52 protein-coding genes and 2 pseudogenes (1 of these 54 running past the window's edge) are annotated in these 57,671 nt (G+C 44.9%); 4 read left to right on the forward strand and 50 right to left on the reverse strand.

Going from position 1 to position 57,671, the window contains the following annotated elements:
* Positions 1-102: 102 nt before the first annotated feature.
* Positions 103-309 (forward strand): annotated as a pseudogene (locus J7E26_RS04785) (IS3 family transposase); the annotation flags it as partial.
* Positions 310-610: 301 nt separating this feature from the next.
* On the opposite strand, the gene J7E26_RS04790 reads toward J7E26_RS04785, so the two are convergent.
* Positions 611-913: a hypothetical protein gene (locus tag J7E26_RS04790; protein WP_214799172.1), complete on the reverse strand. Its 303-nt coding sequence runs from the start codon at positions 911-913 to the stop codon at positions 611-613.
* A gap of 348 nt (positions 914-1,261) precedes the next feature.
* Positions 1,262-1,654: a hypothetical protein gene (locus J7E26_RS04795; RefSeq protein ID WP_214799175.1), complete on the reverse strand. Its 393-nt coding sequence runs from the start codon at positions 1,652-1,654 to the stop codon at positions 1,262-1,264.
* A 200-nt stretch (positions 1,655-1,854) separates the two neighbouring features.
* Here J7E26_RS04795 and J7E26_RS04800 point away from each other — a divergent pair, with 200 nt between their 5' ends.
* A complete protein-coding gene (locus J7E26_RS04800; RefSeq protein ID WP_214799177.1) occupies positions 1,855-2,019 on the forward strand; it encodes a hypothetical protein in 165 nt (54 codons plus the stop codon).
* Positions 2,016-2,519 (forward strand): hypothetical protein, encoded by a 504-nt coding sequence (locus J7E26_RS04805; protein WP_214799927.1) that lies wholly within the window; start codon positions 2,016-2,018, stop codon positions 2,517-2,519. Before J7E26_RS04800 ends, J7E26_RS04805 begins: the two co-directional genes overlap by 4 nt.
* A 31-nt stretch (positions 2,520-2,550) precedes the next feature.
* Here the strand turns inward: J7E26_RS04805 and J7E26_RS04810 are convergent, their stop codons facing one another.
* Entirely contained in the window at positions 2,551-2,781 is a 231-nt protein-coding gene (locus J7E26_RS04810; RefSeq protein WP_214799179.1) for a helix-turn-helix domain-containing protein, read from the reverse strand.
* A gap of 126 nt (positions 2,782-2,907) precedes the next feature.
* Here J7E26_RS04810 and J7E26_RS04815 point away from each other — a divergent pair, with 126 nt between their 5' ends.
* Positions 2,908-4,023: a site-specific integrase gene (locus J7E26_RS04815; RefSeq protein ID WP_214799181.1), complete on the forward strand. Its 1,116-nt coding sequence runs from the start codon at positions 2,908-2,910 to the stop codon at positions 4,021-4,023.
* Between the two features lie 51 nt (positions 4,024-4,074).
* Here the strand turns inward: J7E26_RS04815 and mutL are convergent, their stop codons facing one another.
* From mutL to J7E26_RS05050, 47 genes and pseudogenes are all read right to left on the reverse strand, one after another.
* Entirely contained in the window at positions 4,075-5,943 is a 1,869-nt protein-coding gene (gene mutL / locus J7E26_RS04820) for a DNA mismatch repair endonuclease MutL (RefSeq protein WP_214799183.1), read from the reverse strand.
* A gap of 15 nt (positions 5,944-5,958) precedes the next feature.
* The gene (gene mutS, locus J7E26_RS04825; protein WP_214799906.1) at positions 5,959-8,544 is read right to left on the reverse strand and encodes a DNA mismatch repair protein MutS; all 2,586 of its coding nucleotides are present in this window, start codon (positions 8,542-8,544) and stop codon (positions 5,959-5,961) included.
* 119 nt (positions 8,545-8,663) lie between these two features.
* The gene (cotE, locus tag J7E26_RS04830; protein ID WP_214799185.1) at positions 8,664-9,209 is read right to left on the reverse strand and encodes an outer spore coat protein CotE; all 546 of its coding nucleotides are present in this window, start codon (positions 9,207-9,209) and stop codon (positions 8,664-8,666) included.
* Positions 9,210-9,460: 251 nt separating this feature from the next.
* Positions 9,461-9,892: a regulatory iron-sulfur-containing complex subunit RicA gene (gene ricA / locus J7E26_RS04835; RefSeq protein WP_214799187.1), complete on the reverse strand. Its 432-nt coding sequence runs from the start codon at positions 9,890-9,892 to the stop codon at positions 9,461-9,463.
* Between the two features lie 2 nt (positions 9,893-9,894).
* The gene (miaB, locus tag J7E26_RS04840; RefSeq protein WP_214799189.1) at positions 9,895-11,424 is read right to left on the reverse strand and encodes a tRNA (N6-isopentenyl adenosine(37)-C2)-methylthiotransferase MiaB; all 1,530 of its coding nucleotides are present in this window, start codon (positions 11,422-11,424) and stop codon (positions 9,895-9,897) included.
* Positions 11,425-11,561: 137 nt separating this feature from the next.
* On the reverse strand, positions 11,562-12,740 hold the full coding sequence (locus J7E26_RS04845) for a glycine C-acetyltransferase (protein WP_214799908.1): 1,179 nt from the start codon (positions 12,738-12,740) through the stop codon (positions 11,562-11,564).
* Between the two features lie 12 nt (positions 12,741-12,752).
* A complete protein-coding gene (gene tdh / locus J7E26_RS04850; protein WP_214799191.1) occupies positions 12,753-13,796 on the reverse strand; it encodes an L-threonine 3-dehydrogenase in 1,044 nt (347 codons plus the stop codon).
* Between the two features lie 255 nt (positions 13,797-14,051).
* Positions 14,052-14,312, reverse strand: coding sequence for a stage V sporulation protein SpoVS (gene spoVS, locus J7E26_RS04855; RefSeq protein WP_003154135.1), 261 nt, complete (start codon positions 14,310-14,312; stop codon positions 14,052-14,054).
* A 199-nt stretch (positions 14,313-14,511) separates the two neighbouring features.
* Positions 14,512-15,306 carry a TIGR00282 family metallophosphoesterase gene (ymdB, locus tag J7E26_RS04860; RefSeq protein ID WP_214799194.1) on the reverse strand — a complete coding sequence of 265 codons (795 nt, stop codon included), beginning with the start codon at positions 15,304-15,306 and terminating at the stop codon, positions 14,512-14,514.
* 67 nt (positions 15,307-15,373) lie between these two features.
* The gene (gene rny, locus J7E26_RS04865; RefSeq protein ID WP_061520590.1) at positions 15,374-16,933 is read right to left on the reverse strand and encodes a ribonuclease Y; all 1,560 of its coding nucleotides are present in this window, start codon (positions 16,931-16,933) and stop codon (positions 15,374-15,376) included.
* A 293-nt stretch (positions 16,934-17,226) separates the two neighbouring features.
* Positions 17,227-18,408, reverse strand: coding sequence for a serine hydrolase domain-containing protein (locus tag J7E26_RS04870; RefSeq protein ID WP_214799196.1), 1,182 nt, complete (start codon positions 18,406-18,408; stop codon positions 17,227-17,229).
* Between the two features lie 175 nt (positions 18,409-18,583).
* On the reverse strand, positions 18,584-19,627 hold the full coding sequence (recA, locus tag J7E26_RS04875; protein WP_214799199.1) for a recombinase RecA: 1,044 nt from the start codon (positions 19,625-19,627) through the stop codon (positions 18,584-18,586).
* Between the two features lie 170 nt (positions 19,628-19,797).
* A complete protein-coding gene (locus J7E26_RS04880; RefSeq protein ID WP_214799201.1) occupies positions 19,798-21,048 on the reverse strand; it encodes a competence/damage-inducible protein A in 1,251 nt (416 codons plus the stop codon).
* An 18-nt stretch (positions 21,049-21,066) separates the two neighbouring features.
* Positions 21,067-21,648, reverse strand: coding sequence for a CDP-diacylglycerol--glycerol-3-phosphate 3-phosphatidyltransferase (pgsA, locus tag J7E26_RS04885; protein WP_214799202.1), 582 nt, complete (start codon positions 21,646-21,648; stop codon positions 21,067-21,069).
* A 45-nt stretch (positions 21,649-21,693) separates the two neighbouring features.
* Positions 21,694-22,606 (reverse strand): annotated as a pseudogene (locus tag J7E26_RS04890) (helix-turn-helix domain-containing protein).
* 18 nt (positions 22,607-22,624) lie between these two features.
* Positions 22,625-23,416: a DUF3388 domain-containing protein gene (locus J7E26_RS04895; RefSeq protein ID WP_214799205.1), complete on the reverse strand. Its 792-nt coding sequence runs from the start codon at positions 23,414-23,416 to the stop codon at positions 22,625-22,627.
* Between the two features lie 126 nt (positions 23,417-23,542).
* Positions 23,543-23,800, reverse strand: a complete 258-nt coding sequence (locus tag J7E26_RS04900; RefSeq protein ID WP_214799207.1) for a DUF3243 domain-containing protein — start codon at positions 23,798-23,800, stop codon at positions 23,543-23,545.
* 77 nt (positions 23,801-23,877) lie between these two features.
* Positions 23,878-24,606, reverse strand: coding sequence for an elongation factor P 5-aminopentanone reductase (gene ymfI / locus J7E26_RS04905; protein WP_214799910.1), 729 nt, complete (start codon positions 24,604-24,606; stop codon positions 23,878-23,880).
* Between the two features lie 58 nt (positions 24,607-24,664).
* The gene (gene yfmH, locus J7E26_RS04910; protein ID WP_214799208.1) at positions 24,665-25,951 is read right to left on the reverse strand and encodes an EF-P 5-aminopentanol modification-associated protein YfmH; all 1,287 of its coding nucleotides are present in this window, start codon (positions 25,949-25,951) and stop codon (positions 24,665-24,667) included.
* The gene (gene yfmF, locus J7E26_RS04915) at positions 25,948-27,228 is read right to left on the reverse strand and encodes an EF-P 5-aminopentanol modification-associated protein YfmF (protein ID WP_214799210.1); all 1,281 of its coding nucleotides are present in this window, start codon (positions 27,226-27,228) and stop codon (positions 25,948-25,950) included. The genes yfmH and yfmF overlap by 4 nt, the downstream gene beginning before the upstream one ends.
* Positions 27,229-27,603: 375 nt before the next feature.
* Positions 27,604-28,923, reverse strand: coding sequence for a bacillibactin exporter BcbE (bcbE, locus tag J7E26_RS04920; protein ID WP_251034518.1), 1,320 nt, complete (start codon positions 28,921-28,923; stop codon positions 27,604-27,606).
* Between the two features lie 19 nt (positions 28,924-28,942).
* Positions 28,943-29,668: a GntR family transcriptional regulator gene (locus J7E26_RS04925; RefSeq protein WP_214799214.1), complete on the reverse strand. Its 726-nt coding sequence runs from the start codon at positions 29,666-29,668 to the stop codon at positions 28,943-28,945.
* Positions 29,669-29,812: 144 nt separating this feature from the next.
* Positions 29,813-32,170: an FtsK/SpoIIIE family DNA translocase gene (locus tag J7E26_RS04930; protein WP_214799216.1), complete on the reverse strand. Its 2,358-nt coding sequence runs from the start codon at positions 32,168-32,170 to the stop codon at positions 29,813-29,815.
* A gap of 93 nt (positions 32,171-32,263) precedes the next feature.
* Complete coding sequence (locus J7E26_RS04935) at positions 32,264-32,512, reverse strand: YlzJ-like family protein (protein ID WP_061528759.1); 249 nt, start codon at positions 32,510-32,512, stop codon at positions 32,264-32,266.
* Entirely contained in the window at positions 32,509-33,246 is a 738-nt protein-coding gene (locus J7E26_RS04940) for a ClpP family protease (protein WP_214799218.1), read from the reverse strand. Before J7E26_RS04940 ends, J7E26_RS04935 begins: the two co-directional genes overlap by 4 nt.
* A 116-nt stretch (positions 33,247-33,362) precedes the next feature.
* A complete protein-coding gene (gene rnjB, locus J7E26_RS04945) occupies positions 33,363-35,030 on the reverse strand; it encodes a ribonuclease J (RefSeq protein ID WP_214799220.1) in 1,668 nt (555 codons plus the stop codon).
* A gap of 178 nt (positions 35,031-35,208) precedes the next feature.
* Complete coding sequence (dapA, locus tag J7E26_RS04950; protein ID WP_061520570.1) at positions 35,209-36,078, reverse strand: 4-hydroxy-tetrahydrodipicolinate synthase; 870 nt, start codon at positions 36,076-36,078, stop codon at positions 35,209-35,211.
* 30 nt (positions 36,079-36,108) lie between these two features.
* Positions 36,109-37,323 (reverse strand): aspartate kinase, encoded by a 1,215-nt coding sequence (gene dapG, locus J7E26_RS04955; RefSeq protein ID WP_214799222.1) that lies wholly within the window; start codon positions 37,321-37,323, stop codon positions 36,109-36,111.
* 90 nt (positions 37,324-37,413) lie between these two features.
* The gene (gene asd / locus J7E26_RS04960; RefSeq protein ID WP_214799224.1) at positions 37,414-38,454 is read right to left on the reverse strand and encodes an aspartate-semialdehyde dehydrogenase; all 1,041 of its coding nucleotides are present in this window, start codon (positions 38,452-38,454) and stop codon (positions 37,414-37,416) included.
* Positions 38,455-38,588: 134 nt separating this feature from the next.
* Positions 38,589-39,179, reverse strand: coding sequence for a dipicolinate synthase subunit B (gene dpaB / locus J7E26_RS04965; protein ID WP_214799226.1), 591 nt, complete (start codon positions 39,177-39,179; stop codon positions 38,589-38,591).
* A 2-nt stretch (positions 39,180-39,181) separates the two neighbouring features.
* Positions 39,182-40,072, reverse strand: a complete 891-nt coding sequence (gene dpaA, locus J7E26_RS04970) for a dipicolinic acid synthetase subunit A (protein ID WP_214799228.1) — start codon at positions 40,070-40,072, stop codon at positions 39,182-39,184.
* Between the two features lie 153 nt (positions 40,073-40,225).
* A complete protein-coding gene (locus tag J7E26_RS04975; RefSeq protein WP_214799230.1) occupies positions 40,226-40,483 on the reverse strand; it encodes a YlmC/YmxH family sporulation protein in 258 nt (85 codons plus the stop codon).
* Between the two features lie 78 nt (positions 40,484-40,561).
* A complete protein-coding gene (locus J7E26_RS04980; protein WP_214799232.1) occupies positions 40,562-41,797 on the reverse strand; it encodes a M16 family metallopeptidase in 1,236 nt (411 codons plus the stop codon).
* 40 nt (positions 41,798-41,837) lie between these two features.
* The gene (locus J7E26_RS04985) at positions 41,838-42,797 is read right to left on the reverse strand and encodes a polysaccharide deacetylase family protein (protein WP_214799234.1); all 960 of its coding nucleotides are present in this window, start codon (positions 42,795-42,797) and stop codon (positions 41,838-41,840) included.
* Positions 42,798-42,909: 112 nt separating this feature from the next.
* Positions 42,910-45,027: a polyribonucleotide nucleotidyltransferase gene (gene pnp / locus J7E26_RS04990; protein WP_214799236.1), complete on the reverse strand. Its 2,118-nt coding sequence runs from the start codon at positions 45,025-45,027 to the stop codon at positions 42,910-42,912.
* A 172-nt stretch (positions 45,028-45,199) separates the two neighbouring features.
* On the reverse strand, positions 45,200-45,469 hold the full coding sequence (gene rpsO / locus J7E26_RS04995) for a 30S ribosomal protein S15 (RefSeq protein ID WP_003154182.1): 270 nt from the start codon (positions 45,467-45,469) through the stop codon (positions 45,200-45,202).
* A 166-nt stretch (positions 45,470-45,635) separates the two neighbouring features.
* Positions 45,636-46,577 carry a bifunctional riboflavin kinase/FAD synthetase gene (ribF, locus tag J7E26_RS05000; protein ID WP_214799238.1) on the reverse strand — a complete coding sequence of 314 codons (942 nt, stop codon included), beginning with the start codon at positions 46,575-46,577 and terminating at the stop codon, positions 45,636-45,638.
* A 19-nt stretch (positions 46,578-46,596) separates the two neighbouring features.
* On the reverse strand, positions 46,597-47,526 hold the full coding sequence (truB, locus tag J7E26_RS05005) for a tRNA pseudouridine(55) synthase TruB (protein ID WP_214799239.1): 930 nt from the start codon (positions 47,524-47,526) through the stop codon (positions 46,597-46,599).
* A 91-nt stretch (positions 47,527-47,617) separates the two neighbouring features.
* Entirely contained in the window at positions 47,618-47,971 is a 354-nt protein-coding gene (gene rbfA / locus J7E26_RS05010; protein ID WP_003154185.1) for a 30S ribosome-binding factor RbfA, read from the reverse strand.
* A 16-nt stretch (positions 47,972-47,987) separates the two neighbouring features.
* Positions 47,988-48,266, reverse strand: coding sequence for a DUF503 domain-containing protein (locus J7E26_RS05015; RefSeq protein ID WP_061520559.1), 279 nt, complete (start codon positions 48,264-48,266; stop codon positions 47,988-47,990).
* A complete protein-coding gene (gene infB / locus J7E26_RS05020) occupies positions 48,263-50,410 on the reverse strand; it encodes a translation initiation factor IF-2 (protein ID WP_214799241.1) in 2,148 nt (715 codons plus the stop codon). The genes J7E26_RS05015 and infB overlap by 4 nt, the downstream gene beginning before the upstream one ends.
* Positions 50,411-50,429: 19 nt before the next feature.
* Positions 50,430-50,732, reverse strand: a complete 303-nt coding sequence (locus J7E26_RS05025; protein ID WP_003154192.1) for a YlxQ family RNA-binding protein — start codon at positions 50,730-50,732, stop codon at positions 50,430-50,432.
* A 1-nt stretch (position 50,733) separates the two neighbouring features.
* On the reverse strand, positions 50,734-51,009 hold the full coding sequence (gene rnpM, locus J7E26_RS05030) for an RNase P modulator RnpM (protein WP_214799243.1): 276 nt from the start codon (positions 51,007-51,009) through the stop codon (positions 50,734-50,736).
* Between the two features lie 13 nt (positions 51,010-51,022).
* Positions 51,023-52,144: a transcription termination factor NusA gene (gene nusA / locus J7E26_RS05035; protein WP_214799246.1), complete on the reverse strand. Its 1,122-nt coding sequence runs from the start codon at positions 52,142-52,144 to the stop codon at positions 51,023-51,025.
* A 35-nt stretch (positions 52,145-52,179) separates the two neighbouring features.
* Positions 52,180-52,653 (reverse strand): ribosome maturation factor RimP, encoded by a 474-nt coding sequence (gene rimP, locus J7E26_RS05040; RefSeq protein WP_214799248.1) that lies wholly within the window; start codon positions 52,651-52,653, stop codon positions 52,180-52,182.
* 243 nt (positions 52,654-52,896) lie between these two features.
* Positions 52,897-57,210 (reverse strand): PolC-type DNA polymerase III, encoded by a 4,314-nt coding sequence (locus tag J7E26_RS05045; protein WP_214799251.1) that lies wholly within the window; start codon positions 57,208-57,210, stop codon positions 52,897-52,899.
* Positions 57,211-57,321: 111 nt separating this feature from the next.
* Positions 57,322-57,671, reverse strand: partial view of a proline--tRNA ligase gene (locus J7E26_RS05050; protein ID WP_214799252.1) — the 3' portion only. It continues 1,345 nt past the right edge of the window; the window shows 350 of its 1,695 coding nt (coding positions 1,346-1,695); its start codon lies off the right edge, out of view; it ends in the stop codon at positions 57,322-57,324.

Here is a 57,671-nt window from a genome sequence, read left to right on the forward strand (position 1 = left end):
GTGCCGTTCCGGCACAACGGCTTGGGTGGTTGTTTGCATTGTAAAATATACGGAGTCCCCGGCGACGGCAACGCGTAAGTTCGTCGGCAGCGTCAGATGTGTAAAGGGACACCCACTGATAATGCCTCCATCGAATCGTTTCATTCCTCGCTAAAGTCTGAAACGTTCTATCTCGACAAGTTGGAAAGCACTACGACAGCCATCATAGAGCAAACTGTCGAAACCTATATTCACTATTATAACAATATCCGTATTCAAGCGAAACTAAACAACCAGCCGCCGGTCATATACCGGCAGCTGGCTGCTTAAAGGTGTTTTGATCCCTGTCTCAAAAACGGGGGTCAGTCCCCTAAAAAGTTGGGCTTTTAATTTAAGCGGGGAGATAGCGATTTGTAGCCTTAAAATAAAGTTTGATTAAATGAACTTAATAAACCTTGATAAAAGTACAAATAGAAAAAACGTGTTTTGAAAAAAAGGTTGATCAAAACACGTTTTTTCTATATTCATTTCAATCATCGTTTTATAAAAAAGTTTGACCATTTTATGTCTAGAATCTTCAACAAACGCGCCAGTTTGAGGAATAGTACCTTATAATAAAAACTGCTGAGTGCTACCTAGACTGAATACTCCACCCATGTGTTTTAAGCTTTTTTATATAATCTTCAACACTAATTTTTTCAACTTCAATTGCTAACGGCGTCAGTGAAACAAGGCACTCATTTGAAGTATAATTTATTGTAACTTTTACCACCTGGTATCCATTATGGAAGCCTGAATCAAATCCAGGATCGTCAATTATATCTCCTACTTGAGGGCGAAAGTCAGATTCAAATGTTTTCACTAATGTTTGAGTATTTTCCTCTGTAGGTTCTTGATTAATTGATGAGACAAATAATATTAAATTTATATTCAAAACATTTACCCCCTTTCTATGCTGTTTAAATAATCTTTAGTTTAATTCTATTGTTATTGATGATTGAGTGCAAAACAAATTTTAACTTGCCATCACAAATTAATTGTGCCATTAAATGGCCCGTTTGTTGAATTGTAAAAATCTGTATTGTTAATGTGATTCTATCAAACTTTTTTATAAATTATCGGACTTTGTTTTACATAATCAATCTTTATTTTAAAGCTACACGATTAAGTTTTTTAGTCCTCCCCTGTTTTTCTTTTATTTGATTTTACTACTATCCCCGTAATTTGCACAAATGGAAAAACCGCAATATGATTGCGGTCTGCTGTGAATCTGTATTTGATGTTATTCAGTCCGCTCATCAGCTTGCGGCTTTAGTAGGATGGTTAAGACAATTCCCGATACCAAAGTTAAAATGTATCCACCGAGGACAGCGTATGGAGCGATTACGTTAATCTGAGAATTAGAGAAAGCGAAATAGAGGATAAAAAGAACGACTGCTACGCCGATTAAAAAATAAAATGATTTCTTACTTTTAACAGTTAATCGTTTAGATTGTGTTATCTTTTTGAAGAGCAAAGGGCTTCCGGTGTAAATGCCGAAGAAAAACGTAACAATAATAGACCACAAAAAGCCAGCAATCGAAAAATAATCTTCATGAAAAATCCCATCAAAAGACCATCTGCTTAAAAAGATAAAGCCGAGTAAATAAACAAATGACAATATAACCTTGACCAATTACATCCCTCCCCTTCATTCAATATACACCCGCCAAAAGGTTGTTTAAATGGGTAAATACCATCATTTACTTTCATACCGTGTTTATCATAAGAAGACCCAATTTCCTGCAATTTCAACATTTTTTGTTACTTAGTCATGTTTACCAAAATTAAACAATGAGTTACCATGGGAAACGAATACTTAAAGGAGGAGATAGAATGAAAAAATTTGTCGTTGGTATTTTATTCACCCTAGCTTTGAGTTTTTCATCCCTGTTCAGTCTTCATGCTAATGCTGCCGAAAAGGTGGACAAGGAGTCCGATTTGATTATTGATAAGGCGACCTTTCACGAGGTAACGAAACAGCAAAATTTGAGAACTTGAGAACCCTTTCATCTGAGAAAATCCCAACTGTAAAAGAAGTGAATAAGGCATTAAACAGTATGCATGTCAGCAAAGATCATCCGTACCAAGAAATTGATCTCGGCAATGGTTTCACTGTGGAAATGGGCGTCAGTACAGATATGGGAATGGAAAAGATAAAAACACAGGCCACTCAAAATAAAACAGCAAGTGGCTATTACGCTGTGAAATTAGTAGGGCTAAAATTATACGATATTCGAGTAAGTGACAACTATTCATACGAATATGGAAAGAAAATAACAAAGTGGGAGAATCCGCCGAGCGCCTCCGCTTCAGGGTTCACTGGCTGGACAGGCAAAATTACTTCTAAAAAAGTTGAAAACATCGACAAAGCGGCCAAGGATGCTATCGCTAATTCTAATTACACGTTTGTAAAGTACGGTGGTAACCGCCACGGCCATATGGAATTACGCTTCACAGCAACAGGGAACTGGTACACACATCACGTCTCTATTAAATAAAAAAAAGCCCGCCTTTTTAACAGGTGGGCTTTTACTGATCATACGGCCGATACTTCTTCCGCTCTGCCTCTAATTCTTTTTTAAATGCTTGTACATGTTCCAGCAAGAACAAAGCCACCGTTCCCACCTTCTTTATCGCTTTGAGCCGGCCGCCGCTGACAAGCTGGCTTACGCGCTGCCGGCTAACAGAAAGCAGCTCGGCAACTTCAGCAACCGTCAAAACTTCATTCTGGATAAACCTAATTTTTTCACTTTCTTTCATGTCGGCTTTCTCTCCACATCATAAAAAATCCTTTTAACAAAATAACTATTACAGCCAAGTATAAACAAACATTGTGATTTTCCCAAGGGTACCGGCTGTTTCATAATCAATAGCCACAATACCAGAATGGCGAGTTTTAGGAAGCGTGGAGATAATTGGGAATATAGAATTATTTATAAAGATCCCATCACGAATAAGAGGCGCGAAAAAACACAAAAGGGCTTTCGGACAAAAAAAGAGGCACAAGTAATTGCAGCTGAAATTGAAAGAAATTTATTTTTAGGAAAACACAGCTTAATTCATAACAAAGAGAGGCTTGTAAAAGACTGGTTAGAGGAATGGTTGCAGGTTTATGGCTCACAATGCGAGCAAAAAACTTTGATAAACAGAAAGTTATATATACATAAAAATATTATTCCTCGTATAGGAAATTTCAAGTTGAATGAACTCAATAGAGTAGAGTATCAAAAATTCATTAATGAGTTAAGTGAAAAATTCGCAAGGAAGACTGTACAAACGATACATTCAATCTTCTGTTCTGCCATCAACAAGGCCGTGGAACATGAGATGGTTACGCACAATAAATATCAAAATATTTCAATAAAAAAAGATTCGGATTATAGAATGCTTAAAGACAATTATCTGGACAGAGAACAAGTATCTATCTTTATGGAGGCAGCAAAATCTTCTAAATATCATCATTACATGATTGCTTTAACTCTTTTAAGGACCGGCTTAAGAAAAGGTGAACTTATTGCTTTATATTGGTCCGATATTGACTTTAATAACAAAACTTTAAGGGTTACTAAATCTAAAAACGAGTTTGGAATCAAAGCACCTAAAACTCGTAAAAGTGTTAGAACTATAAGCATTGATGACACTTTAATTAAAGAAATGAAAGAGTTTAAGGAATGGCAAGAAGAAAATAAAATAAAATACGGTGACAACTATAACCAGTCTCCCTTTTTTATTACCAACCATAAGGGAGATGACATTGGACCGTTTGGAATTAATAAAGTCATAGATTCCATTCTTAAGAAAACTGATCTGCACCACATTACTCCACATGGTTTAAGATACACACACGCCATTATGCTGCTAGAAAGTGGTGCAGATATCAAGTTTGTAAGCGAACGACTCGGTCATACCGATGTGAAAATGACAGCTGATGTCTATATCCATATCACGCAGAATCACAATCAAAAAAGCATTAATCAGTTTGATGAATACCTAAACAGCTAAAATCAGTGGGCAAAATGTGGGCACGAGGGATAAATCCCTCTCAGAACCCTTCTACATCACGCGTTTAAACATCTTTTCCATCTCATATGTGCTGTGGTGAATAATTATCGGGCGGCCGTGCGGGCATGTGAATGGATCTGTCGTTCGGCGCAGATCGTCTAAAAGTGCTTTGATTTCGTCGTTGCGCAGATGGCGGTTCGCTTTGATGGAGCCTTTGCAGCTCATCATAATCGCTGCTTCCTCCCGCAGCTTTTTAATGTCGATCTGTTTGGCGTCCAGCACCTGCTGAATGATTTCTTCAATCAGCTCGGCTTCTTCTCCTTTTGGGAACCAGGCCGGATGGCAGCGGACGATGTAGCTGTTGGAGCCGAATGCTTCTAAAAATACGCCGACGCTTTCAAGCTCATGCTGATGCTGTTCGATGATGAGCGCTTCATTTGCAGCATAATGAAAGGTGAGCGGCACGATCATATCCTGCACCTCGGGCTCAACCTGTCCGACCTTCTCCCGGAAATATTCATATTTAATCCGTTCCTGGGCGGCATGCTGATCGATGATGTACAGGCCGTTTTCGTTTTGGGCTAATATATATGTCCCGTGCATTTGGCCGATCGGATACATGACCGGTACTCTTTCTGACGGCTCTCCCTCATAGACAGGTTCCTCTGAAGCAGCCCGCACTTCAGGAAGCGGTTCCGGCCGATCGATTTCCGGCAGCAGCTCACTTTCCGTTTCCTCTGTGAGTGTATTTTCTTCTTTTACAGGCTCTGGCTCTTTTACAACCGAACTCAGCTTCAGCGGCGAATAGGAAGGCTCCGGCGGTTTTTCAGGCAGCTTTCGTTCAGACGCGCTTTCGTCAAACGTCATAAATTGCTGTTCGTTTTTTATTGGCGGCGGTGTTGATTTTTTCGGCAGCTGGGCGCTCGGAATCAGCCGCTGCTGCTGAAATACATCCTTAATGCCGTCGCGGATCAACTCGTGCAGCTCCGTCTCTTTGCTGAGGCGGACCTCAAGCTTTGACGGATGAACATTCACATCGACCAATATCGGGTCCATCGTGATTTCAATAAACGTAATCGGATGGCGACCGATCGGCAGCAGTGTATGATAGCCCTCATGCACCGCTTTGACAAGCGGAAAATTTTTAATGTATCTTCCGTTAATGACTGACGACATATAGTTTCTGGAGGCGCGAGTGATTTCCGGCAGCGCAATAAAACCTTTCACCTCAAAGTCGAGTGAGCTGGCATGGAGCGGTATCATTTTTTTAGCGACCGCCGTCCCGTAAATCGCCGCCAGCACGTGGCGCACATCCCCGTTGCCGTTTGTTTGCAGCAGATTTTTCCCTTGATGGCGGAGGCGGATCGATACTTCAGGATGAGCAAGAGCAATCCGGTTGACGACATCCGTAATATTGCCAAGCTCCGTATGCACGGTTTTCATATATTTTAATCGGGCCGGTGTATTAAAGAACAGATTAGTAACAGCGATTTCCGTTCCTTTTCTGCTTGAAGATCTCTTTTCAGAAATGATATTCCCGCCTTGGAGAATGAGATGCGTTCCCGCTCCCTCACCAATGCTCGTTTTTATTTCCAGATGTGAGACTGACGCGATACTTGGCAAAGCTTCTCCGCGGAATCCGAGAGTTCTTACCCGAAACAGGTCGTTTTCATCTTTGATTTTACTTGTCGCATGGCGGCGGAAAGCCCGTTTGCAATCATCGGTTTCCATCCCTTCGCCATTATCGAGCACCCGGATGGATGAAAGCCCCGCTTCCTCAATGTCGATTTCAATGACTGTACTGTTTGCGTCAATCGCATTTTCCACTAATTCCTTGACGACAGAGGCCGGCCGTTCCACCACTTCGCCGGCCGCTATTTTGTTTGAAAGTTCATCTGACAGCTGGATGACTTTTGCCAAGTCGATCACCTCTTTCTATTTTAATTTCTTTTGCAGCTTATACATTTCGTTCATTGCTTCAAGCGGTGTCATATCGAGAATATTGATCGATTTAAAGGCTTCCAGCACTTGTTTTTCTTTTTTAGACATGGGCGGAGCCTTCTTTTCTTTCTCTCCTTCTTCAAAGAAGGACAGCTGGGCCGGTTCTTCTTTGACGGCAGTTTTTTTCTCCTGCGGCGATTGCAGTTCCGGTTTATTCTCTGACTGCTCAAGCTCTTTCAGGATCTCCTGCGCCCGGCTGATCAGATCATCAGGAAGCTCGGCAAGCTGGGCGACATGAATGCCGTAGCTCTTATCGGCGGCCCCTTCTTTTATTTGATGGAGAAAGACGACCGTCCCGTTGTATTCTTCAGCGCGCACATGGACGTTTTTCAGCTGAGGAAGCTTATCCTCTAGCACAGTCAGCTCATGATAATGTGTACTGAACAGTGTTTTTGCGCCGATATGGTCATGAACATATTCAATGATTGCCTGTGCAAGCGCCATTCCGTCATATGTTGAGGTGCCGCGGCCAATTTCATCGAACAAAATCAAGCTGTTTTTTGTGGCGTTCACAATTGCATTTTTCGCCTCCAGCATCTCGACCATAAAGGTGCTTTGTCCGGAAATTAAATCATCCGCAGCCCCGATTCTCGTAAAGATCTGGTCAAAAATCGGCAGGACCGCTTCTTTTGCGGGGACAAAACAGCCGATTTGAGCCATGATGGAAAGGAGGGCGATTTGTCTCATATACGTACTTTTTCCTGACATATTCGGGCCTGTGATCAGGAGCATTTCCCTTGATTCGCCCATCATACAATTGTTAGGCACATATTCTTGGCTGTCCATCACTTTTTCAACGACGGGATGTCTTCCCTCAATCACCTTGACCTCATTTTCGGAAAATGCAGGCTTCGTATAATGCCTGCTTTCACTGATCGTCGCAAAGCATTGCAGGGCATCGAGTTCACTCATATGTTTCGCTAAGCGCTGCAGGCGCGGGATATACTGCTTCACACTTTCACGCAGTTCGGCAAAAAGCTCGTATTCCAGCTCGCAGATGTTGTTTTCCGCTTCTAAGATAAGCGCTTCTTTTTCCTTTAATTCCGGTGTAATATACCGTTCGGCATTCGTCAGCGTCTGCTTCCGCTCATATCGTCCGTCCTCAAGCAAATGAAGATTTGCTTTTGTGACCTCAATATAATAACCGAATACTTTATTAAAGCCGACCTTTAAAGAGCGAATGCCCGTATAAGCGCGCTCCTGCTGTTCAAGGCGGGCGATCCAATCTTTCCCGTTTTTGCTGGCGTCCCTGTATTCATCAAGCTTTTGATGATAACCGTCTTTAATTAAGTTTCCTTCTTTTAAAGATAACGGCGGGTTTTCGTATAATGCCTCTTCCAACAGCTCAAGCAGGTCACTGCACGGATCAATCAGGCGGGCGCGTTCTTTCGCTTTTTCGTGACGGAGTGATGCCACAAGCTGTTTAATGCTCGGCACTTGCTTTAAGGATTCTTTCAGCTGGATTAAGTCCCGTGCATTCACGTTGCCGAATGCAACACGGCCCGCGAGACGCTCCAAATCGTAAACTTCTTTCAGCCGCTCGCGCAAATCCTCGCGCTCAAACAGATGATTGATCAGCGTCTCGACCATTTCCTGGCGCTCTTCGATTTGAGCTGCCCTGATTAACGGCCGATCGATCCACTGCTTTAGAAGCCTTCCTCCCATGGCTGTTTTCGTCTCGTCTAACAGCCAGAGCAATGACCCTTTTTTATTTTTAGAACGGATTGTCTCTGTCAGCTCAAGATTTCGTTTTGAATACAGATCGATTTTCATCGCTTCTTCTAATTCATACACTTGGACAGGCTGAAGGTGATCGAGGCTCCGTTTTTGCGTTTTCTGCAAATACGTATATAAACGCATAAAAGTTTCTGTCAGCTCTTCACTGGGCAGATGCTTCGCAATGTCGATCCGCTCTTCAATTTTTCCGTCTTCGATTGAGATCGTTGCACCGCACCGCTCTTTCAGCTGAACCGCCGTCGTTTCGTCAAACTTGCTTGAAACAACGATTTCCCTTGCGCCGACTGAATAAATTTCCGACATAATATCTTCAATCCGCTCAATAAAAACGGCTAAATTTTCTCCGGTCGTTAAGTCTGATAAAGCCAGCCCGTACCCGTTTATAAATTCAGAAACGGAAGCGATAAAGTTGTTTTCAGACTCGTGAATGCCTTTTCCGTCCATCACGGTTCCCGGTGTAATCAGCTGGACGACTTCACGCTTAACTACGCCTTTTGCCGCCTTCGGGTCTTCTGTCTGTTCACAAATCGCCACTTTATATCCTTTTTTTATCAGCTGTTCGATATAAGCGGCCGCAGAATGATACGGCACGCCGCACATCGGAATTTTATCGGCAGAACCGCCGTCACGGCTTGTCAGTGTAATCTCAAGCTCTTGTGAAGCTTTTTTCGCATCCTCAAAAAACATTTCGTAAAAATCACCAAGCCGAAAAAATAAAAAGGCATCTTGGTGCTCTGCCTTTATCTTTAAATATTGCTGTATCATAGGCGTATAACTAGCCATCATTTAATCCCTCACTATGTATCAACGTTTCTCTATTCCGCCCCATTATAACATAAACGAAAGAGTGATATCTTCATATAAAAAAGAGGCTTGGGGTGTTTAACTCCCCTAGCCTCTTTTTATTCTTCAGGATCTCCGACTAAAAACTCTGGGTTAATGTCCTCTAATTCCTCGTCAAGATCATCTTCCCAATCGTCGTCATCATCCTCTTCCCAGTCTGAGTTCACCTCAACGACCACTTTCGTTTCACCGACCACTTCAGCTAAAAATTCTCTTTCAGCCTGAACGACGATTTTATTTCCGTTAGGAGAAATGGTCACTTCAAGACAATTCGGCTGCTGCAGCACTTTTGCAATTACCTCGTGATCATCATCTAAGTAATTGGTGTCTCTGTATCTGAGCTTGATAACGTCTACATATTTAACTCTTTCAGTGACAACCTCTGTTTTTGTATTGTCGCAGTAAGAGTACCAGACGTTTATATCATAATACCCTTCAACTTCTACCGTTTTTCCGATTTTTTCAGCATCGTATTTGTGATTGATAATCCAGCCGCCCAATATACTTGACGGTTTTTCATCAGGAGAGATCGTATTGGTGCATTGAGTGAACTTTCTGCCTTTGGCTACTACCGCTTTCGTAATAATTTCCCTGTATTCAGACATTCCGTTATGCCTCCTTGTTCTTCTTCGTGATATCTTATGCTGGGCATTCGTCTAATGTGCATTTTTATAAAGAAAATATAAAAATACAAAGTTTCTGTTTCATTGTATGCAGCCCCGCCCAGAAACTTTACTTTTAAGTCTATAAAGTTTCTCGCGGAAGCAGGACAAAAATCCCTGTAGAATATTTAGTTCATCCTTCAATTAGTTTATAATAAAACAAAAAAACACGGGGCCTTTAAAAAGGCCTCGTGTTAAAAGGAACAGCTGTTATTCGAATGTTTCACCTTTGAACCGGTTTCCCCCGTAAGCAGGTTGCCGCCGGTCGATGTGATGATTTCATTTGTGACCTGGTTGGATATCGTATGTGCCACAAGCTGCAGAAGATCGTTGACCTCAAGCTGGGAATCTCTGAATTCCTGAATGACCGGAATGCCCTCCAGCTCTTCCTGCAAAGCGTCAATTTTATTTTCAACTTGCTTCAATGCTTCGAGCTTTTCATAATGTTTCAAATTGACGGCTTGCTTTTGCAGAGCCTTAATCTGGTTAATGATCACAGATACTTTTTCATTTTCGTTGATTTGCGCCTCCGCGCGTTTGAAAAAATCAACTTCTTCGGTTTCTGAGATCATTTTTGCAAGATTCCGGGCTTGCTGTACAATGTCTTTCTTAGAGTAAAGCGTCATTATTAATTCACCTCGATTGCTTCTCCTGCCATCACTCCGTCAAGCGACCATGTTTTCGCCTGCTGGATTTTGACGCGTACAATCTTGCCGATGGCCTCTTTCGGTCCTTTGAAGTTGACGAGCTTGCTTTTTTCCGTATAGCCGGCAAGAATGTCAGGGTTATTTTTGCTTTCTCCCTCGACTAATACTTCGACAGTCTCTCCTTCATATTCCTTCATTTTTTTGGCTGAAATTTCTTTAACCAAATCATTGAGGCGCTGGAGACGTTCTTTTTTGACCCTCATCGGCACATTGTCTTTCATTTTCGCAGCAGGTGTGCCTTCACGAGGAGAATAAATAAACGTATAGGCGCTGTCAAATTCCACTTCACGGTATAAGGAAAGCGTTTCTTCAAACTGTTCGTCCGTTTCATTCGGGAAACCGACGATAATATCCGTTGTTAATGAAGCGTTCGGCATTGCCGCTTTGATTTTACCGACAAGCTCCATGTAGCGCTCTCTGTCATATTTGCGCGCCATCATTTTTAACACTTCAGAGCTTCCCGATTGAACAGGGAGATGGATATGGTCGAGCAGGTTGCCGCCTTTTGCGAGCACTTCAATAAGGTGATCGTCAAAATCGCGCGGATGACTCGTTGTAAACCGGATTCTCGGAATATCAATTTTGCGCAGTTCGTCCATTAAATCTCCGAGGCCGTACGTCATATCCTCAAAATCTTTTCCGTATGCATTTACGTTTTGGCCGAGAAGGGTGATTTCTTTATAACCTTCGCTCGCGAGCCTTCTCACTTCCTGAATAATCTCATCAGGCCGGCGGCTTCTTTCTTTTCCGCGGGTATACGGCACGATGCAGTATGTGCAGAACTTGTCACAGCCGTACATAATGTTGACCCAGCCTTTAATTTTTCCGTTGCGGACTTTCGGAAGGTTTTCAATAACGTCTCCTTCCTTCGACCACACTTCGATGACCATCTCTTTTGATAAATAAGCCTCTGATAACAGCTCAGGCAGACGGTGAATGTTGTGTGTGCCGAAAATCATATCGACAAACGGATGCTTCTTTAATATGCGGTTTACGACTGATTCTTCCTGTGACATGCAGCCGCATACGCCTAAAATAAGATCTGGGTTATTTTTTTTGAGCGCTTTTAAATGGCCGAGCTCCCCGAACACTTTGTTTTCAGCATTTTCCCGGATCGCACAGGTGTTTAATAAAATCACGTTGGCATCATCAACCGAATTTGTCGCTTCATAGCCGAGAGCCATAAAAATACCCGCCATCACTTCTGTATCGTGTTCGTTCATTTGACATCCGTACGTACGGATATAAAACTTCCTGCCGTCGCCGAGGCCTTTAAAGTCTTCTGAGATTTTAAAATCGTTATGATATTGAACGGCTTCCTTGCCGCGTTTTTTCGCGTCTTTTAAAGAAGGCGGGATATATACGGCTTCAAAATACTTGCTGTAATCCTTTTCGGATTTTTTGTCCGCTGGATTCACTTGTCCGCTTTCTTGTTTTTGCTTTTCATTCATATTCGAATGTCTCCTTTCAACCGAAACTTCCACCCTCAAGTATACTGGTTATAGCCGATTGGCACAACCGCCAGCCTATCATTGTACACCTTACTGAGAATAAGAATCAATAAGAAATAAAAGAGGGGGTATCCCCTCTACACAAGCTGAAGCTCTTTTGCAGCTGACCGGATGACGTCAAGCGCCCGATCAAGTTCTTCTTCCGTATGCTCCGCCGTAATGATCGTGCGAATTCTCGCTTTTCCTTCGGCGACGGTCGGAAATACAATGCTTTGAGCAAAGACGCCGTGTGACAAAAGACGGTCAGAAAATGCCTGGGCTTTTTCTTCCTCGCCGATTAAAATCGGGATGATCGGTGTTTCACTTTTTGTAAGCGTCAGCCCCATTTGAATCAGTTTGTCTTTAAAATACGCCGTGTTTTTCCAAAGCCTTTCCATATGTTCCGGCTCTTCCAGCAGAACATCGATGGCTTCTATGCAGGCAGCCGTCACCGCAGGCGGATGAGAAGTGCTGAATAAAAACGGACGCCCCTTATGACGCAGGTAATCAATGAGAACTTGAGATCCGGCGGCGTAACCTCCAAGCACTCCGATTGCCTTGCTTAATGTGCCCACCTGAATGTGCACTCTGCCGTCAAGTCCGAAATGATTAACGGTTCCCCTTCCGTTTTTTCCGAGCACGCCGGAAGCGTGGGCATCATCTACCATCACAAATGCATCGTACTTCTCCGCCAGGTTTACGATATCAGGCAAAGGAGCGATATTGCCGTCCATGGAGAAAACGCCGTCGGTTACGATCAGCCGCATGCGATAATTCATTGATTTTTTCAGCACTTTTTCCAAATCATCCATATCAACATGGCGGTATACCTTTTTGTCTGCCTTTGTCAGTCTGATTCCGTCAATAATGGACGCATGATTCAGTTCATCAGAAATAACAATATCCTCTTTTGTGAGAATGCTTGATAATACGCCTTGATTCGTTGTGAACCCCGATTGGAAAACAAGGGCCGCTTCTGTTTTCTTGAAATTTGCGAGTTTTTTCTCCAATTCATTATGCATCGTAAATGTCCCGGCGATCGTCCGAACCGAGCCCGTCCCCGCTCCGAACTCATCTGCGGCGCGTTTGGCTGCTTCTACTAACCTCGGATGTGACGTCAAGCCGAGATAATTATTTGACGAAAGCTGAATGACCTCTTCTCCTTTGACCTTTACACAAGGTCCCTGCTTCGTTTCGATTTGTTTGATTTGCTGCCATGTCTTATTTTCTTTCATTTTATCAAGTTCACTTTTCAAAAATTCAAATTCTTTCATAATAAAACCCTCCCCTTATGGTATTAAAATGACTTTCCCGCACTGGCCTTTTCTCATCAGGTCAAATCCTTTTTCAAATTCCTCCAGCGGGAATTGATGAGTGATGAGCGGCGTCAGATCCACAAGCTCAGATTCAAGCAGGTGAGATACCTGCCGCCAGGTTTCAAACATTTTTCTGCCTGTAATGCCTTGGACGGTAAGGCCTTTAAATACGACGTCATTTGTCAGATCAATCGTTACCGGATTTTCCGGCAGGCTTAACATATGAAACCTTCCCCCGTTGGCTGCCATTTTCAGCCCTTGGTTTATGGCTTGGGGATGGCCTGACATTTCGCAGACAAGGTCGATCCCTTCTCCTCCGGTTAATGCGTCAATCACTTCGAGCGGATCTTCTTTATCAGCTGAAATGGTGACTGTGGCTCCCATTTTTTTCGCTAGAGACAGCCTGTAGTCATTTTTATCAATAGCCGCAATACGGGCTGCACCTGCCGCTTTTGCTACTGCCACTGCCATCAGTCCGATCGGCCCGCAGCCGATAATCGCTGCGGAGCCTCCCGCCGGCTGACTTTCCAGTACCGTATGCACCGCATTTCCTAACGGCTCCTGAACGGAGGCGACCGCCGGATCCATATTAACGGGGTTTTTCCAAATGTTTTGGGCCGGCACTTTGACGTATTCAGCGAAGGAACCGGCTGTATCAACCCCGAGGATTTTTGTATGAGTGCACACATGATGCTTGCCTGATAAACAAGGGACACAAGTTCCGCAGACGAAATGGGTTTCTGCCGACACATAATCCCCTTTTTTGACATTTGTGACGTGTTTCCCTGCTGCTTCTACAGTACCGCTGAATTCATGTCCGAATACTTGGGGTGTTTTGATTCGTTTTTGTGCCCATTGGTCCCAATTATAAATATGCACATCTGTACCGCATATAGATGCGGCTTGTACTTTAATAAGAACTTCATTCTCATTAATGGAAGGTATAGGAATTTCTTTCAGTTTAGCTCCGTAAGCGTTTTCATTTTTAACAACAGCTTTCATCTTTCCTTCCAACATGTACACTCCTTTTCAAAAAACGTTATTATAACTGGATTGTACCATGTGATACGAAGGAGGTAAACATCAGTGTCCACCAGAAAAAGACAACTGCTTCTTCCTGGAAAAATGGGCGGTTTTTTTTTTTGAAATATTATATGAATAAAGTCGTTCATCATTTGTTCACACTACCAGTATAATATTGTGAGAAAATATAACAACAATAAAAACAACCTGCTTGCTCCATGCAAGCAGGTTGAGAATGTGCATTTTTTGTTAACGGGGTTCGACAATTAATTTAATTGCCGTTCTTTCCTCTCCGTCAATCTGTATATCTGTAAAAGCCGGAATACAAATTAAATCAACGCCGCTCGGCGCGACAAAGCCTCTGGCAATGGCAACCGCTTTAACAGCCTGGTTTAAGGCACCCGCCCCAATCGCTTGAATTTCGGCGGCTCCGCGTTCTCTCAACACGCCAGCCAGCGCGCCTGCTACCGAATTTGGACTAGATTTTGCTGAAACTTTTAAGATTTCCATTTCTGCTCCCCCTTAGTTTTACAATAGATAAGTGAGTGTTCATTAGAACAATCATTATTAGATGTTGCTATCCAAAAAGCCATCCCCACAATGCTTTTCATAAATAGCGGGCTACCTTCCATTTCTACTATATTCACTAAGAAGTTGCTATATTCCTGCTTTTCCTTTTAATATTTTTATAAAACAAACATGTGAACACCTATTCAAAGAACATATGGTCATCATTTATTAAAATCCGTTCGATTTTAACGGCTTTTTTCGTTTGGTCATCAATATCAATGAGCACTCCGCTCAGCGTTGTTTTTCCTTCCGCGACCGTAAACCGGACCGGAAGATTAGTTTTGAACCGCTTAATAATCGTTTCTCTGTCCATTCCAAGAATGCCGTCATACGGCCCTGTCATGCCCACATCAGTAATGTATGCAGTTCCCTTAGGCAAAATGCGGTTATCTGCCGTTTGCACGTGTGTATGCGTCCCTACAACCGCAGACGCTCTGCCGTCTGTGTACCATCCGATTGCAAGTTTTTCGCTTGTTGCCTCGGCATGAAAATCAATAAAAATGTACGGCGTGCGTTTTTTCGCTTCAGCAATTAACTCATCAGCCTTAAGAAACGGATCATCAAGCGGCGGAAGAAAAGTGCGGCCCTGTAAATTGATGACGGCAAGCTCTTTTCCTTGTGCTTTCACATACGTAATGCCTTTTCCCGGTGTTCCTTCCGGGAAGTTTGCAGGGCGGACGAGGTGCGGCACGTCATCAATAAAATCAAAGATCTCTTTTTTATCCCACGTATGGTTCCCCATCGTAATGGCGTCCGCCCCTGCCTCCATCAGGCTATGGTAAATCTTTTCCGTCAGGCCTTTGCCGTGTGCGGCATTTTCTCCGTTAATGATCGTAAAATGCGGCTTGTGTTTTGCTTTTAGTTTCGGAACATATTCTTTTACCATGTCGCGGCCCGGGGAGCCGACAACATCACCAATAAATAAAATTCTCATGCTTTGTATTCCTCTCTTTTTCAGCTTTTGTCAATCAAAAAAATAAAGTGATGCGCTAAGCATCACTTTATTTTGCATACTCTACGGCCCGAGTTTCTCTTATCACAGTCACTTTAATGTGGCCCGGATAATCAAGCTCGTCCTCAATTCGTTTACGGATGTCACGCGCCAAACGATGAGCTTCTAAATCATTAATGGAATCCGGCTTCACCATAATACGAACTTCACGGCCCGCCTGAATCGCAAATGATTTTTCGACACCCTCGTAAGACTCGGAGATTTCTTCAAGCTTTTCAAGTCTGCGGATATAGTTCTCGAGCGTTTCACTTCTCGCTCCCGGTCTTGCGGCAGACAGTGCATCAGCAGCAGCGACCAGAACGGCGATAATGGAAGTCGGCTCTTCGTCTCCGTGGTGTGACGCAATACTGTTAATGACGACTGGATGCTCTTTATATTTGGTCGCAAGCTCCACTCCGATTTCCACGTGGCTTCCTTCCACCTCATGGTCAATTGCTTTTCCGATGTCATGCAGAAGACCGGCCCGCTTGGCAAGCTTCGCATCTTCTCCGAGCTCGGAAGCCATTAAACCGGCTAAAAACGCAACTTCCATTGAATGCTTCAGTACATTCTGCCCGTAGCTTGTACGGAATTTCAACCGGCCGAGAATCTTAATCAAATCCGGGTGGAGTCCGTGAACGCCGACCTCAAACGTCGTTTGTTCACCCATTTCCCGAATGTAGTCATCAACCTCGCGGCGGGATTTTTCAACCATTTCTTCAATGCGCGCCGGGTGAATACGTCCATCTTGAACGAGTTTATCAAGAGCAATTCTTGCCGTCTCCCGTCTGATCGGATCAAATCCGGAAAGAATGACGGCTTCAGGTGTGTCATCAATAATCAGGTCAATACCTGTAAGCGTTTCAAGCGTACGGATGTTACGCCCTTCACGGCCGATGATACGTCCCTTCATCTCATCATTCGGAAGATTGACGACCGATACCGTCGTTTCGGCAACATGATCTGCTGCACAGCGCTGCAAGGCAAGTGACAGAATGTTTTTCGCCTTTTTATCTGCCTCTTCTTTTGCACGGTTTTCGGTTTCTTTTGTCATGATGGCGATGTCATGTGAAAGCTCGTTTTCAACCCGGTCAAGAATGATTTGTTTCGCTTCATCCCTTGTCAGGCTCGAAATGCGTTCGAGTTCTGACTGCTGCATACGAATCATCTCATCCACTTTGCTTTCCATCTCTTCAATATGTTGTTGTCGTTCATTCAGAGAATGATCTTTCTTCTCCAACATCGCTTCCCGTTTATCAATTCCTTCATGTTTACGGTCAAGATTTTCTTCTTTTTGAAGTAAACGGTTTTCTTGTTTTTGAAGCTCATTTCGTCTTTCACGAACTTCCTGTTCAGCATCTATTCGAAGTGTATGGATTTCGTCCTTTGCTTCAAGCAGAGCTTCTTTTTTCAGTGCTTCAGCATCACGCTTTGCATCTTCAAGGATTTGCTCGGCAGCACCGCGTGCGCCCGCAATCTTTGCTTCGGCAATGGTTTTACGAACATAGTAGCCAACAACTAAACCGAGCAGAGTAAGCAAAATGGAGATGAGAACCATCATTGGGGTCATACTTTCACCTCCTCTTGCTATGAACTTGGTTGTTGCTAAAAATAAGTGTCGGCGTGTACATTGTCTGATTTCCTCAACATACAGGACCTTCACAGGGAATGAATCACTCATGCCCTTGTCAAGTTTAATGGTTTAACAATCATGTTAAAAAAACAAATGTTACAACTTCATTGTAATTGTGTCGGAAATACTTGTCAAGCTTGCCAGCTTAACGTTTAGCCCTCAGCTCTGAATCTGCAGCCTGCTTACATCATACCATACCTTCATCTTCTTTTTGTAAATGACGGCTTCGTTTAGGATTCTTGGTTAAGCAATTGGTATATTTTGTTGTTTACCTGTCCTAATTTGGCGTTATTTTGGATATTTGACAGTAATATGACATATTTGCTCGCCGAATGGCTGAAGCTGTTTAAAATGTTATAACCGGGCATGACGCCGTGGTTGGAATAGCTGCCGGGGTCAATGTAAAAACCCATCCCGTACGTTGAATTGCTCCCTGGTGTGAACATTTTTGTAAAACTCTGTTTTGAGTACAGCTTACCGTTTATAAGTGCCTTATCAAATTTATAAAGGTCTTCAGCGCTCATATACATGTCGCCCGCCCCGTAAAGCTGCGATAAGTCGAGAATATGAGGCGTTACAAGCTGACCGCCCTCATCTACTTTATATCCGACGGCAGGATACTTCTCCTTAGCAAACGTTTTATAAAATCCGGCATGCTTCATTCCGGCCGGTTTGAACACATGATCTTTTATGTATTGCTCGTATGACTCTCCGCTAACCTGGGCTACAATATAGGCGAGTACCGAATAATTGGAATCCCTATAATCCCATATTCCCGGCTGCCGTTTTATCCCGCGGTATTCTATATCCTTTATTAAATCAATTGGAGAAATCGCCCCCTGCCCTTCAATGTGCCCGTTTATGCCGGACGTATGGTTGAGCAGGTTCTTCAGTTTGATGTTCGCCCCATTGGGAAAATTCGGTAAATATGTACTGACGGGATTACTCGTTTTCAACAGCCCTTTTTCTTCAAGCTGCAAAATGGCAGTCGCAATTAATGCTTTTTGTGATGAACCGATATAATACGCTGTTTCCGGATTGTTTTCGATCTTTTGCTTACGGTCCGCATAACCGAAGCCTTTTTTCAACACAACGTTTCCGTCTTTTACGATCATGGCTGTGCCGCTGAATCCGATCTGGTGTAAATAATTGCTGATCTTTTTATCGTTGTCGATGGATTTGGGTTTTTTCTCTTTTTGCTTCTTTTCTTTTTTTTGTTGATTCTGGTCTTTTGAAGAATCAGATTGAGCAGCGGGAGCGCTTTTGGCAGATTCTTCATCCCGGTGATGGGCTGTAATGCTCCAGATCGTTATAAAAACAGTGACAAGCAGCAGAAAAAGAAACAGCCCTCCCGTTTTTATCAGCTTTTTCTTTCTTTTTTTATTTATTCTTGTGCGGCGGGGGCTTGTCATCTTTTTTCCTCCTCAGATATAAATTCAACTTTCGCTTTCGCCATGATTTTAGACGAATGAAGTGTGAAAAAAGTTGTAACATTCCAGATAAAATTTTCCGAAATAGCCAGTGTTTTTTGAAACACACAAAAAAAGAGCGGAAATCGCTCATTCCGCTCTTTTTTTATATCGTTTTTTATTCTTCAAACCCAATCTCTTCCTGAACTTCTTCCGCTTTGTCCGTAACGCCGTTATTGTCCAAGCCGTAATGTTCACGGATCTGTTCTTGAATCATCAGCATGATGTCTTTATTTTCTTTTAAGAACTGCTTGGCATTTTCACGTCCCTGCCCGAGGCGTTCTTCTTCATAAGAGTACCATGAGCCGCTTTTTTGCACGATATCAAGTTCAGTTCCAAGATCGATGATTTCTCCTTCTTTGGAGATTCCTTCACCATACATAATGTCGACCTCAGCCGTACGGAACGGAGGAGCGACTTTGTTTTTCACGACTTTAATTCTCGTTTTATTCCCCATTACGTCGTTGCCCTGCTTCAATTGCTCAGCCCGGCGCACTTCCAGACGCACAGAAGAGTAGAATTTCAGCGCACGTCCGCCCGGAGTCGTTTCCGGATTTCCGAACATTACGCCGACTTTTTCACGAATTTGGTTAATAAAGATTGCGATTGTTTTAGATTTATTGATGGCACCGGAAAGCTTACGGAGCGCTTGAGACATCAAACGGGCCTGCAAACCGACGTGGGAATCCCCCATGTCTCCTTCGATTTCAGCTTTCGGGACAAGCGCCGCAACAGAGTCGACAACTACGATATCGACGGCTCCGCTTCGTACCAGCGCTTCGGCAATCTCAAGCGCCTGCTCTCCCGTATCAGGCTGAGAAAGCAGCAGCTCCTCAATATTTACACCGAGCTTTTGCGCGTAAACAGGGTCAAGGGCATGCTCAGCATCAATAAATGCGGCTTGTCCGCCTTTCTCCTGAACTTCAGCAATCGCATGAAGCGCTACAGTCGTTTTACCTGAGCTTTCAGGTCCGTATACTTCAATAATCCGCCCGCGCGGGTATCCGCCTATTCCGAGAGCGGTATCAAGTGCAAGGGAACCGCTCGGAACCGTTGAAATTCTTGTATCCGTCTTTTCCCCGAGTTTCATAATGGAACCTTTGCCGAATTGTTTTTCTATTTGCTTAAGAGCCATGTCTAAGGCTGCCTGACGATCACTCATTTATTTTTTCCTCCTTTATCTTGCCACTACATATACTATACCTTGTTTGCTGGCATTTGCCAAGAAAAAAGCGAACGCATATTCGGATTTTTTCCGCGTTCGCTTTTTGATAAAACAGCATAATTTCACTTATAAAACTTGGATATCAAGGAGAAACTGCACTGAAAACATTATTTTTGCTCCAGCAGCTTTAAAATCAAATGGCAGCCGTATTTGGCGGCGCGCTTTCTGATACCTGTTCTGGAGCCGGCGAAGTTAAATTCGTACACCTCTTCTTTACCGGCCGCCGATATGCCGATAAAGACGTGTCCCGGAGAATGCCCGTCTTGCGGTTCCGGTCCGGCTGCTCCCGTAAAGCTGATGCCGATATCGCTTCCGGTCAGCTTTCTCACGCCGGCAGCAAGCTCTTTTGCACATTCCTTGCTGATCGCACCGCTGCCGCTCAGCGTCTCGTCTTTTACGCCAAGCACGTTTTGTTTCACGCTGTTAGAATAGCAAACCACGCCCCCTGCAAATATGTGAGAAGCGCCGCTTATATCAGTCAGCCACTCTGAAAACAGGCCGCCGGTAAAGCTTTCAGCAGCGGAAAGTTTGATTCCGTTTTCCCTGCATGCTTTTGAAAGCTCCTTTACCAGAGAAGTATCATCATATCCGTAGAAAAATTCACCGACACGTTCTAAAATGACGGCTTCCGTTTCTTTCAAAAGCCGCTCTGTTTCTTTTTCATCGGCATGTTTCGCCGTCAAACGGAGCGTGACCTCCCCGTCAGCGGCCAAAGGCGCAATCGTCGGGTTTGTCTGCGCGTCAATGATATCTTCTAAATCAGCCTCAAGCTGAGATTCGCCTATTCCGAAAAACCGCAAAACAGTTGATACAATTTTTTCATTTGAACCGAGCTTTTTAAGAAGCAGCGGCTTGGCTTCGTTTTCAAACATCGGGCGCAGCTCGCTCGGCGGTCCCGGCAGCAGCATATAAAGCCGCGAGTCATGCTCTGCGAGCATTCCCGGCGCCATGCCGAAATGATTCGCCAAAACCTCTGAACCTTCAATGACAAGCGCCTGTTTCCGGTTATTGGGAGACATTGTCCGTTTCGTTTTCACGAAGTATTCCTCAATGGAGCGGAACGCCTCATCATTCAGTACGAGCGGCCGGCCCAATGTGTTTGCGATAGTTTCCTTTGTTAAATCATCTTTTGTCGGTCCGAGCCCGCCTGAAAAAATAATCAGGTCCGAGCGCTCCTCGGCAATGCGGATCACCTGCTTAAGCCGCTCCGGATTGTCGCCGACGGCAGTGTGATAAAATACGTTCACGCCGATTTCGGCCAGTTCTTTGCTGATAAACTGCGCGTTTGTATTGGCGATCTGGCCGAGCAAAAGCTCTGAACCGACCGCAATAATTTCCGCTTTTTTGGCTATTTCCATCTTACAATCCTTCTTTCGTTAGTTAGATGTTTTTAACGCTTCCCAGTTCTTCGCAAAATAATCCCAGCCTGAGACGACTGTGAAGAGCACGGCCACCCATAAAGCGATATCGCCGAATGGGAAGGAAACGAGCTCAAATGGAAGATTATGAAGTAAAAGGGCAGCAACAGCAATGATTTGAGCCCATGTTTTAATTTTCCCCAGCATATTGGCGGCAACGACTTCCCCCGTCCCTGCTAACACAAGCCTTAAGCCCGTGACGGCAAATTCGCGGCTGATAATAACAATAACCATCCACGCAGGTGCAAGGTCAAACTGCACAAGCGTAATTAATGCTGCCGAAACAAGCAGCTTGTCAGCCAGCGGATCTAAAAATTTCCCGAAATTTGTCACGAGGTTCAGTTTTCTGGCGTAGTATCCATCCACCCAGTCAGTCGTTGATGCGATAATGAACAAAATAGCTCCTGCAAGATGTGCGACCGGAATCGGCTCTTCCCCGATATGAAGGCTGCCCCACTGAAAAGGAACAAGCATGATAATCATAAATACAGGAATTAAAGCGATTCTTGCCAGTGTGATTTTATTCGGTAAGTTAAACATAAAGCCCCTCCAATGTATGTACTCGGACGTGAAGAAAAAGTCATCTTATTGTGCAGATGACTTTTCCTCCTTTTTATTTTGTAATCTTGATTGTTTGCGCCATCACGTCATGTGGATTGAGTTCATATGAAAGAACCTCTCCGTTGATTTTAATTTTCAGGTTAGGGGCATAGCCCGTGCGTATTTCAACTAGCTTTTGATCGGTTATATCTTTTTTATAGGTTTCCCCTTTTTGCAGTGTTCCTTCTTTTAAGGAACTGCCGTTATCATCACGGACGCGGATCCATGCGCTGTCTGACGCAGTCAGCTCAAGCTCAAACTTATCCGCGCCGGAGACTTTATACGAAGTGGCTGAACCTTCCGTGCCGGCCGCTTTAATCACAGTTTTATTGCTGCTTTTTTCTTTATCTTTTTTATCAGATGCTTTTGTGTCCTTTTTGCTGTCTGTTTGAGATTCTCCGTTTTTATTGCCATCGTTTTTCAGCGCAGAATCTTTAGGAATCTCATATTTGCTCTCACTCTGCGTGGCAGCCTTATCGGCGTCGCTTTGTCCGGACTTGCTCATTCCGAACTGAATAATCGCATATACGATCGCGATGACGATAATGACACCAATGACGACAAGAATGGTCGGAAGCCATTCAGCCGCTTTTGAAGCGGGCTTCGGCAGCTCCCTTTGCATGCCGAGGCCGGAAATTTTTTCTGATACATCGTCATGATACGTGTTAGGGATGTCTTTTTTATATTCTTCAAATAATTGATCTGGATCAAGCCCTACAGCCTCAGCGTATTGCTTGATAAACGCCCGCACATAAAAATTGCCGGGGATGACGTCATAAGCTCCTTCTTCCAAAGCGGTTAAGTATCTTTTCTGAATTTTCGTCGCCGCTTGGAGGTCATCCAATGACATCCCTTTTTCCTCTCTGGCTTCTTTGAGCCGGATTGCTAATTCTGTCACAACAAACACCTTCCAATATTAAAAATCAAAGCTTGAAAAACCAGTCTGGTCAAATATTTGCGGCTCTTCTGCATGTTCATATGTAATCACTTCGTCAGGATCATTTCTGAGCTCGATAATATAATCGAAGTCATCCAGCGTGTACTCCGTATTTTGGATAAAAATATCGGGGTGCTCCACAACCTTTGTCGCAGGCAGTCTCATAATTTCACTGACGAGCTGAAGATGGCGCTCCGATCCCCGCCTTGTTGAGACGATGCCGTCCAGGATAAATACGTTTTCCGTGCTGTATTCATCGGCAATGAGCTGGCTTCTGATCGTTTGCTTTAAAAGCGTTGATGATACAAAAAGCCATCTTTTGCTGGCGCATACGCTTGAAGCGACGATGGATTCCGTTTTTCCGACGCGCGGCATTCCACGGATTCCGATCAGTTTGTGTCCTTCTTTTTTAAACAGCTCAGCCATAAAGTCGACCAAAAGGCCCAGCTCGTCTCTCTCAAAGCGGAAGGTTTTTTTATCGTCGGCATCCCGCTGGATGTATCTTCCGTGACGGACTGCGAGGCGGTCGCGAAGCCTCGGTTCTCTCAGCTTCGTTACTTTAATGGTTTCCATTGTTTTTAAAATTGATTCTAATCGTTTAATTTGATCTATATGGCGGCATCTGAGCAGCATTCCCCTTCTGGAAAGGTCGACGCCGTTAATGGTGACAATATTAATCGATAGCATCCCGAGAAGAGATGAAATATCCCCGAGCAGGCCGGGGCGGTTCACTTGAATTTCATATTCAAAATACCATTCGAGCTTTGCCAAATGATATACCCCCTCCATTGTGGCAAATTTTTACCTTCCTTTATCATAAATCATTTTTCTCTAATTAGAAAGAAGAATGTTGCTCTCCAGAGGAAAACATAAAAAAGAGAGGAGAAATCTCCCCTCTTAATGAGTGCTGTTATTTTCAACAAGCTTAACCATCATATTTGCAATGGCGCGCTGTTCATCTTTAGAAGCTACGCTCCAAAGATCCGCAAGCACTTTTTCCTGATGGTTTTTAGAATCGACTTCGCTCGCCAGGTAACCGCCGATTTCTGTAGCGAGATCAGTGATGGTTTCATCACTCATTCCTTTTTCCTGCGCATAGTTCAATCTGTCTCCAAGGAAATTCTTCCAACTATCCCAGTTTTCTAATACTGACATTTGGGCTTCCTCCATTTCATCTGTCGTTACAAAATTATTTTGTCCGTGCAGATGCAAACTATACACGTATTTTTTATTCAGCAGTGCCATCCTCCATTAACGGATAAAATATGCCCCGTAATATAGGAAGCCTTGTCCGACAATAAAAATGCCGCAGCTTCGGCGATTTCTTTCGGCTCCGCAAGCCTGCCTGCCGGAATCTCCTCTGCCAATGCTTCTTTTTCGTCTGCGGTGAATTGATCAAGCATTTTCGTATCCACCGCTCCGGGCGCGACCGCATTTACTCTGATGCCGCTCGGGGCGAGTTCTTTGGCAAGGGCTTTGACGAACGAATGCTGTGCTCCTTTTACCATGCTGTATAAAACCTCGCATGATGCCCCAGTTTCTCCCCATACAGAGCCGATCGCGACGATGCCGCCGCTTTTTTTCCGAATCATGCCGGGCACAAGGTTTCTCGCCAATATAAACGGGCTTGTCACATGCAGCTGCACCATCTGCCGCGCCGTTTCATCCGTCACGTCTGTAATCAGACCGAAATGGCTTTTTCCGCTGTTCAGAATAAGGGCGTCAACAGGCTTTTGAATCAAACGGGTGAGTGTCTCCGCTCCGGCCGGCGAAGACAGGTCACCCTGTATAATATCGGCGCGCACGCCAAACGCCGCAGTCAGTCTTTCTGCAAGCACGGCTGCAGACTTTTTATTAGAATAATAATGCAAAAGCACATCGTACCCGTTTTTGGCGAGCGTTTCACTTATACTTTGCCCGATCCCGCCGCTTGCGCCGGTCACGAGTGCTGTCGGATTCATCACTCAAATCCCTTCTTTCCCCAGAAAAACATCCCTCAAAACGTTGAGGGATGTTTCCTTATGATTTTGGCACCACTTTGCAGACTGTCAGCCTGTCTTCGGCGATTTCTTCTTTTATGACACGCTGCACGTCCTCCAGCGTAATCTGTTCCAGCACGGTCACTACGTCAAATAAACTCATGTCTAAAAACGCGTAGCGGGTGAACTGATTCGCGATATATTCAGGTGAATTCAGCGCTTTTAAAAATGACCCGATTTTCTTTTTTCTCGCCAAATCAAGTTTTTCCGCGGTAACCGCAGACCCCGCTTGAAGAAGCATCTGTTTTAATTCATCTGCCAGCTTATCCGGTTCCGGTGTGTCTCCTCCGACTGAGGCAAAGCCGAATCCGTATTCAGCCGTATAATCAAAGCTGAACGTTTCATCAATGTACCCCTTGTCGTATAAGTCCCCGTAATGTGACGAGCTTTTTCCGAAAAGGCTCTCAAGCATCAGGTTCATGGCAAGCTCGTGTTTGAGAAGCTCCCGACCTGTTTTATATGGGTCTTTTGCTTTTAAGCCGACGAGACATTTTGAGCCTTGGACGTTCATTTTCAATTCCTGTTCCTGACGGAAAACCGCTTCTTGTTCCTGAACTTCCTTCCGCTTGATTTCAGGCTGGTCTGTAAACGGTTTTTTCTCCTGGTTTTCCCTGACCTGCTTTATGACGGCTTCCGGATCGACAGGGCCTACGATAAAGAGAAGCATATTGCTCGGATGGTAAAAGGTTTCGTAGCACTCATACAGAAGGTCTTTCGTGATATGAGATATGCTTTCCACCGTGCCGGCGATGTCAATTTTGACCGGGTGGTCTTTATACATATTTTCGATGAGGCCGAAAAACAGCCGCCAATCGGGATTATCGTCATACATGTTAATTTCTTGGCCGATAATGCCTTTTTCTTTTTCTACCGATTTTTCCGTGAAATAAGGGTCCTGCACAAAATCAACGAGTGTTTCTAAATTCCGCTCTACATTTGAAGTGCTCGAAAACAGGTAAGCGGTTCTCGTAAAAGACGTAAAGGCATTTGCCGAAGCTCCTTGCTTACTGAAATCCTGAAACACGTCGCCGTCCGCTTTTTCAAACAGCTTATGCTCCAGAAAATGTGCGATGCCGTCCGGGACATGAACCATGTTTTCCTTTTTCAAAGGGACGAACTGATTGTCAATGGAACCGTATTTTGTCGTAAAAACGGCGTATGTTTTGTTAAAGCCCTTTTTCGGCAGCACATAGACGTTAAGGCCGTTTGCCATTTTTTCATGATACAGCGTTTCCTGCAGCTGTTCGAATTCTATCGGTTTAGTCAAGATGCTCCCCCCGTCCCTTTTAAGAAATAAGTCGTATCCAATTTAATGTTCTTTCCGGCATTGATAATGTCCTCTTTCGTCACCCGCTCGATATTGCCAAGGAACGTCTCGACCGGTATTTCCACTTGGGCTGCGGCCTGCTGATACAGAAATTCTGCTAAACCGTATGCAGTATCAATCGTTTCCAGCACTTGGTTTTTAATAACGGCCTTTGTTTGGGTGATATCATCTTCAGAGAAATCCCCGTTTTGCATCGCCTGAAATTGTTCTTCAATAATTGTGACAGCCTGCTTGTAATTTTTCACTTCAATGCCCGACATGACCATCAAAAGCCCTTTAAAGCTTTCAACACGCGATGCGGCATAATAAGCGAGACTCGCTTTTTCACGGACATTCATAAACAGCTTCGAATGTGAAAAACCGCCGAAAAGTCCATTAAACACTTGTAATGCGGGATAGTCCCGGTCTGTGTAGGTGGTATTGGTTCGGAATCCGATGTTCAGCTTGCCTTGTTTGACATCCTCTTCATCAATGACTTCCTTAGGCTCAGGCTGTTCATTTGTCTGGTTTCTTTCAATTGGCTGCTGCGCCCGCTCTTCTGTTTTAAAATACGTATCGACAGCCGTTTTTACCTGCGCTGTATCGACGTCGCCAATGATATACAGATCCAGCTGATCTTCATTGACGGCTTTTTGATATGCTTCATACAGATTCTTCGGCGTAATGTGTTCGACGTCCTCAAGTTCACCGTTTACATGAAGGGCGTAAGGCTCGTCTTTGCACATTTCCTGAACGAGACGCAAGTTGGAATATCTCATTTTATCGTCATATACGGCTTGAATGCGCTGTTTCAGCGTCCGTTTTTCCTGCGTGACATACAGCTGCTGAAATGCGCCGTCTTCCAGAGCAGGTGAAAACACGAGCTCTGATAAAAGCTGCAGCCCTTTTTCAAGCAATGGCGTCCGATCCTTTAAATATTTTTCGTTCGGGATTTCCAGCCTGAACGTGATAATATGCCGCTCCCCTTTTTTTGCCAGGTCAGCGGAAACGGATGTGCCGTAAAGCTCATCAAAATAAGCGCGCAAATCAGCGGTTTTCGGCCGGCTTTCTGTACCGCGGAGAAGCACATGCGGAAACAGCGCCCTTTTCGTTACGAGCTCTTTTGTTAAAGGAGCCAGCATTTTAAACGTCAGTGAAACGGTTTTAAACTTTTCTGTCTTAACAATATGGGCGGTGATTCCGCCGTGCTTTGACTTCATTTCATTTACGTAAGTCATGTGAAACCTCCTTCGTTCATTCTTTAATAGTATGTATTATGACCAAAATTCAGCATTCGCAAAAAAGAGTGCGTGAATGTAATTATATCAACTGGAGGATTTATAAGGAAACAAAAAACTTCTGCCGGAAAACAGACAGAGGCTGCAACTTTATGTTTCGGCTTCGAAAGGCCGCGAGTCGGCACTTCCGAATATATTGACCGTTACCGGCAGCACTACAATTGCGCACCCGGTTAAATCCGCGGCTGCAGGAGGGACAAACGCCCGAGGACGGCATCGTTCGTAAATGTTCCAGTAACATGATCGCAGCGGAAATAATGACTTTTTAAAAAAACGATCACGAATCGTGTCGAAAATAAAAAAAGACAGTGCAGATTACACCGTCTTTAAAGATTCCTTTTTTTCTTTTTGTTCTGAGGAAACATTAAACACCGCTAAAAATACCGAGAGGATGCCGCAAAAAGCGGACAAAATAAAGATCAGCCAGCTCGCATTTGACATCAATGCAGCAAATATCGGCGGTCCCGCCGCTACTCCGATAAACCGCATGCTGTTATAAAATGAGGTAATGGTGCCGGACTCCTCGTTCTCCACGCCTTCTGTGATGACGGCGTCTAAAGCCGGCAAAGCCATGCCGATGCCAATTCCGCTGACACACAGAAAAATAAATAGAAAATAAAAACTGTGATTCCACCATAAACCGATAAACGACAGCGTCACAGCGCTCATTCCCGCAACAACGCAAAACTTCATCCTGCCTTGTTTTTTGCCGATTTTTCTTCCTGCAATATATGAACTGACCGAAAGAAACAAAAGCGGGATTGCCAACAGGCCGCCTTTAGCCACGCCGTCAATTTCGTATTTTTTCTCAAGCGTTTCTGATAAATAAAAAAGAACGCCGAAAAGTAAAAACATGATTACACAGCCGATGATAAATACTGTGATAAGCCAGCGCCCATCCCGTTTAAAAATGCCGCCCACTTTTTTCACAAATTCAGAAATAGAGTGTGCTTCGTTTTGCTTTTTGGGCTTTTCCACTAAAAATAAGACGAGAAAAAAGCTGATGAGTGAAAAAAACGGGATAAACCAAAACGGCATAAACCAATACCAAGATGCCAGTAACGATCCGAGAATCGGACTTAAAACTTTCCCGGCAGTGTTAGAGGTTTCAATATCGCCGAGCCCTGCCGTAACTTGTTCATCATCCCCCTTAAACAAATCCCCGATAAACGGCATGACAACCGGCGCAGCCCCTGCTGACCCAATGCCTTGCAGCACCCGCCCGGCCAAAATAATCGGATAGGGATTCTTAAAGGCGGTCGAGGCAAATGCAGCAAGCGCTCCGCCCGCCCCTGCTATCAGCAGACAGGGCAAAAGGATCTTTTTTCTTCCGAATTTATCCGACAAATATCCCGCAATCGGAATACAAATAATCGCCACTATCGAGTAGACCGTTATAATTAACGACACTTGAAAGGACGAGATGGACAGCTTCTTTTCAATCATCGGAAGCACGGGAATCAGCATTGAATTCCCAAGTGTCATAACGAGCGGTACAGAAGATAAAGCAATAATATTTTTCGTTCCATTTTTGTTACTCAACATATTCACCCATTCACTGTACTTGGTTGTTTCCATTTCATTGTGCCTTGTTTCAAACCAAAGTATGTACAAACAGGACAAATAAAAAAACAGACACGTGTAAGTGTCTGTCTTAAAAACGTTTTCTTAATACATGGAAGCTGAATTTGTCAGCACGAAAATAATTTAAAGAATACAGCACAGGCTGATCATGCTGATTGAAGTGCGTTTGTTTTAACAACAAAAGCGCGGTCTCCGGTTCGCATTCCAAAACAGGCGAAATCTCATCATGATATCCGATCGGTTCGATATCAGCGACAGCATAGCTGATCACAGACCCGGAATTTTTTTCAATCAGGTCGAAAATGGACTCTTGCTCATGGCAGAAAGAACTTGGCAGAATATCCATCGGAATCGTATCTAAACAATAAACGACAGGCGTTCCGCTGGCCGTTCTGACGCGTTCCAAATAAAAAAGCTCCTGGTCACGCTGCAGCTGGAATCTTGACATATCTTCATCAGACGGCGCAATGACTTGGGACGACAAAAAAATCGTTCCAGGCACCATATTCGCTTGTTTGATCATTTTGGTCACGCTGTTGAGCTGTTCAATACCTGAAAGAAACAGCGGTTTTGTATGGACAAAAGTGCCCACACCGTGCCGTCTGATAATCACATGCTCCTCTTCAAGGATACGTAAAGCTTCACGCAGAGTTGCCCGGCTGACACCCATTGATTTTGAAAGCTCAAATTCAGAAGGAAGCTTTTCTTTTTCGGTGTAAACTCCGTTTTTAATATCCTCTTTGATTCGCTCAATCACTTTTAAATACAAGTGACGATTGTCAGCTTTTGTAGACATGTTTCCCCTCCGTAAACCACTTTCGATAAATTATTGAACAATTGGGACAACTATATCATGTTTTGTCAAAAAAATAAATAGGGATGCGCTGGTTGACATAAGTTTGTTATGAGTAACACGCATACATGGGAAAGCTCTCTTCATTTAAGAAGAGAGCTCATCATATTGTTCCTTTGATAATAATACTTCCCTCGGTTTGCTTCCTTCATACGGTCCAACGACTCCGCGTTCTTCCATCGCGTCAATTAATCGTGCCGCTCTCGTGTATCCGATTCTGAACCGTCTTTGAAGCATGGAGACAGATGCCGTCTGCATGCCGATTATTAAATCGACAGCTTCATCATACAGGTCGTCTGTTACTTCACTGTGTGTTTCAGGCATTTCTTCCGGAATCATTTCTTCTTGATACTGTGCCTTTTGCTGAGTAATGACATGCTCAACGACATGCTCAACCTCTTCATCCGATAAGAACGCACCCTGCACCCGCACCGGTTTATTGGCGCCCACAGGCAGAAACAGCATATCTCCGCGGCCTAAAAGCTTCTCCGCGCCGCCCATGTCCAAAATCGTCCGGGAATCTGTTTGGGAAGAGACGCTGAAAGCGATTCTTGACGGGATATTCGCTTTAATGACCCCTGTAATGACGTCCACTGAAGGCCGCTGTGTCGCGATAATCAAATGGATTCCGGCGGCTCTTGCCATCTGTGAGAGCCTCGTAATAGAATCTTCCACATCCGACGAAGCAACCATCATCAGATCGGCAAGCTCGTCAACAATGACGACGATGTAAGGCAGTTCAGGCTGCCTGACTTCTTCTTCGGCATTCGACCGCTTGATATAATCATTGTAGCCTTCTATATTTCTCGTTCCCGTGTGGGAAAATAGCTCATAGCGCCGCTCCATCTCATTGACGACCTTTTTCAAAGCCTGTGACGCTTTCTTCGGGTCTGTTACGACCGGAGCGAGGAGATGCGGAATGCCGTTATACACATTCAGTTCAACCATTTTCGGGTCAATCATCATCATTTTTACTTCATGAGGCTTTGCCCTCATAAGAATGCTCGTAATAATACCGTTAACACAAACGCTTTTTCCGCTTCCCGTTGCTCCGGCTACGAGTAAGTGGGGCATTTTGTTTAATTCCGCAAGCACCGCTTCGCCGGAAATATTCCGGCCCAAGCCGATTAACAGCTTCGCATCCGGCCTGTCGTTCAGCTTGGATTCCAGCACTTCTTTTAACGAAACCATCGCCACTTCAGCATTCGGCACCTCGATGCCGATGGCCGATTTTCCCGGGATCGGCGCTTCTATCCGGATATCTTTTGCTGCAAGCGCAAGAGCAAGATCATCGCTCAAATTGACGATTTTACTGACCTTGACGCCTACATCAGGATATACTTCGTATTTTGTCACGGCAGGGCCGAGATGGACCTGTGTCACTTTTGCCTTCACACCGAAGCTTTGAAACGTCCGTTCCAGCTTTCTTGCATTCTCGTAAATGTTTTTCTTGTCAGTTTGCTGCCCTGAATGCTTAGGCTCCGCCAATATGTCGAGTGAAGGCATCTGATAGTCTTTATTTTCAAGCTCTGTAAAGGTCATCGGCGGAGCCGCGGCCGTTTCCTCAGATTCTTGAACGGTTGTCTGCTCCTCTTTTGCCCCTTGGGCCGGCATCTGGGCTTTTTCCAAAATCACCGGCTGTTCTGCCTGCTCCTCGCGGTCTGAAAAGCTTGAGATAATCGGCTCTGAATGGATAATGGGCGAAATGATTTCTTCGTCCTCTTCCTCCGGTTCAGGCTCTTCTTTTTTCTTTTGCACACGCTTTTGTTTTTTTCCAGATTTTGTTTTCGCTTTCGAAGAAGACATATTTGTTTTGAACGTTTTCATATCTTCAATAAATGCCAGCCATTGGCCTTTTATAAATCTGCCGATAGGGCTTGTCCACTTTATGAGCGTTTCTTGAAGAGAACGTCCCGTAACCAGTACCAATCCCATCAGAATCAGCACAAACGCCATAATTTGAGAACCTGTTGACGCAAATAAAAAATGGGACGCGGCAAACAGAACCGCACCGATCATGCCTCCGCCCAAATCAGGCGAAGCCGACTGCTGATTCATATCAATCATAAACAGCTCCCACGTATTACTGATGACGCTCGCTGACTGAATGGATCCGTGATGAGACAGATTTTTAAAAAGCTGAACGTGAGACAAAAGCAAAAGACTTGCGATAATACAATACAATCCGGCTTTTCTTCTCGTTAAAAGACTTGGGCTCTTCTTTTTCCAAAATAACGAAATTCCTAAAAGGAATAACGCCAGCAAACATAAAATAAACCACTCTCCCGCAAAAAAACGGAACAAATACACAAAGGTCTGTCCGACAACGCCGAGCTGCAAAACGGCTATAATCGAGATCGCAACACAGAGTAATCCGCATAGTTCGTATTTTATGTTGAGCTTGCTCTCTTGTTTCTTTTTTGATTTCCGTTTTTTCTTGGCCATACTCATCACCTTACTGCGTTAAAAAATGTAAAATCATACATCATGAAGAAAAGCAGCCTTCTTTCGGCTGCATTTTTCTGTAGGATTCCCCTATTATAGCATATTTTGCCCCTGAGAAGCGGACTGAATGCCGGTTAGATTCAACTTAAGTTTTTGTCCGGGGGCAATGTGGGGATTGAGAAAATCCATCGGGTTCGTACTTAAAATTTGCACGACTTCCGCTTCATTTCCCTTCATTTCAACGAGCAGAGGCACACCTGCGTAATCAACCTGTTCATGCACGCTTTGCTCCTGCTCACTTTGATAGACGACTTCTTGGGGCATGACGGTGTAAAGAATCATTGGATTATCCTTCCTTCCTCGCCCTTTCGTTCCTCAATAAGCTGGTTCAGCTTTTTAATCGCCTGGCCGACTCCGCCGACGTCATCAATTAAACCGTAATCAGCCGCGTCTTTTCCGACTACATTCGTTCCGATGTCCCGAGTTAAATTTCCTTTTGAAAACATGAGTTCTTTGAATTTTTCTTCAGAAATATTAGAGTGGTTCGTAACAAAGTTCACGACCCGCTCCTGCATTTTATCCAAGTATTCAAACGTTTGCGGGACGCCGATTACAAGCCCCGTAAGACGAACCGGGTGAATGGTCATGGTCGCGGTTTCGGCTATAAAGCTGTGATCACATGACACGGCAATCGGAACGCCTATGGAGTGACCGCCTCCAAGCACGATCGAAACAGTCGGTTTTGATAATGACGCCAGCATTTCGGCAATCGCAAGCCCCGCCTCCACGTCACCGCCGACAGTGTTTAATATGATCAGAAGGCCTTCAATTTTCGGATTTTGCTCGATGGCCACGATTTGCGGGATAACATGTTCATATTTGGTTGTTTTGTTTTGCGGCGGGAGCTGTACATGCCCCTCAATTTGCCCGATGATTGTCAGGCAATGAATATTGGTATCTTGAGGCATTTGCGGAAGAGATGTTTCTCCCAGCTGCTGAATTTTGCTCATGATACTGTCTTTCGCATCTGTTTTTTCGGGCTGCTGTTCTTCGTTGTTTTCCATACGATGATCCATTTTACTTTCACCCTTTCCGAATGTCTCTTTGTATTATGAACAAAGAATCGGGTTTCCATCCGGGGAGAACAAAAAACAAAGCCGGAGCTTTTTCGGCCGCTCCGGCTTTGTTTACATTATACTTCCATAATGATCGGGATGATCATCGGCTTGCGTTTTGTTTTTTCATAAAGGAATTGGTTTAACGCGTCGCGCATCGCCTGTTTCAATGTTGACCATTCTACGGCGGACGTTTCCGTCGCTTCCGTCACGATAGAGCGGACGAGCTCAGTTGCTTGTACAATCAGCCCTTCTGACTCTCTGACATAAACGAAACCGCGTGTAATAATTTCCGGACCTGATACAAGGTGTTTTTTCTGCTTATCGAGCGTAATCACGACAATCAGAATACCGTCTTGTGACAATAAGCGGCGGTCTCTTAACACGATATTGCCGATGTCACCGACACCGAGACCGTCAATCAGGACGTTTCCGTAAGATACTTTATCACCGATTTTCACATTCTGGCCGCGGAATTCGACGACGTCGCCTTTTTCGATTAAGAAAATATCACTGCGTTTCATGCCGATTTCTTCAGCGATTTTTGAATGTGCTTTTTGCATTCTGAATTCGCCGTTGACCGGAATCAAATATTTCGGTTTTAGCAAATTAAGCATCAGCTTCAATTCTTCCTGAGAGCCGTGGCCTGACACATGCACGCGTTTTTGAGCGAAAATAACTTGAGCGCCGGCGCGCACGAGAAGGTTGACGGTTTTAGAATAAATCAGTTCATGCCCCGGAATCGGCGTTGACGCAATGACAACGGTGTCCCCTTCTTCGATGTTGAGCTGCTTGTGCGCTTGTTTCGCCATTCTCGTCAGAGCGGCTAACGGCTCACCGTGGCTTCCTGCCGTAACAATCGCCACTTCGCGTTTCGGATATTTTTTCACATCTTGAACCGGAATGAACAATTCTTCATCGGCTTCGATATAGCCGAGCTTGCGCGCAAGCTGAAGCACGTTTTGCAGGTTCTTTCCGGCTATGGCGAGTTTTCGGCCGTTTTGGGCAGCAGCCTGAATGACTTGCTGAATGCGATTGATATTTGACGCAAATACGGCAACGATGACACGGTTTTCTGAATTGTACATGGCGTCAGAAATTTCTCCGCTTACATACGCTTCAGATGGAGTATACCCCGGCCGCTCAGCGTTGGCGCTGTCTGAAAGCAAGGCAAGCACGCCGCTGTTTCCGATTTTTGCGATCTCGCCGATATCACATGATTGGTGATAAGCAGGCGTCTGGTCAAATTTAAAGTCTCCCGTGCATACAATAGAGCCAAGTGATGTTTTGAAGCTGACTCCCACTGAATCCGGAATGCTGTGGATCGTTTTAAAGAACGATACTTTTGTTGATTCGAATGTAATGACAGATTTTGAGTGAACTTCCCGTAAATCAGCTTTTCGATTGTGTCCGTACTGCTTCAGTTTTTCTCTTAACAAAGCAAGCGTAAGTTTTGTTCCGTATACGGGAACTGACAGCTTGTTCAATAAATAAAAGACGCCTCCGATGTTTTCATCGTGTCCGTGTGTCAGAAAGATGGCCTTCACGCGGTCAGCCCGTTCAACTAAATAAGAAATGTCCGGAATGACGACATCAATTCCGAGCATCTCATTTTCCGGATGCATCAGCCCTGCATCAACTACAAATATGTCTGAGTCGATTTCGATGACATATAGGTTCTTCCCAATTTCTCCGACACCGCCAAGGGCGATAATTCTGACGTTTTCTGTATTTTTCTTTTTCAAAATCTATATCCTCCTAGTCTCATACCCGTCCATCATCACTTGTTTCTATTATAACTGATATCAATTTTAGAAAACAAGATGAAGCAGAGGGTTTAGGGAAAACCAATATGTAGACAAAACGGTCAAACTCACGATAAAGATGAGAATGACCGCTTATGTTCACTGTATGAATTTTTTCTTACAGTTCGCTGATGGCGCTGCTCAGGCTCAGCCGCTCATCTTCATTCAGCGGGATAAGAGGAAGACGCACAGATCCGACATCAAGGCCCTTCAGCTGAAGCGCTGTTTTGACCGGAGCCGGATTAGGCGCTTTAAACAGCTCCTTCATAATCGGCAAAAGCTTCTGATGGATCAGCGCTGCGTTTGCCGTTTGCCCGTTTGTATAGTTTTTAATCATCTGCTGCATGTCAGGGCCGACGATATGGCTTGCCACTGACACGACCCCTCTTCCGCCGACCGCAAGAACAGGAAGCGTTAAACCGTCGTCACCGGAATAGACGTAGAAATCCTCCGGCGTTTCCGCAATAATTTTCGTAATGGCATCCAAATCGCCGCTCGCTTCTTTAATAGCGGAGATATTCGGAATCTCAGCCAGACGGATCGCTGTTTCCGGCGCAAGTGAAGCAACCGTTCTGCCCGGAACATTGTAAAGCATAACCGGCAGAGACGTTTCTTCCGCTATGGCTTTAAAATGGCGGTACATGCCTTCCTGTGAAGGTTTATTATAATAAGGCGTGACAAGCATGACGCAATCAACGCCGGCTTCTTCCGCTTTTTTTGTCAGTTTAATGGAGTCTTTCGTATTGTTGCTTCCCGTCCCCGCAATGACAGGAACACGTCCGTTCACTTCTTTGACAGTAAATTCAAAGAGTGCAATTTTTTCTTCTGTTGAAAGGGTCGGGGATTCTCCGGTTGTGCCCGCAACGACTAAAGAATCCGTGCCGTTTTTCAACAAATAGTCAATTAATGTAGACAGCTTTTGAAAATCTACATTCCCTTTATTGTCAAAGGGCGTAATCATCGCTGTAGATATATTTCCGACATTCATTTTTTTCACCTCATCATGATTCAATCACATTTACTTTGAAAGTTCAAACACTTCATGCAAAGCATTTACGGCCGTCACCATATCCTTTTCATGGACAAGAACCCAAATCGTAGTATGGCTGTCGGCAGATTGCAAAATAGGAATGCCTTTGTCAGAAAGCGCTGAGACGATTTTCGACGTGACTCCCGGCACACCCATAATACCGGCTCCGACCGCTGACACTTTTGCACAGCTTTCCGTTACCGCAGGCTCATAGCCTAAATCGGCCAAAATGCTGCGCGCGGCATCCGTTTTATTGCCGGCCACGGTATAAACGATTTCGCTCGGCGTGATATTAAAGAAATCGACGCTGATTCCGGCATTGGCCATTGCTTTAAAGACTTCTGTCTGAACGTTATATTGCCCTAATTTAGCAGGGACCTTAAATTGCGTCACATCTTTTACATGGGCGATTCCGGTAATCAATCTTTCGAAAACATCGCTGCCGACGTTTGAAGAATGATGTGACGTCACCAATGTACCTTTGTCTTTTGAATATGTGGAGCGCACGCGAATCGGCACCTTTGCCTGCATAGCGATTTCCACTGCGCGCGGATGAATGACTTTCGCGCCTTGATAAGCCAGGTTGCAGATTTCCGTGTATGTGACATTCGGAAGCGGCTTAGCGTTCTCAACGATTCTCGGGTCGGCTGTCATAACGCCTTCCACGTCCGTAAAAATGTCAATAAAATCGGCATCGACCGCCGCGCCGAGCGCTGCTGCCGACGTATCGCTGCCTCCTCTTCCGATCGTCGTCGTGTCTCCTTTTTCAGTGGCTCCCTGAAAACCTGCGACAACTACAGCTTCATGATTGGCGAGCGCCGCGAACAGCCGCTCTGTTTTCATTTCAAGAATCTTGGCATCGGTATGCTGGGCATTTGTTAAAAAGCCGGCCTGGGCTCCTGTCAAAGCCGCGGCTTTTATCCCGTTTTCTTTAAGCATGCTTGTAAAAACAACAGAAGAGATCGTTTCCCCGCAAGACAGAAGCATATCCTGCTCTCTCGGAGAAATATCAGACTGGCTGCCGTAAAGAAGCCCGATAAGAGAATCTGTTGCATACGGGTCTCCTTTTCTGCCCATCGCCGACACGACAACGACGACTTTATATCCTTCACTGATGGCTTCTTTAATATGCGATAACGCGAGCTTGCGTCCTTTGTCATCCTTTACAGATGTTCCGCCGAATTTTTGAACAATGATCTTCACTATTTTCACTCCAAATTAGTCTGACGTAACAGAAGAGAGCAGGCAGAGCCTTACTCTCTTCTGTTCGCCTATTGAAAAATACGTTTCGTTTTATACGAGGTTCAGTTTTTGCAGGCTTTCCGCAATTTGAACTGAGTTCCAAGCAGCGCCTTTTAACAGGTTATCAGAAACAACCCATAAATGAAAACCGTTTGCTCTGTCCAGATCTTTACGGATTCGTCCCACAAATACATCGCGTTTGCCGACGGCATCGGCAGGCATTGGGTAAAGCTGCTCCGCCGGGTCATCCTGAAGCGTAACGCCCGGTGCTTCTTTTAAAAGATGTTTGATGTCTTCAACTGTTGCATCATCACGATCTAGTTCAATATATACAGATTCGGAGTGGCCTGTTTCAATCGGCAGTCTGACACATGTCGCCGCTACTTCCAGCTCCGGCATATGCATAATTTTTTTCGTTTCATTAATCATTTTCATTTCCTCAAACGTATAGCCGTTATCTTGGAATTTATCAATTTGCGGGATGGCATTAAAAGCGATTTGATAATGCTTTTTGTCCCCTTTAACAGGCATAATGGATGGTTCTGCCGGTTCATTATTTAAAATCGCCTTTGTCTGGCTGTAAAGTTCTTTGGCCGCTTCATTGCCCGCACCGGATACTGCTTGGTAAGTAGAAACAATGACTTTTTTCAGGCCGTATGCTTTGCGGATCGGTTCAAGAGCCGCCACCATTTGAATGGTTGAGCAGTTAGGATTGGCGATAATACCGTTATGTTCATGCAGGTCAGCCTCGTTCACTTCAGGCACAACAAGCGGTGTGTTTTCATCCATGCGAAACGCACTTGTATTGTCAATGACGATGGCTCCGCGTTTTACAGCTTCAGGCGCCAAGCTTTGTGACACGCTTCCGCCGGCGCTGAATAAAGCGATCTGAACGCCTTCAAAGCTCTCAGGCACAGCTTCCTGCACCGTATACTCTTCGCCTTTAAATGTTACTTTCGTACCAGCAGAGCGTTTTGAGGATAGTAGTGTGAGTGTTTCTATTTCAAAGTTTCTGTCTTCCAGTGTTTTCAGCATTTGCTGTCCTACAGCTCCCGTCGCTCCGACAACTGCTACGTGTAATCCTCTTCCCATCTGTAAAACTCCTTCCGCCAATTAAGCATCATTTGTTGAATTGACTATGCATTTTACGTTTTATTTTACCATAGAATAGTCACGGGTTGACCGAATTTTTTTATTCCGCAAAGATTTTCTGTATATTTAATCATTTATTCATCATGCTGTACAAGCACCGGCTGGACCTGTTCATGCAGAAGGGCTTTTTCAACCGTTATCGGAAGCAGATCCATTTTAGCGACGAGCGACGTCGGCTTTTTAACAGGATCATCCTGACCGAACGGGATGAAGAAAATGTTTTTGGTTGACATCAATCTCATCAAATTCGTGCCGTTCAATCCGAGCGCGTCGTTTGTCGAAATTCCGAGCACGACAGGACGGCCGTTTCTGATTGTGGCTTTCGCGGCCATAAGCACCGGACCGTCGGTCATTGCATTTGCCAGCTTGCTCATTGAATTTCCCGTCAGCGGGGCGATGACCATGCAATCAAGCGGGAGCTTCGGCCCGAGAGGCTCTGCTTTTACAATGGAGTCTATCGCTTCAAACCCAGTCAGCTCTTCGATTTTTCTGACCCATTCCGCTCCCTCTCCAAATCGGGTGTCGGTTGATTGGACAGTGGACGTCACGACAGGACGGACCTCAGCTCCTTCATTTACAAGCGCTTCTATTTGCGGAAAGACGGCATCATATGTGCAGTGTGAGCCGGTTAATCCGAATCCGATTCTTTTCCCGTTCAGAGACATGGCTATTCCCCCTCTTTCTTTACATCTGCCAAAAGCTTGCTGAGGACATTTGCAATAATCTGGCCGGCTGTTTTCGGCGCGACAATTCCCGGAAGCCCCGGGGCAAGCAGCGCTTTAATGCCCTGCTTTTCAGCATATTTGAAGTCCGTTCCGCCCGGACGGGAAGCTAAATCCAAAATCAGGGTCTTCGGTGTCATCCGTGACAAAACGTTTTGATTTAAAATCAAGCTCGGCACAGTATTAATACAGATATCAATATCTTTCACATGGTCTGCAAGCTCTTCTATTTGAAAAGGAGAAAGCCCCATTTCGGTTATACGGGCTAAATGCGCCGAGCTTCGCGCCCCTACTTTTACCTTTGCTCCTAAAGCCGCAAACGTCCGGGCGATTGTCATGCCGGTGCGCCCTAATCCGAGAACGGCCACACTCGATCCGTGGATGGTGTAATCAGTATGCTGAATCGCCATCATGATCGTTCCTTCAACCGTCGGAATAGAGTTAAATATCGCGATATCGTCCCGCTCAAACAACTTGACGAGCTTGCGGCCGGCTTCTTGGGCGATGCCTTCCAGATAGGCGTTTGAGATGCCTGAGTAGATGACGCAATGCGCCGGTGTCTGATTAAGATGCTCCTGCTTTAACACCACTTCCTCATTTGAAAAAACCGTCGAGACAACACCTTCTCCGGTTGTTGCCGATACGGGCAGGATCATACTGTCTATTTTCTGAAATGGAATGTCATCGATTTTGCATTTTACGGTTCCTGTAAAACCGTCATCTAACTGGTCAAATCCTACGAGATAAATATCGGCATGCTGTTCTGTCAGCTTTCTTATAATCTCAAGCTGTCTTGCGTCACCGCCAATGATCGCAATTGTCAATCCGGTTAACATATGAAACGTTCACCTTCTTTACAGTTACTGGATCTTTTAAGTGTCATTCTCCTCTTCATCGTATGTTCGAATAGAAAGGGCGGTGAATGTACAGCATTTTTTTTCAATAAAAAAGCATCGGCGCTGATAAGCCGATGCTGCAAATTGAGAATCTTACCCTTCAGGAGGAGTGATGTCCCCGGGCACGTCTAAAATAATCATATCTGACCCGATTTTTTGTATATGGTTCCAGGGGACACGAATGTCATGACCTTGTTTTCTTAAACCGAACCATTTTACCGTCGGTATGAGAAGGGCCGTAATTTGTCCGTCCTGCTCATTAATTTCCAAATCGGTTTGGCCGAGCACTCCGAGCCGCTCAGCCCGTTTAATGTCTACGATTTCTTTACCTGATAGTTCACTAAGCCTCATGATAGCCACCCCCTTGTACTATATGACCATCATTATTAAAAAATGCCTGCCCCATATCGAGGCAGACCGCTTTCTTGCTTATGTTGAGGCAGGCATGCTGCCTGTCGGGCTGATCAATGATAATGCATAGTCATCCGTGAATAAGCGGCGGCTGAGGCCGTTGACGCTTTCTAAGCTGACCGCATTTAATTCACCGATAATTTCATCCATTGTTTTATGCTTGCCGAGCAGCAGTTCATTTTTTCCGTTACGGCTCATCTTGCTGTTTGTGCTTTCCAGGCTGAGCATCAGGCTTCCCTTCATTTGCTCTTTGCTGTTTTCCAGCTCTTTCGGAGAAATGCCGTCACGTTTTAAAACCGATAACGTCTCTTGAATCGTTTCTGACAGAAGCCCGAGCTGATTGGCGCCGGTGCCGCCGTAAATCGTCAGCATTCCGCTGTCTTCATAAGAGCTGTGATAGCTGTATACAGAATAAGCCAGTCCCTTATCTTCACGCACATCTTGGAAGAGCCGGCTGCTCATGCTTCCGCCAAGCACGTTGTTCAGCACAATTAAATCGTAGATGTCCGGGTCCCCGACTTTCAGGCCTTTAAAACCGAGGCAGAGGTGTGCCTGCTCGGTATCTTTTTTTCTTGTCAGCTTTTCATAATGAAACTCCGGCTCGCTGATCCCGCTCGCTTTGCCTTTTGCTTCGTATGTACCGAACCATTTCTCAACGTCTTTGATAAATTGCTCCGTCACATTGCCGGCAACAGAAATGACGACACGGTCCGGCGTGTAGAAATCATCCATATGCTTTCTGAGAGAATCACCGTTAAAAGAAGCAAGCGTTTCCTCCGTTCCGAGAATCGGGTAACCGAGCGAATGATTGCCGTACGTTGCTTTGCTCAGCAGATCATGGACAATGTCATCCGGTGCATCTTCATACATTTTAATCTCTTCGTAAACGACATTTTTTTCTTTTTTGAGCTCATTTTCATCAAAAACAGAATGAAAGAACATATCCGCCAGCACATCAAGCGCATAGTTTGCATGTTCGTCAAGCACTTTGGCGTAATAACACGTATATTCCTTTGAAGTGAAGGCATTCACTTGCCCGCCTATACGGTCGAAGGATTCTGCGATTTCACGTGCGGATCTCGTATTTGTCCCTTTAAAAAACATATGCTCTAAAAAATGTGAGATGCCGTTGGTTTCGGGCGTTTCATGGCGTGATCCCGTTCCGATCCAGACGCCGATTGCCACAGACCGCACTGTCGGATTATTTTCAAGCACAACTCTTACACCATTTTGGCATGTATAGCGTTTTATCAAGTTTGTTCCTCCTATTCAAAAGCAGGCAAACTGCCGCCTGCTACTTCATCAGCCTGTTTTCATCCATTAAGTCAGACACTGAACCGAGTGCATAGCCTTTTTCTTTAATTTTCGTAATTAACACGTCCAGGCTTTTCGCTGTCGGATCAGTCGGATGCATTAAAATCATGGCCCCATTATGTATTTTACTCAACACCCTTGTTTGTAAAACAGCCGGAGACGGTTTTTGCCAGTCAATGGTATCAACGGTCCACATGATGGTGCCCATTCCTTTTTCCGCAGCAATGTCAACCACCGCTTTTCTGAAGCTGCCGCTTGGCGGCGCAAACCATTTCGGCTTTACACCGAGCGTCTTGCTGATTTGTGCATTGGTCTTGTCAAGCTGTTCGGAAATGCTTCCTGAAGTCAGTTTGCTCATATCAGGGTGATTGTATGAGTGATTTCCGATTTCATGTCCGTCCGCTGCTATTTGTTTGGCCAGTCCCTGATTGTTTTTCAGCCATTTTCCTTCCAGAAAAAAGGTCGCTTTGACTTGCTGCTTTTTCAGAATAGGCAGCATTTGCTCCACATATTCATTTCCCCACGCTACATTTATTAAAAAAGCAACCATCGGTTTGTCCGGATTTCCTTTATAAATGGGCTCAGGTGAAAGAGAATCAAGATGAACTTTCGGCTTTACCTGCTCATACACAAGGTCATCTTCATGAAATTCTCCATCCTTTTTCATTTGCTTATAGGATTTTTCCACATTGACCTTTAAACCGTTGTAGCCAGGTATACTTTTCCATATCTTGTCGATTCTCGCGTCTTGAGCCTTTACTTCATACTCCGGCGCTTTTCGCTGCAATTCTTCGTAGAGCGGATCTTTTGAAGCTGAAACAGTCACTGCGTCTTTCTTCATTGCGTCTATGTAATCAACTGTGTACGGATTTTTTAACATTTCAAACGAAACAAAAAAAAGAAATAAAAAAACGGCAAACGGCACGAATTTTTTCAACATGTCCTTCCCCCCTCACCACACATTATGTAAGAGGAGGACAAGGTAGAACCCGCATGCAGTCATTCTCAAAATAAAGAAGCCGGGTCTCCCAGGCTCCTTGTTAGGTTTTCATTTAAGATTGTTGTTCTTCTTTTTCTTTTTCCTCACGCAGCACTGCTTTGCGTGACAGATTTACTCGGCCCTGCTTGTCAATTTCGGTTACCTTTACAAGGATTTCATCGCCGAGTTTTACAACATCCTCAACCTTGCCGACGCGTTCGAGCGCAAGTTCAGAGATATGAACGAGACCGTCTTTTCCGCTGAAGATTTCAACGAAAGCCCCGAATTTCTCAATTCGCTTGACTTTACCGAGGTAAAGCTGGCCGACTTCTACTTCCCTGACAAGATCTTCGATGATTTTTTTCGCTTTTTGGTTGCTGCTCTCGTCAGTAGAAGAAATAAAGATGGTGCCGTCTTGTTCGATATCGATTTTAACACCGGTATCTTCAATGATTTTATTGATTTGCTTGCCGCTTGGTCCGATAACGTCGCGGATTTTATCCGGATTGATTGTCATCGTTAAAATTTTCGGCGCATATTGAGAAAGTTCTTCTCTTGATTCACCCAGCGTGCTCAGCATGCTGTTAAGGATTTCCATTCTTCCTTTTTTCGCCTGCTGAAGCGCTTCTTCAAGAATTTCTCTTGAAAGGCCTTCGATTTTAATGTCCATTTGAAGCGCGGTAACGCCTTTTGCCGTGCCGGCTACTTTAAAGTCCATGTCACCGAGGGCATCTTCCATGCCTTGAATATCCGTTAATACAGTATAGTACTCGCCTGATTTCACAAGTCCCATCGCGATACCGGCAACAGGCGCTTTAATCGGAACCCCTGCATCCATCATCGCAAGTGTGCTGGCGCAAATACTTGCCTGTGATGTTGAACCGTTTGATTCAAGCACTTCTGATACAAGCCGAACCGTATACGGGAAGTCTTTTTCATTCGGAATGACAGGTTCAAGCGCACGCTCTCCAAGGGCCCCGTGTCCGATTTCACGTCGTCCCGGGCCGCGCATCGGTCCTGTTTCACCAACACTGAATTGCGGGAAGTTATAGTGATGCATAAACCGTTTTGATTCTTCAACGCCTAAGCCGTCAAGAATCTGAACGTCTCCGAGGGCGCCTAACGTACATACGCTGAGCGCTTGTGTTTGTCCTCTTGTAAACAATCCGGAGCCGTGTGTTCTAGGAAGAAGGCCGACTTCTGAAGAAAGCGGGCGGATTTGATCGACGCCGCGGCCGTCAGGACGGACTTTTTCTTCTGTGATCAAACGGCGCACTTCGTTTTTCACAAGCTTAGACAGCGTTTGTTTCACTTTTTTAATCGTATCTTCATCGTGATCTTCTTCTTCAAACTTAGCAACGACTGCAGCTTTCACTTCACTAATGGCATCTTCACGCGCATGCTTCTCATGAACCTGAATCGCTTTAAGAAGATCCGGCTCTGCAAGACTTTTCACTTTTTCGCTGAGTTCTGCATCAATTTCATACAGTGCAATCTCAGTCTTTTCTTTGCCGACTGCAGCGACGATTTCTTCTTGGAATGCAATCAGGCGTTTAATTTCTTCATGGCCGAACATAATCGCTTCAAGCATGATTTCTTCAGGAACTTCATCTGCTCCGGCTTCCACCATGTTGATTGCGTCTTTCGTACCTGCAACAACGAGGTTGATATCGCTTTTTTCAAGCTGGTCAACCGTCGGATTGATGATGAACTGACCGTCAATGCGGCCCACCGTCACACCCGCAATCGGGCCTTCAAACGGAATATCTGATACGCAAAGAGCCAGTGATGAACCGAACATAGCCGCCATTTCAGAAGAGCAGTCTTGATCGACACTCATCACAATGCTGATGACCTGTACTTCATTACGGAATCCGTCAGCGAAAAGCGGGCGGATCGGACGGTCAATCAGACGGCTGGCTAAAATAGCCTTTTCACTCGGCCGGCCTTCTCTTTTAATAAAGCCGCCCGGAATTTTACCTACTGCGTATAATCTTTCTTCATAGTTAACAGTAAGCGGGAAAAAATCAAGCGGTTTTGGTTCTTTTGATGCAGTTGCTGTGCTGAGCACTGCGGTATCGCCGTAGCGGACCATGACAGCGCCGTTTGCCTGTTTGGCAAGCTGGCCGGTTTCTACTGTAAGCTGTCTGCCGGCCCAATCTATGGTAAAGACATGTTTCTCTTGTCCCATTCGATTACGAGCTCCTCTCTTTATGTGTGAAATAATCAATTACTCCTATTATGAACGAAATGAATTCAACATATCAATGTCAAAGTAGTATGTAAAAGGATTTCAATGTATTGATCAACATTTTTTTCGCTTTAATACGATAAAAAAGCGGGAATCCTCCCGCTTTTTACGATTATCGACGTAAGCCTAGTTTGTTAATTAACTCACGGTAACGAGTTACGTCTTTATTACGCAGATACGTAAGAAGATTACGACGTTTACCTACCATTTTAAGAAGACCGCGACGTGAGTGGTGATCTTTCTTGTGAGTACGCAAATGCTCGTTCAAGTTGTTAATTGAGTCTGTTAGGATAGCGATCTGAACTTCTGGAGATCCAGTATCAGATTCGTGTGTTTTAAACTCGCTGATGAGTTGGTTTTTACGTTCTTGAGTAATTGCCATCCTGTTTCACCTCCATATCATAATTAGCCCCAGTTACCTAGCAACCGTCGGTGACTTCGGATTGCCAAGCAATGGTTTTAAGACTACGAAATATATGATACTAAAAATCGCGCCCGTATGCAAATATTTTAGAATAAAATTTGTACACTTTTTCACTTTCTTTCCGTTATTTGCTGAAATAACGGATCGCTTCCTGCTTATCTTTCTCGATTTGAGCGGTTAATTCATCAATTCCGTTAAACTTCCGTTCACTCCGGATGCGTTTATACCACTCAATTTTCACGGTTTCCCCGTATATGTTTTGGTCAAAATCAAACAAATGGACTTCAATAGACGGCTGATCCGGGCGTTTTTCATAAAACGTCGGTTTATAGCCGATATTGCAGACCCCTTCATAAACGTTTCCGTTTATCTCAGCCTTGACGGCATAGACGCCTGTCGGAGGTACGATATAGCTGTTATGTAAACCGACATTCGCGGTCGGAAACCCGATGGTCCGCCCTCTTTTATCACCGTGGATTACAATGCCCTTTATGAAATAAGGCTGTCCGAGAAGGGTGTGCGCCAGCTCAACATCGCCGTTTTGCAGCGCCGATCGAATAGAAGTGGAACTGATTTTCCTGTCCTGCTCGGTCAGTTTCTCGACAGTCGTGCAATCAGCCTTGCCTTCCAGATCAAGAGGCAGTGTATCCATCGTGCCTTTTCCGTATTTTCCATACGTAAAGTCGAATCCCCCAACGGCATGCCGGGCGTTTAACCCTAGAATATAATCCTCTGCAAACTGTTTGGGAGATAGAGCGGCAAACGCTTCATCAAACTTCACGACATACAGCACATCCGCGCCTAAACGCTCAATCTGGCTGATCTTGTCCTCAAGCGGCGTAATCAAATCCTTAGGCTCTTTGTCTCTGCCGAGAACATGGGACGGATGGGGATGGAATGTCATTACGGCCAGCGAAAGGCCTTTTTCTTCGGCAATATGTCTGGCGGTGCCGATTACTTTTTGATGCCCTAAATGAACGCCGTCAAAGTAGCCGAGAGCCATCACTGAGGCTGCCTGCTCTTCCTTTTGTAAATGATGCGGATGAGAAATATGTATCGTCTTCACAGAACGGTCACCTTTTTTCTTATTGTTCGCTTTTTTGCATCAGTACTTTGGCCGGTTTTAACAGTCCTTTTTTTGCAGGATGCGGCATATAAATGGCCACACATTCTCCGGCTTCAGTACAGACCGCTATACGGCCGTCGCTTGTCATTGCAGAAAATTGCGCCGGGGTTTCAAATACTGACCCGTTTTCCGCTTTCATAGCTAATGTATCACTTATGACCCATTTCGGCAAATGATTAAGCGCTCTTTCAATCGGTACTGCGTGATCCGCGACAGTGCCATTGGCTGCCTGCTGTTCAAGCTCCTCAAACGTAAAACACTCTTCAAGGCTGAAATCTCCTGAAGCAGTGCGGATAAGATGCGACATATGAGCGGGGTAGCCGAGCTTTTCACCGATCGTAACCGCCAATGTCCGGACGTACGTTCCTTTCGTGCACGTTACGTTGAAACGAAACGACGCGGTGTCATCCGTATACGTGACAGGTGAAGTGAGGGCTATGTCTTCAATCGTGATCTTTCGCTTCGGCCGTTCTACCTCAATTCCCGCTCTTGCATATTCATACAGCTTTTTACCGTTGACTTTAACGGCGGAATACATCGGCGGCACTTGCTCTTGCGGCCCTTTAAGACTTTCCAATACGTTTTCGATGTCTTCCTCAGCTATCGGCGCCTCAACAGGTTTTACGCTGATTGTTTCCCCCGTCTGATCTTCAGTCGATGTCGAAATACCGAGGGTGATCTCTGCATCGTACGTTTTTGATTTTTCTGTAACGTACTCGACGATTTTTGTGGCCCGTCCGACACAGATCGGCAGCACGCCTGATACTTCAGGATCAAGCGTTCCCGTATGCCCGACTTTTTTTGTTTTTAACAGCTTTCTTATTTTCATCACACAATCGTGCGAGGTCATGCCGACAGGTTTATGTAAAAGGAGAACTCCGTTAACCATCTGCCCTACGCTCCTTCTGAATTGTTTTCATTTGTGTCTTTCAGACGCAGAAAAGAGGACAGACGACATACGCCCATCCTCTTTTTCCGGATTATTCAGATGGTTTATCTGAATGCAGTTCATGAATCAATGTTTCAATACGGTTTCCGTATTCAATGGATTCATCGAATTCAAATTCAAGCTCGGGCGTTTTGCGGAGTCTGATTCGGCTGCCGATTTCTGAACGGATAAATCCCTTCGCTTTCTCCAGCCCTTTCAGCGCTTCCTCTTTCTTCTTTTCTCCGCCGAGAACAGAGATATACACCTTTGCAATTTGTAAATCACCAGAAACACGTACGTCTGTTACAGTCAGAAAACCGATTCTCGGGTCTTTCAGCTTACGGCTGATAATATCCCCAAGCTCTTTTTTCATCTGCTCACCGACACGGTTTGCTCTCATACTCATTTCAATCACCTCTAAGTTAAAACCACTCTGTTCTAGTGATCGTCCGCTCAATTTCGGGAAAGGAGTCAATAAACGCGAGAACGCGCTGCAGCTCCCTTTCCGCCTGAACGTGAGAGGAGGATACCACGGCGATTCCGAAGCTGGTTCTCTGCCAAGTGTCCTGATAGCCGATTTCAGCAGCAGACACGTTGAACTTATTTCGAACCCTTGTGATGATCCGCTTCAAAACAGCGCGCTTCTCCTTTAATGATCCCGCATCATAAATGATGCATTCACATTCCGCAAATCCGATCACTTTCTTTCAATTTCCTGCATGACATACGCTTCAAGGATATCACCTTCGCGAATGTCATTGTATTTCTTAATCGTAATACCACATTCATATCCTTGTGAAACTTCTTTTACATCATCTTTAAAGCGTTTCAGAACGTCTACTTCACCTTCAAAGATTACGACGCCGTCACGGATCAGACGCAGGCCGCTGTCGCGTGTGATTGTGCCTTCGGTTACATAGCCTCCGGCAATGGTGCCGATTTTAGATACTTTGAACGTTTGGCGGACCTCAACCTGACCGATGATTTTCTCTTCGTATTCAGGATCAAGCATACCTTTCATCGCTGCTTCAATTTCGTCGATGACTTTGTAAATGATACGGTGAAGGCGGATGTCTACATTTTCAGCTTCAGCCGTACTTTTAGCATTTCCGTCAGGGCGTACATTAAACCCGATAACGATCGCATTTGATGCAGAAGCCAGAATAATGTCTGATTCCGTAATCGCACCGACCCCTGTATGAATGATTTTCACTTTAACGCCTTCTACTTCAATTTTTTGAAGAGCGGCCGTTAACGCTTCAGCTGAACCTTGAACGTCAGCTTTCACGATTAAGTTAATGTCTTTGACATCGCCTTGTTTGATTTGTTCAAACAGATCATCAAGGCTGAGCTTTGCTTTGTCGCTGCGCTGTTCTTCCAATTGTTTAGAAGCGCGCGCCTCACCGACAGAACGAGCAGTTTTTTCGTCTTTAAAGACGAGGAATTGGTCACCTGCTAACGGCACGTCGTTAAGGCCCGTAATTTCTACAGGTGTTGACGGTCCGGCTGTTTTCACGCGGCGGCCGAGATCATTGACCATTGCCCGCACGCGGCCGAATGTGTTTCCGACAACGATCGGATCACCGACATGCAATGTTCCCGTTTGAACGAGTAATGTCGCAACCGATCCTCTGCCTTTATCAAGCTCGGCTTCAATAACCGTTCCTTTTGCCTGGCGGTTCGGATTGGCTTTCAGCTCCTCTACCTCACTGACAAGCAGAATCATTTCGACAAGCTCATCGATTCCCTTGCCGGAAAGAGCGGATAGCGGAACGAAAATCGTTTCTCCTCCCCATGCTTCAGGAACAAGTCCGTATTCCGTAAGCTCCTGCATGACACGGTCAGGGTTTGCGCTTTCTTTATCAATTTTATTCACAGCAACGATAATCGGAACTTCAGCCGCTTTTGCGTGATTGATGGCTTCGACTGTTTGCGGCATAACGCCGTCATCGGCCGCTACGACTAAAATCGTAATATCGGTTACTTCCGCACCGCGCGCACGCATCGTTGTGAAAGCCGCGTGTCCCGGTGTATCAAGAAACGTGATTTTTTTGCCGTTTTCTTCGATTTGGTATGCACCGATATGCTGCGTAATTCCGCCGGCTTCCCCTTCAACAACCTTTGTTTTTCGGATGCTGTCGAGAAGCGTTGTTTTCCCGTGGTCAACGTGGCCCATAATCGTTACGACTGGCGGACGGATTTGAAGATCTTCTTCTTTGTCAGCGTCTTCGTACTTTTCGAGCTCAGTTTCTTCTAGAACAATCACTTCTTCTGTTTCCACACCGTATTCGGATGCGATCAGTTCGATTGTGTCTTTGTCAAGCTCCTGGTTAATGGTGGCCATTACGCCGAGAAGCATGAGTTTTTTAATGATTTCAGACGGTTCTTTGCCAAGTTCCTCGGCTAAGGCTCCGACTGATAAAGTGCCTGAAAACGTAATTTTTTCAGGAAGCTCTTTTTTCGGCTTCAGCGGTTTTTGCTGATGCTGATTTTTGTTGTTGTGATTGCGTTTGTTTTTGTTGTTGTTGTTATTCTTCTTGTTTTTGTTAAATTGATTATTCTGCACGTCATTCTTCTTTCCGTCTCGAATTTTGTTTGGTTGATTTCCAGCAGACTGCTGATTAACCCCTTGCGGCTGCTTGTTTTTGTTCGTTTCCGCAGGCTTTTGAGATTTAACACCGGCGCCGCCTTTTTTAAATTTCGCATCAAGCTGCTTAATGGTCTTTTCTTCAAGCGTTGCCATATGGTTATTTACTACTATATCCATGTTTTTCAGCGCCGTCAAAATTTCCTTACTTGAAACATTGATGGCTTTTGCATATTCGTATACTCTCATTTTAGCCATTCGTTCACCCCCAAAAATATTAATCGAGCAAGCTGATCAGCTTATTCGCAAAACCTTGGTCAGTGACGGCGACAACGACACGTGATTCCTTGCCGATAGAGCGGCCGAGATCCGCGCGGCTTTCGACTTTTTTATAGGGCACTTTATAATAATTGCATTTGTCGGATACTTTCTTTGCAGTATTCGCTGATGCATCTTCTGTCAGCAGAACAAGCTTTGCACGCGCATTTCTAATTTCTTTTATAACCAAGTCCTCGCCTGACACGACCTTACGAGCTCGATTGGCCAGACCCAGCAAGGGAAACCATTCCATTCCAGACATGTTATTTTTTCACCTTTTCCGCCAGTTCCAGCAATTCTTCGAAAATCTGGTCATCGATTTGTGATTGAAATTGATTTTGCAATGTGTTTTTCTTTTTCGCAGCTAAGATGCATTCTTTTTCAAGGGTGATGTAGGCACCCCGTCCGTTCTTTTTTCCGGTCGGATCGACTGAGATCTCGCCTTCTTTAGAACGGACAATTCGGATCAGTTCCTTTTTAGGCTTCATTTCCCCCGTTGCCACGCATTTGCGCAGAGGAATTTTTTTTCGCTTATTCACCTAAAGTCACCTCTTATTCATCCGATTCGGCTGTTTCAGGCTCCATAAAGAGCGGCTCTAAATCTTCATCTTCTTCATGCTCTCTCGGATAGATGCCAAGGTCTCTTGCATCCGTTTCGCTTTTGATATCAATCTTCCAGCCTGTCAGTTTCGCAGCTAAGCGGGCGTTCTGCCCTCTTTTTCCGATTGCCAGAGAAAGCTGGTAATCAGGGACGATGACAGTGGTTGCTTTTTCTTCTTCGTTGACGATGACCTCCAGCACTTTGGACGGGCTGAGCGCATTGGCAACAAATTCAACCGGATCGTCAGACCAGTTGACGATATCAATTTTTTCGCCTTTCAGCTCGTTAACGATCGCCTGCACGCGCTGACCTTTCGGACCGACGCATGAGCCGACCGGATCTACATCAGGATCGTCAGTGCGGACGGAGATTTTAGAACGGTCGCCTGCTTCTCTGGCAACAGATTTCAGCTCAACGGTTCCGTCATAAATTTCCGGCACTTCTATTTCAAAAAGACGCTTTAAAAGACCAGGATGTGTTCTTGATACATAAATTTGCGGTCCCTTTGTTGTTTTTTCGACCTTGGTGATAAATACCTTAATCCGGTCGTGCGGTTTGTAGCTTTCATTCGGCATTTGTTCATTAACGGGCAGCAGCGCTTCAATCTTGCCGAGAGACACGTAAATAAATTTGCTGTCTAAGCGCTGTACAATTCCCGTCATGATGTCTTCTTCACGATCGATAAATTCCGAATAAATCACACCGCGCTCAGCTTCGCGGACACGCTGCGTCACGACTTGTTTCGCCGTTTGCGCGGCAATTCGCCCGAAATCTTTAGGTGTCACTTCTATTTCAACAACATCTCCGACAAGATAGTTCGGATGGATGCTTTGGGCGTCGTCGAGCGAGATTTCAAGCCTTGAATCATACACCTCGTCTACAACGTCTTTTCTGGCGAACACACGAATGGTGCCCGTCTCACGGTTCAAATCAACCCGTACGTTTTGCGCCTGGTTAAAATTTCGCTTATAGGCAGAAATTAAGGCAGCTTCAATTGCTTCGATGATAATGTCTTTACTGATGCCTTTTTCTTTTTCAAGAATAGTGAGAGCATCTAATAGTTCACTGCTCATGTTAGCGGTCTCCCCCCTTAAACACTTATACTCAATTAATGAAATGTTACAGCTAATCTTGCGTTAGCTATTTTTTCGTACGGAATATTGACCCGTTTCTTTCTTGTTTTGACCGTCATCTCTATTGTAGCAGTTTGTCCATCAAATTCAGCCAATTTGCCTTCAAACACTTTTAAACCGTCAATCGGTTCGTACGTTTTCATATAAACATTTTTACCAAGTGATTTTTCGAAGTCGGCTTTTTTCTTTAATGGGCGCTCGGCTCCAGGAGAGGATACTTCAAGAAAGTAGTTTTGAGTAATCGGATCGGCCTCATCCAGCTTTTCGCTTAACGCTTCGCTGACTTTGGCGCACTCCTCAATATCAACACCGTCATCGGAATCAATAAACACGCGAAGGAACCAGTTTTGACCCTCTTTGACAAATTCAATGTCTACGAGTTCAAGCTGAAGGTCATCTAGTATGGGCTGAGCCATTTCTTGAACGGTATCAGTCACTTTTTTGCTCATGTTTTTCCTCCTTGTGCTGGCGATATCATATCAGCCGTCTTCTCTGCATAAAAACCCTGCTTCAAAAGAGCAGGGGCTTTAAGAAAACGATGGACATGTCGAGGCAAAATTGCCTGTTCAATACAAAAGAGCGGGTTTCCCCACTCTTTGCCTCGGTAATCGTTAGCATTTCCAATAAAACTATACCATAACCATATATTTTATGCAAATCAATCTCCATCGCAAGCCTTACTTACACGGGCTTTAAAACAGTGATAACTGGTTTTGGTCAGGCAGCGACTCCAGACAGCCGTGCCGATCTAAATACTCTAAAATGGTTTTTGACACTTTACCTCTTTTCTGAAGGTCCTCTTTAGAAAGGAATTCCCCTTCTTCACGCGCTTTCACGATATTAAGAGCGGCGTTTGTTCCAAGCCCCGGTATCGAGTTGAACGGCGGAATCAGACTGTTGCCGTCAATGATAAATTCCGAAGCGCTTGACCGGTATAAATCAACCTTCTGGAAGGAAAAGCCGCGTTCACACATTTCAAGCGCAAGCTCTAACACGGTAAGGAGGTTTTTTTCCTTCGGCGAAGCATCAAGCCCTTTAGAGCTGATCTCATCCATCACCGCTCTGATGGCAGTCGAGCCTTTAATCATCGTGTCAATGTCAAAGTCATCGGCACGCACGGTAAAATAAGCGGCGTAATATAAAAGCGCGTGGTGCACTTTAAAATATGCGATCCGCACCGCCATTAACACATACGCGGCGGCGTGGGCTTTCGGGAACATATATTTAATTTTTTTGCACGAATCAATATACCAGTTCGGTACATTGTTATTTTTCATTTCTTCTTCCCATTCAGGCGTGAGGCCCTTTCCTTTACGGACAAACTCCATAATTTTAAAGGCCAGTGACGGCTCGAGCCCCTGATAGATCAGGTAAACCATGATATCGTCACGGCAGCCGATCACTTCACTGAGTTCACACGTATTGTTGTGGATCAATTCCTGGGCATTGCCGAGCCATACGTCAGTTCCGTGGGAAAGGCCGGAAATTTGGACAAGCTCAGAAAACGTCGTCGGCTTTGTATCCTCAAGCATTTGCCGTACAAACCGCGTTCCGAATTCAGGAATACCGAGCGTTCCCGTTTTACAGCCGATTTGTTCTTCGGTTACACCGAGAGATTCAGTCCCTTGGAATATTTTCATCACTTCGGGGTCATCGGTCGGTATCGTTTTCGGGTCAATACCGCTTAAATCCTGAAGCATACGGATGACTGTCGGATCATCGTGCCCTAATATATCAAGCTTCAGCAAGTTGTCATGAATGGAATGGAAATCAAAGTGAGTCGTTTTCCATTCAGAGCCCGTCGCATCCGCCGGGAATTGAATCGGTGAAAAATCGTAAATATCCATATAATCCGGCACAACGATAATTCCCCCCGGGTGCTGTCCAGTCGTTCTTTTGACGCCTGTACAGCCCTGCACGAGGCGGTCGATTTCCGCGCCGCGCATATGAAGATTGTGATCACCCGCATAGCCTTTCACATACCCGTACGCCGTCTTTTCAGCAACGGTGCCGATGGTCCCCGCACGGTACACGTTATCTTCACCGAATAAAACCTTCGTATAATTATGGGCATGCGGCTGATACTCACCCGAGAAGTTCAAGTCAATATCGGGCACTTTATCTCCTTTAAATCCTAAAAAGGTTTCAAACGGAATATCATGCCCGTCTTTTTTCAAAGACGCGCCGCAATTCGGACAGCTTTTATCCGGAAGGTCAAAGCCTGAACCGACTGAGCCGTCATTAAAGAACTCGGAATACCTGCAGCTCGGGCACACATAGTGCGGAGCGAGAGGGTTTACTTCAGTGATTTCCGTTAACGTCGCCACAAGTGACGAACCGACCGATCCCCGTGAGCCGACAAGATAACCGTCATCGAGTGACCGTTTTACAAGCTTATGAGAAATAAGATAAATAACGGCAAAACCGTGGCCGATAATACTTTTCAGCTCTTTTTCTATTCTCGCTTCCACAATTTCAGGCAGTTCTTCGCCATAAATGCTTCGGGCGCGCTGGTAGCTCATTTCACGGATTTCTTCATCGGCGCCTTCAATTTTCGGCGTGTACAGATCATCTTTAATCGGTTTGATGTCCTCAATCATCGAGGTGACTTTTTGCGTATTCGTGACGACGATTTCTTTCGCTTTTTCCCCGCCTAAAAAGGAGAAAGCGTCAAGCATTTCGTCAGTGGTTCTAAAGTGCACTTTCGGCAGTTCATGCCGGTTTAACGGATTGGCGCCGCCTTGGGAGGAAATTAAGATCTTCCGGTAAATTTTGTCCTCATCGTTTAAATAGTGGACATTTCCCGTTGCGACGACGGGCTTATTCAATTTCTCACCGAGCTTTGTAATATTCGCGATGATTTCTTTCAGCGCTTTTTCATCACGGACGAGTTCAAGCTGCAACAGATGCCTGTATACTTCCGGCGGCTGCACTTCAAGATAATCATAGAAGGAAGCGATATCTTCGACCTCTTCAGGCGATTTTTGCATCATGCCTTCAAAGACCTCTCCCCTGTCACAGGCAGAACCGATTAAAAGGCCTTCCCTGTATTTATTAAGCTGTGATCTCGGAATGCGCGGCACTCTGTAGAAATAGTGAATATGAGAAATGGATACAAGCTTAAACAAGTTTTTCAGGCCGGTTTCATTTACGGCAAGCAATGTTGCGTGATACGGTCTGGATCTTTGGTAAGCATTGGATTGCCCCATGTTCTCATTCAGCTGGTCATGATAATGAATATCTCTTTCGGCGGCATCTTTCAGCATTTTTAACAGCAGGTAGCCTGTCGCCTCTGCGTCAAAAACCGCACGGTGGTGCTGGGTTAATTCAATATCAAATTTCTTACATAACGTATTTAAGCGGTGATTTTTAAATTCAGGATAAAGGAAACGCGCAAGTTCAAGCGTATCAATGACCGGGTTTTTCGCTTTTTCCGTTTTCAGGAGACGTTTGTACGCCACATTTAAAAATCCCATATCAAAGCTTGCGTTGTGTGCCACAAGCACATCATCGCCGATCCATTCCTTGAAATCCCGCACTACATCAACAACATCCGGAGCGTCACGAACCATGTCATCCGTAATACCGGTAAGTTCAATCGTCGTTGCCGACAGCGGGTGATGGGGATTGGCGAACGCTTCAAATTTATCTATGATTTCTCCGCCTCTTATTTTGACTGCCGCAAGCTCAATTATGGTATCGTATACGGCCGACAAACCCGTCGTTTCAACGTCAAATACGACATAAGTATCTTCTTCAAGCAGACGATGCGCAGGGTTGTACGCGATCGGAACACCATCATCAACGATATTGGCTTCCATCCCGTAAATCATTTTAATTCCGTGCTTTTTCGCCGCGGCATATGCATCCGGGAAAGACTGTACGACAGCATGGTCTGTTAATGCGATCGCTTCATGCCCCCATTTTTTTGCCTGTTCCACAAGCTTTCCGATGCCCGTTACGGCATCCATTTGGCTCATCGGAGAATGCAGATGAAGCTCCACCCGTTTTTCGCCTTCAGGGGCAGTATCTTCACGGTTTTTTGCTTTTACTTCATTTACATCGTTTGCAATCATGACGAGGTCTCTGACAAACGTATCATTTTGGATGCTTCCCCTTGCTTTCACCCACATGCCTTTTTTCAGCGTTTTCATTAAGGCGGCGTCTTCTTTTTCTCTTGCAAACATTTTAATTAAAATGCTGTTTGTGTAGTCAGTAATTTTAAAAATGCAGAGCGTGCGTCCGCTTTTCAGCTCACGTGTTTCGGCATCAAAAACATAACCTTGCACCGTAATTCTTCTTTCTTCATCCATGATGCTGTCAAGCGTCCGAATCTCTTCATTTTCTTTAATTTGGTAGCCGATGACAAGCGGCCCTGACGGCGCCTGGTCCTCATCGCCCTCTTTCTCCTTCTTCTCCATTTCGATCAGAGCCTGCATTGCCCGCTCTTGGTCTTCGGCAAGCTTTTGCTCCCGGAATTTCTGCACTTCTTGGTCAGACACAAAAATTTCCGTATCGAGCTGAAGGTCAGGAAAGCCAAACTGGCGGTAGCTTTGCTGGATAAGTGAGCTGTATTTATTTTTAAGGGCCGATGCTTCTGTATCGGTTTTTGTTTTGACGATCAGTTTGTTCCCCATGAGCTTCGGCTTCTGCTGATTTAACAAAGCCACCATCGGCGGCGAGGTACCTTCAAGCTCTTCAATGCAGCGTGTCCAATAATCTTGCACCAGCTCCTCGCTGACTGCCGGGTCAATGACTTTAATCGACGACGTGACGCGGGCAATGTGAGCAAATGATTGTGTCAATCTCATCATAAACGCGTCATATATTTGATACGGCAAAAGAGCCTTAAAGCGAAATTGAAAATGCCAAGCCTTTTGTGCTTTATGAATTGTCAGTTTATCAATCTCTCCGTCTTCAAAGTACGTCATGAAGGTATCATCTGTCATATTAAGCTGCTGCAGAAGAATCTGAAACTGTCTTCTGTTTACTGATAACTGTTCCATTCAGACAGTATCCCTCCCTAAAAACATCATAAGTGAAGGTACCTCCGATGGTGATGAGGTACCTTCTTTTTTCTCTATTTTAGCATGGTTTTCACCAATTCGTTATGCTGATTACTTCGTCTTGATAAATTCAGACAGCTCATCCACTGAAACTTCGGCTGATTCGCCGGTTTTGCGGATTTTCACTTCAACAATGCCTTCGTCGGCACGTTTTCCGACAGTGATGCGGATCGGAAGGCCGATCAGGTCAGAATCAGCGAATTTTACGCCGGCGCGTTCCGCACGGTCATCGTATAACACGTCATAGCCTTCCGCTTGGAATTTGCCGTACAGCTGTTCAGCGAGTTCCTTTTGCGCTTCATTTTTCATGTTTAAAGCCAAAATGTGAAGGTCATACGGAGCAACACTTTTCGGCCAGATCAGGCCTTTCTCGTCATGGTGCTGTTCAGCGATTGCGGAAA

This window comes from Bacillus sp. ISL-51, assembly GCF_018613535.1.
Classification (GTDB): domain Bacteria; phylum Bacillota; class Bacilli; order Bacillales; family Bacillaceae; genus Bacillus.

Coding starts and splice junctions, on each gene's coding strand:
- J7E26_RS04880 (WP_214799201.1), bottom strand. CDS start 21,048: ATGGAAATAGCCAAAAAAGCGGAAATTATTGCGGTCGGTTCAGAGCTT.
- J7E26_RS04940 (WP_214799218.1), bottom strand. CDS start 33,246: ATGGATCATCGTATGGAAAACAACGAAGAACAGCAGCCCGAAAAAACA.
- infB (WP_214799241.1), bottom strand. CDS start 50,410: ATGGCTAAAATGAGAGTATACGAATATGCAAAAGCCATCAATGTTTCA.
- J7E26_RS04985 (WP_214799234.1), bottom strand. CDS start 42,797: ATGTTGAAAAAATTCGTGCCGTTTGCCGTTTTTTTATTTCTTTTTTTT.
- J7E26_RS04900 (WP_214799207.1), bottom strand. CDS start 23,800: ATGTCAGTATTAGAAAACTGGGATAGTTGGAAGAATTTCCTTGGAGAC.
- dpaA (WP_214799228.1), bottom strand. CDS start 40,072: ATGTTAACCGGATTGACAATTGCGATCATTGGCGGTGACGCAAGACAG.
- rpsO (WP_003154182.1), bottom strand. CDS start 45,469: ATGGCAATTACTCAAGAACGTAAAAACCAACTCATCAGCGAGTTTAAA.
- J7E26_RS04810 (WP_214799179.1), bottom strand. CDS start 2,781: ATGAAAGAAAGTGAAAAAATTAGGTTTATCCAGAATGAAGTTTTGACG.
- nusA (WP_214799246.1), bottom strand. CDS start 52,144: ATGAGCAGTGAACTATTAGATGCTCTCACTATTCTTGAAAAAGAAAAA.
- J7E26_RS04815 (WP_214799181.1), top strand. CDS start 2,908: ATGGCGAGTTTTAGGAAGCGTGGAGATAATTGGGAATATAGAATTATT.
- cotE (WP_214799185.1), bottom strand. CDS start 9,209: ATGTCTGAATACAGGGAAATTATTACGAAAGCGGTAGTAGCCAAAGGC.
- ymdB (WP_214799194.1), bottom strand. CDS start 15,306: ATGAGAATTTTATTTATTGGTGATGTTGTCGGCTCCCCGGGCCGCGAC.
- J7E26_RS05025 (WP_003154192.1), bottom strand. CDS start 50,732: ATGTCTGGAATGGAATGGTTTCCCTTGCTGGGTCTGGCCAATCGAGCT.
- J7E26_RS05045 (WP_214799251.1), bottom strand. CDS start 57,210: ATGGAACAGTTATCAGTAAACAGAAGACAGTTTCAGATTCTTCTGCAG.
- J7E26_RS04870 (WP_214799196.1), bottom strand. CDS start 18,408: ATGACAAGCCCCCGCCGCACAAGAATAAATAAAAAAAGAAAGAAAAAG.
- pnp (WP_214799236.1), bottom strand. CDS start 45,027: ATGGGACAAGAGAAACATGTCTTTACCATAGATTGGGCCGGCAGACAG.
- recA (WP_214799199.1), bottom strand. CDS start 19,627: ATGAGTGATCGTCAGGCAGCCTTAGACATGGCTCTTAAGCAAATAGAA.
- J7E26_RS04930 (WP_214799216.1), bottom strand. CDS start 32,170: ATGGCCAAGAAAAAACGGAAATCAAAAAAGAAACAAGAGAGCAAGCTC.
- rny (WP_061520590.1), bottom strand. CDS start 16,933: ATGACCCCAATGATGGTTCTCATCTCCATTTTGCTTACTCTGCTCGGT.
- yfmF (WP_214799210.1), bottom strand. CDS start 27,228: ATGACTTACGTAAATGAAATGAAGTCAAAGCACGGCGGAATCACCGCC.
- J7E26_RS04975 (WP_214799230.1), bottom strand. CDS start 40,483: ATGAGGCTTAGTGAACTATCAGGTAAAGAAATCGTAGACATTAAACGG.
- mutS (WP_214799906.1), bottom strand. CDS start 8,544: ATGGCTAGTTATACGCCTATGATACAGCAATATTTAAAGATAAAGGCA.
- dapA (WP_061520570.1), bottom strand. CDS start 36,078: ATGAATGTCGGAAATATATCTACAGCGATGATTACGCCCTTTGACAAT.
- dpaB (WP_214799226.1), bottom strand. CDS start 39,179: ATGTCTCTGAACGGGAAAAGAATCGGATTCGGATTAACCGGCTCACAC.
- tdh (WP_214799191.1), bottom strand. CDS start 13,796: ATGTTGGAAGGAAAGATGAAAGCTGTTGTTAAAAATGAAAACGCTTAC.
- spoVS (WP_003154135.1), bottom strand. CDS start 14,312: ATGGAAATCTTAAAAGTTTCAGCAAAATCTAGTCCAAATTCGGTAGCA.
- rimP (WP_214799248.1), bottom strand. CDS start 52,653: ATGAGCAAAAAAGTGACTGATACCGTTCAAGAAATGGCTCAGCCCATA.
- J7E26_RS04925 (WP_214799214.1), bottom strand. CDS start 29,668: ATGTCTACAAAAGCTGACAATCGTCACTTGTATTTAAAAGTGATTGAG.
- pgsA (WP_214799202.1), bottom strand. CDS start 21,648: ATGTTTAACTTACCGAATAAAATCACACTGGCAAGAATCGCTTTAATT.
- asd (WP_214799224.1), bottom strand. CDS start 38,454: ATGGGAAGAGGATTACACGTAGCAGTTGTCGGAGCGACGGGAGCTGTA.
- J7E26_RS04935 (WP_061528759.1), bottom strand. CDS start 32,512: ATGATTCTTTACACCGTCATGCCCCAAGAAGTCGTCTATCAAAGTGAG.
- ymfI (WP_214799910.1), bottom strand. CDS start 24,606: ATGAATCCGACAGCACTCGTGACCGGCGCAAGCGGCGGGATCGGGCAA.
- rbfA (WP_003154185.1), bottom strand. CDS start 47,971: ATGAGTATGAGAGCAAACCGTGTCGGTGAGCAGATGAAAAAAGAGCTT.
- ricA (WP_214799187.1), bottom strand. CDS start 9,892: ATGACGCTTTACTCTAAGAAAGACATTGTACAGCAAGCCCGGAATCTT.
- truB (WP_214799239.1), bottom strand. CDS start 47,526: ATGGTTAACGGAGTTCTCCTTTTACATAAACCTGTCGGCATGACCTCG.
- J7E26_RS04800 (WP_214799177.1), top strand. CDS start 1,855: ATGAAAAAATTTGTCGTTGGTATTTTATTCACCCTAGCTTTGAGTTTT.
- miaB (WP_214799189.1), bottom strand. CDS start 11,424: ATGAATGAAAAGCAAAAACAAGAAAGCGGACAAGTGAATCCAGCGGAC.